Raw genomic sequence first — 46556 nt, 5'->3', positions numbered from 1 at the left:
GACGAGGCCTCGAGCAACGTCAGCGCCACCGTCCCGGCCCCGACGCCCGCGCCGGCGCCCGCCGCTCCGGCCGCGATCGTCGCCGAGCCGGCCCCGCTGGCCGTGCCGGCGCCCACCCCGGCCCCGGCTCCGCAGGCGCCCGTCCCCGTGGTTCCGGTGACGCCTAATACGCCCCAGTAAGGGCCAAGAACGACGAAGGGCGGCTCCATCGCTGGAGCCGCCCTTTTTCTTGGGTCCTAGCTTTCGCTAGTTCACCACCACTTGTCGGCCTTGGCCGTGAAGCCGGCGGCCTTTTCGATGGCGCCGGCCACCGAGAACACCGTGCCTTCGTCCAGCGGCTTGCCGATGATCTGCAGACCCAGCGGCAGGCCGTTGGCGTCGAGGCCGGCCGGCAGGGACAGGCCCGGCAGGCCCGCCAGGTTGGTCGTCACCGTGAAGACGTCGTTCAGGTACATGGCGATCGGGTCGCTGGAGTTCTCGCCCAGGCCGAACGCCGCCGAGGGCGCGGTCGGGGTGAGGATGGCGTCCACTTTCTGCCAGGCGTTGTCGAAGTCCTCGGCGATGCGGCGACGCACCTTCAGGGCCTTCAGGTAGTAGGCGTCGTAGTAGCCGGCCGACAGCACGTAGGTGCCGATCAGGATGCGGCGCTTGACCTCGTCGCCGAAGCCGCTGGCGCGGGTGTTCTCGTAGATCTCGGCGAGGTTGGCGCCCTCTTCGCGCAGGCCGTAGCGCATGCCGTCATAGCGGGCGAGGTTCGACGAGGCTTCAGCAGGCGCGACGATGTAGTAGGCCGGCAGGGCGTACTTGGTGTGCGGCAGGCTGATCTCGACGATCTCGCAGCCGGCTTCCTTCAGCCAGGCGACGCCGTCGTCCCACAGCTTCTGGATCTCGGCCGGCATGCCGTCGACGCGGTATTCCTTCGGCACGCCGATGCGCAGGCCCTTGATCGACTTGCCGACGAACTGGGTGAAGTCCGGCGTGGCGACGTCGAGGCTGGTCGAGTCCTTGGGATCATGGCCGCTCATCGAGTTCAGCAGCAGGGCCGCGTCCTCGACGGTCTTGGCGATCGGGCCGGCCTGGTCCAGCGAACTGGCGAAGGCGACGACGCCCCAGCGCGAGCAGCGGCCGTAGGTCGGCTTGATGCCGACAGTGCCGGTGAAGGCGGCCGGCTGGCGGATCGAGCCGCCGGTGTCGGTGGCGGTGGCCCCCAGGCACAGGTCGGCCGCGACGGCCGCGGCGCTGCCGCCCGAGCTGCCGCCCGGCGTCAGGGCCTTGTTGCTGTCCTTGGCGCGCCAGGGGTTGGTGACCGGGCCGAAGTAGCTGGTCTCGTTCGACGAGCCCATGGCGAACTGGTCGAGGTTCAGCTTGCCCAGCATCACCGCGCCGTCGCGCCACAGGTTCGACGTCACCGTCGACTCATAGGCCGGGACGAAGTTCTCGAGGATCTTCGAGCAGGCCGTGGTGCGCACGCCCTTGGTGCAGAAGAGGTCCTTCACGCCCAGCGGCGCGCCGTCCAGGGGCCCAGCCTCGCCCTTGGCGCGACGAGCGTCCGAGGCGGCGGCCATGTCCAGCGCCTGTTCCGGGGTTTCCAGGATGTAGGCGTTGAGGCCGCGCGCGGCTTCGACGGCGTCGATGTGAGCCTTGGTCAGTTCGACCGAGGTGAAGTCCTTGGCGGCCAGGCCGTCGAGGGCGCCCTTCAGGGTGAGCTTAGTCAGAGCGCTCATTATTCGACCACCTTGGGCACGACGAAGAAGTTGGAGACAGTCTTGGGCGCGTTGCCGGTCACGACCTCAGGCTCGCCGCCCATGGTCACGACGTCGTCGCGCAGCGGCAGGCCGGYGGCCACGACGCTGGTCAGCGGCTCGGCGCCGTCGGTGTCGACCTCGGCCAGCTGCTCGATCCACGTCATGATCCCGTTGAGCTCTTGCGTCAGAGCTTCGATGCGCTCTTCGGGTTCGGCGATGCGGGCGAGCCGGGCGACCTTGCGGACGGTCGCGGCGTCGATGGCCATGGGGCCTTCTCCAATAGCAATGCGGTCGCCCGCGTTCACGGACAGTCGAGGGGTGGGTTACCCGCCCAGCCTTGTCTTTGACAAGCCCGACGGCTCGCGCACGGGGCTTTTCCTCGCCTGAAGGCCCGCGAAGCGCTAGAAGCCGCCTCATGCCCGTTCTCGACATCGAAGCCTTCGCCGCCGCCATTCCCGACTACAAGCCGGTCATCGGCCTGGATCCGGGGGAAAAGACCATCGGCGTGGCCGTGTCCGACGTGACGCTGACCGTCGCCAGCCCGCTGACCGTGATCCACAAGACCAAATTCACCCAGGACGCGGCGGCCCTGTTCGACATCATCGACTACCGCAAGGTCGCCGGGATCGTCATCGGCCTGCCGGTCAACATGGACGGGACCGAAGGCGTGCGCTGCCAGTCCAACCGGGCTCTCGCCCGCAACCTGCTGCGCCTTCGCCCTGACCTGACCATCACCTTCTGGGACGAGCGCCTGTCGACGGCGGCGGTGACCCGCGTGCTGATCGACGAGCACGACGTCAACCGCAAGCGCCGCGGCGAGGTCGTCGACAAGATGGCCGCCGGCTGGATCCTGCAGGGCGCGCTGGAGCGGATGCGGGGGATCCGGGGGGAGCAGTAGAGTTCCTTCTCCCCTTGCGGGAGAAGGTGTCGGCGATAGCCGACGGATGAGGGGTCTCTCAGACCTCAAAGGTTTGCCCAGTCTATCCGCTCAAGGCAGCTGACCGCGCCTTCACCCCCTCACCCGACCTCGCTCCGCGAGGCCACCCTCTCCCGCATGGGGAGAGGGATCACACTAGCCTTCCCTTCCCGCCCAAAGCCGCCTATGACGCGGGCTCATGACGGCTTCAGCCCATGACCCCAGCGCGGCGATCGAGACGATCCGCAAGCGCATCTTCTCGTTCCCCAAGCGGCACTTCCTTTCGGCGGGCGATCTCAACGCTCCCCAGGCGGCCGACCTTCTGGACCTGGCCGACGCCTTCGTGGCGTTGAACCGGCAGACGTCCAAGTCCCTCGACATCCTCAAGGGGCGGACGCTGATGAACCTGTTCTTCGAGAACAGCACCCGCACCCAGAGCTCGTTCGAGCTGGCCGGCAAGCGGCTGGGCGCCGACGTCGTCAACATGAACCCCAAGACCTCGTCGGTGGCCAAGGGCGAGACCCTGATCGACACCGCCGTGACGCTGAACGCCATGCGGCCCGACCTCCTGGTGGTGCGCCACGCCTCGTCAGGGGCCGCCTCCCTGCTCGGCCAGAAGGTCAGCGGCAGCGTGGTCAACGCCGGCGACGGCCAGCATGAACACCCGACCCAGGCCCTGCTCGACGCCCTGTCGATCCGGCGGGCTTTCGGCCGCGTCTCGGGCCTGACCGTGGCCATCTGCGGCGACGTGCTGCACAGCCGCGTGGCCCGCTCGAACGTTGCTCTGCTGCAGATCCTGGGCGCCAGCGTGCGCCTGGTGGGCCCGCCCACCCTGATGCCGGCCCAGGCCGAGCGCTGGGGCGTGACCGTGCACCACGACATGAAGTCGGGCCTGGCCGGCGCCGATGTGGTGATGATGCTGCGCCTGCAGCTGGAGCGGATGCAGGGCGGCTTCGTGCCCTCGACCCGCGAATACTTCCGCTTCTACGGCCTCGACCGCGAGAAGCTGTCGCGCGCCGCGCCGGGGGCCAAGGTCATGCACCCTGGCCCGATGAACCGCGGCGTCGAGATCGACAGCGACGTCGCCGACGATCCCGCCGTCAGCCTGATCCAGGACCAGGTCGAGATGGGCGTCGCCGCCCGCATGGCCGTGCTCGCCTCCCTCGCCCACCGTCTCGAGGAGGAAGGCCGATGACCGCGCCCCAGCCGCTCGCCTTCGTCAACGCCCGCCTCGTCGATCCCGAGAGCGGCTATGACGGCCCCGGCGGCGTCATCGTCTCCGAAGGCGTCATCGCCGACGTGGCCAAGGGCCGCGAGTTCGGCAAGCTGTCCAAGGGCGTGCGCGTCGTCGACTGCGGCGGAGCCATGCTGGCRCCGGGCCTGATCGACCTGCGGGTCAAGACCGGCGAGCCCGGCGCCGAGACCAAGGAAACCCTAGCCAGCGCCGCCCGCGCCGCCGCGGCCGGCGGCGTCACCAGCTTCGTCGTCCAGCCCGACACCGATCCGGCGGTCGACGACCCCAGCACGGTCGACTTCCTGCTGCGCCGCGCGCGCGACATCGACGCCGCCCGCATCCTCTGCGCCGGCGCGGCCACCAAGGGCCTGCGCGGCGAGGAGATGGCCGAGATCGGCCTGATGCGCGAGGCCGGCTGCGTCTACGTGACCGACGCCGATCGCCCGATCGCCGACAGCAAGGTGTTCCAGCGCCTGCTGGCCTACGCCAAGGGCTTCGACACCATCCTCGCCCACCGCCCGCTCGATCCTTGGCTGGCCAAGGGCGGCGCCGCGACCGGCGGCGAGTTCGCCGCGCGCATGGGCCTGCCGTCGATCTCGCCGATGGCCGAACGGATCATGCTGGAGCGCGACGTCGCCCTGCTGGAAGCCACCGGCGGGCGCCTGCTGGTCGACCAGCTGACCAGCGCCCAGGCGCTGGAGACCCTGGCCCGCGCCAAGAAGAAGGGCCTGCGGATCCACGCCAGCGTGTCGATCAATCACCTGTGCTTCAACGAACTGGACATCGGCGACTATCGCACCTTCGCCAAGGTCACCCCGCCCCTGCGCGGCGAGGATGATCGCCAGGCCCTGATCGAGGCCCTGGCCGACGGCCTGATCGACATCGTCGTCAGCGCCCACGCACCGGCCCCGGCCGAGGACAAGCGCCTGCCGTTCGACCAGGCCGCGCCCGGCGCCGTGGGCCTGGAAACCCTGCTGCCGGCCCTCTTGGGCCTCTATCACGACGAGCGGCTGCCGCTGATCGACCTGATCAAGGCCGTCACCCTGGCCCCGGCGTCCTTGCTTGGCCTGCAAACCGGCCGCATCGCGCCCGGCGCGCCGGCCGATCTGGTGCTGTGCGACCTTGACGCGCCGATCATCGTCGACGCCGCCAAGCTGCTTTCGAAGTCGAAGAACTCGCCGTTCGACGGCCGCAGGCTGCAGGGCCAGGTGCTGATGACGATCGTCGACGGCCGGATCGTGCACCGCGCCGAGGGGTGAGCCCTACGGGCAGCCCTCGGCGGGAACCAGAGCGACCCGGGCGGGGCTCAGCTTGATCTGGCGCGCCTCGCCCATATCGCCATAGACGCCGACCTGGGCCGTGCCGGACACGCCGACGGTCGAGGCGTCGCCGGCGGCGATCTCGACCAGGGCAAGACCGCGCAGGTCGCCGATGTGGTCGCGATCGAGGAAGGCCGCGCCGACCGAGGCCTGGCCGTCCAGGCCCGCGTCGCCGCGGGCGCGGGTCAGCGACCAGCCGGCCGGCGTCTTGCAGACCTTCACGACCTTGGCGCCTGCGAGCTTCAGGCCGAAGGCGTCGACATAGTCGTCGGGTCCCAGGGCGATCCCCTGGATCGACAGCAGGAAGACGACGGGCCCGACCGGCTGGGCCGCGGGCGCTGGAGGCTTGGCCGGCGCGGGCTTCGCCGCCGGCGGGGCCGCGGGCTTGTCGTCGGGCGACGGCTTGCCGACGAAGTGCGCCAGGGCGAGAGCCCCGCCGACGCCGAGCACGGCGGCGGCCAGGATGGGAATCAGACGGGCGTAGCGCGGATCCTTCATGACCCGTCCATTAGAGCACGCCCGCCGGGGCGCCCAAGCTCAACTTCCCAAACGGAAGCATGAACCGGCGCGCGAAGCGGCTATAAGGACCAAAACAGGCTTGCCTCGTTCGCCAAGCTTGGCCATGGTTCGCTCGCGCAAAGGTAGCATTTCTTGGAAAGCCTCGCCCCCGTCGCCTATCTGACCCTCGCGATCGCCGTGATCGGGGGCTACCTGCTGGGCTCGATCCCGTTCGGCCTGATCGCCACGCGCCTGGGCGGCGCCGGCGATATCCGCAAGATCGGCTCGGGCAACATCGGCGCGACCAACGTGCTGCGGTCGGGCCGCAAGGACCTGGCGGCCATCACCCTGCTGGGCGACGGCGGCAAGGGCGCGGTGGCCGTCGGCCTGGCGCACCTGCTCAGCCACGGCAATCCCGCCGTCGTGGCCCTGGCCGGCGGCGCGGCCTTCGCCGGCCACATCTTCCCCGTCTGGCTGAAGTTCAACGGCGGCAAGGGCGTGGCCACCTTCTACGGCGTGCTGCTGGCCGCCGCCTGGCCCGTGGGCCTGCTGGCCGCGGCGACCTGGCTGGCCATGGCCGCCCTGTTCCGCATCAGCTCGCTGGCCGCCCTGACCGCCGCCGCCCTGGCCGCTCCGTTCGCCCTGGCCACCGACCGTCCCTACCCGATCCTGGGCCTGTGCCTGTTCATGGCGGTGCTGATCTACATCCGCCACAAGGACAACATCGCTCGCCTGCTGAAGGGCCAGGAGCCGAAGATCGGCAAGAAGAAGACGGCCGAAGAGCCGCCGCCAGAAGCCTGATGACCCGGGGCCTCTCGGATCAGGAGCGCCTGGCCTGGCTTCGCCTGGCGCGCACCGAGACGGTCGGCCCCGTCGCCTTCGACCACCTTCTTCAGCGCTTCGGCTCGCCCGAGCGGGCGCTGATCGCCCTGCCCGACCTGGCCCGTCGGGCGGGTCGCGCGGCCCCGCTGAGGCCGCCGCCGGAAGACGAGATCCTGCGCGAACTGGACGACGGCGCCCGGCTGGGCGCTCGCCTGATCTGCGCCTGCGAGCCCGACTTCCCCCATCGCCTGGCGAGCCTGGATCCGCCGCCGCCCGTGATCTGGACGCTGGGCCACTACGAACTGCTGCCCCAGCCCAGCGTCGCCATCGTCGGCGCCCGCATCGCCTCGGCCGCCGGCCAGCGCTTCGCCAGGCAACTGGCCGCGGAACTGGGTCAACACGGCCACGTGGTGGTCTCGGGCCTGGCGCGCGGCGTCGACGGCGCGGCGCACGAGGGCTCGCTGTCGACCGGCACGATCGCCGTGCTGGGCGGTGGGATCGCCGACATCTATCCGCCCGAGCATGCGTCCTTGCACGCCCGCATCGCCGAGCACGGCTGCGTGGTTTCCGAAAGCGCGCCGCTGCGCCGGGCGCAGGCCAAGGACTTCCCACGCCGCAACCGCATCATCTCGGGCCTGTCCCTGGGCGTGGTGGTGGTCGAGGCGGAACTCAAGTCGGGTTCGCTGATCACCGCCCGCCTGGCCGCCGAACAGGGCCGCGACGTCTTCGCCGTGCCCGGCTCGCCGCTGGACCCCCGCGCCAAGGGCCCTAACGACCTGATCCGCCAGGGCGCGATCCTGTGCGAGGGCGTCGAGGACGTGCTGCGCTCGCTGTCGGCCAGCCCGTCGATGCGCGAACGCGAGCGGGCCTGGGACCCGGACGAGGCCGCCGACGATCTGGATCATGACGCCCTGCGCGAAAGGCTGGCGGCGCTGCTTTCGCCCACGCCGGTCTCGCGCGACGAACTGGTGCGCGCCGTAAAAGCGCCGACTTCGGCGGTGATGGCTGCGGTTGTGGAGTTGGCCCTCGCCAACCGGGCCGAGTTGTTGCCTGGGGGCATGGTGGCCGGCGTCTGAGGGGGCGTTGATTTGAAATCCAGGACCTTTGGCGTCGCGACGGCGCTGACCTTCGTCATGCTTGCAGCGCCGGCGCTAGCCGCCGCCGGGCCCGCGTCGGTGGACTATGTCGTCTCGCCGGTGATGAAGGACGGCGACCTGACCGCGCTGGAGATCACCGCCACCTTCAAGGCCGACGCCGACGGCGAGACGCACCTGTCGCTGCCCAACAACTGGATGGGCCGCAGCGACATCTGGCGCAACCTTACCGACCTGAGCGTCGAGGGCGCCGATTCCGTCGTCGAGGACACGCCCAAGGCGCGGATCATCCGCTCCAGGCCGGGACGCAAGCTCACCCTGCGCTACCGGGTCAACGACACGCTGACGCGCGAACCGGTCCAGTCCGACAGCTATCCCAGCGAGCCCTGGGTGCGGCCGTCMTGGTTCTATGTCGACGGCGTCAGCGCGCTGATCACGGTGGACGACCGCGAGAACGGCCCGGTGACCTTCAGGTGGGGCAAGGGCTGGCCGAAGGATTTCAAGCTGGCCAGCAACCTGGAGGACGCCGCCGGCTGGAACGACCACCTGGGCCACAGCGTGCTGATCGGCGGCCGCGACGTGCGGGTCCTGCGTTCGGGCCCCGTGCGGCTGGCCGTGCGCGGCGCCTACGGCTTCGACGAGGCCGAACTCGTGCGCACGCTGGAGGTGATCCTGCGGGCCGAGCGCGGCTTCTTCGGCGACGACGCCGAGGCGCCCTACCTGGTCACCGCCCAGAGCCTGAAGGCCGAGAGCGGCGCGTCCTTCCACGGCACCGGCAAGCACCAGGCCTTCGCCATGGCCACGACCCCGAACATGACGCTGGCGGACATGCGCGTCCTGCTGGCGCACGAGATCTTCCACGCCTGGAATCCCCAGCGGCTGGGCGAGCCCATCGGTCCGGCCGGCTACTGGTTCAGCGAGGGCTTCACCGACTTCTACGCCCGCCGGCTGATGATCCGGGAAGGGCTGATCGGGCCTGCCGACTTCGTCGCCGCCTGGAACGAATCCCTGCGGGCCTACGGAACCTCTCCGGTCATCGCCATGCCCGGCAAGGAGGCGGCCGAGAAGTTCTGGACCGATCCGAACGCCGACCAGCTGGCCTATCAGCGCGGCGCCCTGCTGGCGGCGATCTGGGACCTGAAGCTGCGCCAGGCCGGATCCAGCCTTGACGCGGTGCTGCACGCGCAGGCCAGGGCGCGAAAGGAGCAGCCCAAGGTGAAGCTGATCCAGGCCTTCGTCGACGCCGCCAAGGGCCAGGGCCTGGACGTGACCGCCGACATCGAACGGCACATCGACGAGGGACGCCCGATCCGCCTGCCCGCCGACGCGTTCCTGCCCTGCGCGCGGATCGAGGACGTCAGCGGTCCGATCTTCGATCTGGGCTTCGAACCGGCCGTCGACGACGCCGGGGTGATGACGATCACGCGCCTGCGCAAGGGCTCCCCCGCCGAGCTCGCAGGCCTGCGCGACGGCATGGTCATCGTCGAGAAGCGCAGCGGAACCAGCGGCGATCCGAGCAAGCCCTACGAGCTGGCGGTGCGCGAAAAGGAAGGACCGGTCGCGACGATCAGCTTCCTGCCGCGCGGCGATCGCGCCCACGACTACCAGCGCCTGGTCCTGACGCCGGAAGCGGCGAAGGCGCCGGCCCTGTGCGCCTTCCCTTCCGGTGCTTCGGCCAACCCCCTTCATAAACCGATCTAGTTGGGTTATTTTGAATGGTCACCGTCCTTCGCATACGGGGACTGCGCGTCGTGATCTTCACCAACGATCATGAACCGGCGCACGTCCACGTGTACGGAGACGGCGAGGCCAAGATCAATCTCGTGGGGCGCGACGGCGCGCCCGAACTGGTTCGCGCCGAAGCCATGACCAGGGCGGACATCCGCCGCGCCATGGCGACCGTCGCGGAGCACCGCGAGGCCCTGCTGATGCGATGGAAGGAAATCCATGGCTGACCTGACCGACCAGGACATCGATGCGGCTCTGGCCCGGGGAGCCTCCGCCCGCGCCTCCGAACCACGCGCCCTGTCGGCCCGCTACGACCCGGCCAGCGGCCGCATCGTGGTGGAACTGACCAACGGCGCCGCCTTCGCCTTCCCGGCCCGTCAGGCCCRGGGGCTGGAGACCGCGGACGAGACGCAACTGGCCGAGGTGACCGTGCTTGGCGCGGGATCGGGCCTGCACTGGGAAGCGCTGGACGTCGATCTGTCGGTGCCCGAACTGACGGCGGGATTGTTCGGAACCAAGGCGCACATGGCCCGACTGGCGGGCCGCGCGACCTCCCCCGCGAAATCCGCCGCCGCGCGAATGAACGGCGCCAAGGGCGGCCGCCCTCGCAAGAGCGGAACAGCCTAGTTTGACCAGACGGACACTGACGCCGTTGACATTGTCATAGGCTCGCCCCCACTTTCCGGCGCTCGCCTCCTGGTTCGCCGGAAGGGCGATCCACCTCCCCTAGCCCAGAGTCGTAATGAACGTCGTCGTCGTCGAGAGCCCGGCCAAGGCCAAGACCATCAACAAGTACCTCGGGTCCGACTACACGGTTCTGGCCTCCTATGGGCATATCCGCGACCTGCCGTCGAAGGACGGCTCGGTGGAGCCCGACAACGACTTCGCCATGAGCTGGGAAGTCGACGCCAAGTCGTCCAAGCGCGTGTCCGACATCGTCGACGCGCTGAAGAAGGCCGACCGCCTGATCCTCGCCACCGACCCGGATCGCGAAGGCGAGGCGATCAGCTGGCACGTGCTCGAGGTGCTGAACAAGAAGAAGGCGCTGAAGGACAAGCAGATCCAGCGCGTCACCTTCAACGCCATCACCAAGGCCGCCGTCACCGAGGCCATGAAGGCCCCGCGCGACCTCGACATGGAGCTGGTCGAGGCCTACCTCGCCCGCCGCGCCCTCGACTACCTGGTGGGCTTCACGCTCTCGCCGGTGCTGTGGCGCAAGCTTCCGGGATCGCGCTCGGCCGGCCGCGTGCAGTCGGTGGCCCTGCGTCTGGTCGTCGACCGCGAGATCGAGATCGAGCGCTTCAAGACCCAGGAATACTGGACCGTCGACGCCGACGTCTCGGCCGGCAGCGATCCGTTCCTGGCCCGCCTGGTCAAGCACGACGGCAAGAAGCTCACCAAGTTCGACCTCGGCAACGAGGCCTCGGCGCTGGCGGCCAAGGCCGCCGTGCAGTCCGCCGCCTTCAAGGTGGAGGCCGTCGAGAAGAAGCCCGGCAAGCGCTCGCCCGCCCCGCCCTTCACCACCTCGACCCTGCAGCAGGAAGCCGCCCGCAAGCTGGGCTTCTCGGCCCAGCGCACCATGCAGGCCGCCCAGAAGCTGTACGAAGGCATCGACATCGGCGGCGAGACCGTCGGCCTGATCACCTACATGCGTACCGACGGCGTCTCGATCGCCCCGGAAGGCATCGCCGACGCCCGCGAGGTGATCGGCAATGTCTACGGCAAGGACTACGTGCCGGACGCCCCGCGCATCTACAAGTCGAAGGCCAAGAACGCCCAGGAGGCCCACGAAGCCATCCGTCCGACCAGCATGCGCCGCAACCCCGGCTCGCTGCGCCTGGATCCTGACCTGGGCCGCCTGTACGAGCTGATCTGGAAGCGCACCATCGCCTCGCAGATGGAAAGCGCCCGCATCGAGCGCACCACCGTCGACCTGGAAAGCCACGACGGCCGCACCGGCCTGCGCGCCACCGGCCAGGTGGTGCTGTTCCCCGGCTATCTGGCCGTCTACGAGGAAGGCCGCGACGACGAGGAAGGCGAAGACAGCGCCCGCCTGCCGGCCATCGTCGAAGGCGCCGCCGCCAAGGTCATCGAGACCCGCGCCGACCAGCACTTCACCGAACCGCCCCCGCGCTACTCCGAAGCCAGCCTCGTCAAGAAGATGGAAGAGCTGGGCATCGGCCGTCCGTCGACCTACGCCTCGGTTCTGGGCGTGCTGCGCGACCGCGAGTACGTGCGGATGGAGAAGCAGCGCTTCATCCCCGAGGACAAGGGCCGCCTGGTCACCGCGTTCCTCGAGCAGTTCTTCCGCCGCTATGTCGAGTACGACTTCACCGCGGCCCTGGAAGAGCGCCTGGACCTGGTTTCCGACGGCCAGCTCGACTGGAAGGAGTTCCTGCGCGAGTTCTGGAAGGACTTCCACGCCGCCGTCGGCGAGATCGCCGAACTGCGCACCACCAACGTGCTCGACGCGCTGAACGACGCCCTGGGCCCGCACATCTTCCCCGACAAGGGCGACGGGTCGAACCCGCGCCTGTGCCCGACCTGCGGCTCGGGCATGCTGTCGCTGAAGACCGGCAAGTTCGGCGCCTTCATCGGCTGCTCGAACTATCCGGAGTGCCGCTACACCCGCCAGTTGGGCGTGGCCGAGGGCGACGGCGAGGCCGAGAGCGCCGACAAGGAACTGGGGATCAATCCCGCCACCGGCCGCGCCGTGTGGCTGAAGAACGGCCGCTTCGGCCCCTATGTGGAAGAGGTGGCGGCCGAGGGCGAGAAGCCCAAGCGCTCGTCCCTGCCCAAGGGCTGGACGCCGGCGGCGCTGGATCTGGAAAAGGCCCTGCGCCTGCTGAGCCTCCCGCGCGAAGTCGGCATGCACCCGGACGACGGCAAGCCGATCACGGCGGGCCTGGGCCGCTTTGGCCCGTTCGTGCTGCACGACGGCACCTACGCCAACCTGGAGAACGCCGACGAGGTGTTCGACGTCGGCCTCAACCGCGCCGTCGCCATCCTGGCCGACAAGCGGGCCGGCGGCGGACGTCCGCAGCGCGCGGCGGCCGCGGCCCTGGCCGAGCTCGGCAATCACCCCGAGGACGGCAAGCCGGTGCGCGTGCTGTCGGGCCGTTTTGGTCCGTACATCAAGCACGGCGACACCAACGCCAACGTGCCCAAGGGCGCGGATCCGGCGGCCCTGACTCTGGCCGAGGCCGTGACCTTGCTGGCCGAGCGCGTGGCCAAGGGCGGCGGCAAGAAGCCGGCCAAGAAGGCCGCTGCGCCGAAGAAGGCTCCGGCCAAGGCCAAGGCCGCGAAAGCCGACGGCGAAGCCGCCGAAGCCAAGCCGAAGAAGGCCGCCGCCAAGACCACGGCGGCCAAGAAGCCGGCCGCCAAGAAGGCGCCGGCCAAGGCCAAGACCGAGGCGTGACGGCGGGCGACCGGGGAGAGTAGACTAGGGCCATGACCACGCTCGAACGTCCCTTGCCGCTGCCGCTGGTGGTGGTCCTGCTGTCGGCGGTCAGCGTCGTGGGCTTCGTGCTGGGCCTACGCGGCGCGCTGGACACGGGCCGGCCCGCCGACGCGGTCTCGACCGCGCCCCTGGCCGAGGTCTCGGGCGTGCCGGTGAAGGACGCGACCCCGGCCCCGGTCGAGGTCGCCCCGCCGCCTCCCCCGCCCGCGCCCAAGCCGGTCGAGGAAGCGCCCGAGGAGGTCGCCCCCGAGACGCCGCCGGTGGTCCAGGCTCCTGTCGCGCCCGTGACCCCGCCTCCGGCCGAGAAGAAGCCCGAGGTCCCGCCGGCCCAGCAGACGCCGCAGCGGATCGAGGACCTGTACTAGGTCTGAGGCCCCCTGCCCGTTCCCCTCGGCCCTGAAACGGCTTAGAGGGGAGCAATGGCCAAACCTCGCCTTCCCAAGACTGCCGCCCCGAAGTCCCAGCGCCCCAAGATGGCGTCCAAGCCCCGTCCGCCTGCCGGCCTGCCCGACAAGGAGACGCTGCTGGCCTTCCTGCGCGACGCCGGCGAGGCCGCCAAGGCCGACATCGCCCGCCACTTCGGCCTCAAGGGCGCTGATCGCCGCGCGCTGCGCGAGATGATCCGCGAGATGGAAGCCCAGGGCCAGCTGGGCAAGCGCGGCCGCCGCGGCTTCGCCGAGGCCGGCGCCCTGCCCCCCGTCGGCGTGGCCGACGTGATCGAACGCGACGCCGACGGCGACCTCTTCGTCAAGCTGACCAAGTCCGACGACGATGCCCCGATGGTGCGCCTGGCCCCCGACCGCCGCGAGGCCGCCGCCGGCGCGCCCGGCCTGGGCGACCGCCTGCTGGTGCGCTTCGAGAAGCTGGAGAGCGGCGAGTACGAGGCCCGCCTGATCAAGCGCCTGGGCCAGAGCGCCCACAAGGTGCTGGGCGTGGTGCGCAAGCAGCGCCGCGAGATCCGCGTCGAGCCCGTCGATCGCAAGTCCAAGGACAGCTACCTGCTCGACGTCTCGCAGCCGGGCGTCGGCGACCTGAAGGACGGCGACCTGGTCGTCGTGCAGCAGACCGGCCACGCCGGCCGCTACGGCCCCAAGCCCTGCCGCGTGCTGGAGACGGTGGGCAACGAGGAGGACCCCCGCGCCGCCTCGCTGATCGCGATCCACAGCCACGGCATCCCCACCGGCTTCTCCGACGAGGCGGAAGCAGAGGCCAAGGCCGCCAAGGAGCCGACGCTGGAGGGCCGCGAGGACCTGCGCGACCTGCCGTTCGTGACCATCGACCCGGTGGACGCCCGCGACCACGACGACGCGGTCTACGCCCATCCCGACGACAGCGAGGGCAACAAGGGCGGCTGGGTGGTCTGGGTGGCCATCGCCGACGTCGCCGCCTATGTGCGCCCGGGCTCGGCCCTGGACCGCGACGCCCGCGACAAGGGCAACAGCGTCTATTTCCCCGACCGGGTGGAGCCGATGCTGCCCGAGACCCTGTCGAACGGCCTGTGCTCGCTGCGTGAAGGCGAGAACCGCGCCACGCTGGCGGTGCGGATGGTGTTCGACAAGAACGGCCGCAAGACGAGCCACCGCTTCGTGCGCGGACTGATGCGCTCGGTCGCCAAGCTGTCGTACGAGCAGGCCCAGGCCGCCATCGACGGAACCCCGTCGCCGGCCGGCCAGGACCCGGACAAGGCCCCGCCGCTGCTGGACGCGATCCTGACCCCGCTGTGGGAGGCCTTCCGCCTGATGGGCAAGGGCCGCGAGGCCCGCTCGCCCCTGGCCATCGAAAGCGACGAGCGTCGGATCGTCATCACCAAGGCCGGCGAAATCGCCTCGATCACCCGCCGCGCCAGCCTCGAGGCCCACAAGCTGATCGAGGAGATGATGATCCAGGCCAACGTCTCGGCCGCCGAGAGCCTGGAAGCCAAGCGCTCGCCGCTGATTTACCGCGTGCACGACACGCCCAGCCTGGAGAAGGTGCAGAACCTGGCCGAGTTCCTGCAGACCCTGGAGATCCGCTGGAACAAGGGCGAGGCCCCGCAGACCGCGCGCTTCAACAAGCTGCTGGAAGACACCCGCGAGAGCCCGCACGCGGCGATCATCAACGAGGTGGTCCTGCGCACCCAGATGCAGGCCCACTATTCCAGCGACAACATCGGCCACTTCGGCCTGAATCTCGCCAAGTACGCCCACTTCACCAGCCCGATCCGCCGCTATGCCGACCTGATCGTGCACCGCGGCCTGATCCGGGCGCTGGGCCTGGGCGACGATGGTTTGACCGACCAGGACATCGCCCGCATCAAGGACACCGCCGAGGTCATCACCCACGCCGAGCGCCGGGCCATGGCCGCCGAGCGCGACGCCACCGACCGCTACATCGCCTCGTTCCTGGCCGACCGCGTGGGCGCGACCTTCGCCGGCCGCATCACCGGCGTCACTCGCTTTGGCCTGTTCATCAAGCTGGACGAGACCGGCGCCGACGGCCTGGTGCCGATCTCCAACCTCGGCGAAGAGTTCTTCGTCCACGATGAAAAGCTGCACTCGCTGGTGGGCGAGCGCACCGGCAAGCGCTGGCCGCTGGGCCTGTCGGTCGAGGTGCGCCTGCGCGAGGCCACGCCCGTGACCGGCGGCCTGCTGTTCGAGATGCTCACCGACCCGCTGCCCGCCGACCCGAAGCTGCCGAGGCCGCGCCTGGGCGCGCGCCGCCAGGCCGCGGTCAAGCCGCGCGGCGGCCTGCCCAAGGGCGTGCGGCGGGGCAAGCGACGCTAAGACCCCCCCCTGAAGGGGGAGGTGTCGGCGAAGCCGACGGAGGGGGATGTATCTGCTGAGTTCGGAGCGGGGTGAGCGGCTGAAGCCTATTCCCCCTCCGGCCCTCCGGGCCACCTCCCCCTTCAGGGGGAGGGTCTACTAAACAGGCTTCTCGATCTCGTAGACCACGTCTTCCAGCTTCTGCAGGATCAGCGTCTGCGCGTCGCGGACGCCCTGGTTGAAGAACGCCGGGCCCAGGGTCTCGCCGATGAAGTCGAGCAGGAAGCCGGCCTCCAGGCCGCTGACCGGGCGATCGAGCTCGTCGCGCATGTAGAGCGTCAGCTTGCGCAGGGCGGCCTCGCGGACGTCCTTGTCGAGCTCGATGCGGGCCATGGTCAGCCGATCGCGCCGAAGCACCAGGCCAGGACGGACTTCTGGGCGTGGATGCGGTTCTCGGCCTCGTCCCAGACCAGCGAGCGCGGGCCGTCGAGGACGGCGTCGGTGACTTCCTCGCCGCGGTGCGCGGGCAGGCAGTGCAGGAACACGCCGTCGGGCCCCGCCAGATCCATCAGGGCGTCGTCGACCTGATAGGGCTCGAAGGCCTTCAGGCGCTCGTCATGATCGGTGTCGCCCATCGACACCCAGGTGTCGGCCACGACCACGTCGGCGCCGCGCACGGCTTCCTTGGGGTCCTCGCTCATGGTCACGTCGCCGTTCAGGCCGGCGGCGCGGGCCAGATCGTGCAGGTCGGCGTGATAGACCGCCGGGCAGGCGATCTTCAGCTTGAAGCCCAGCAGCGGAGCGGCGTGGATGAAGCTGGAGCAGACGTTGTTGCCATCGCCGACCCAGGCGATCGTCTTGCCGCCCACGTCGCCGCGATGCTCTTCGATCGTCAGCAGGTCGGCCATGATCTGGCACGGGTGGCTCTTGTCGGTCAGGCCGTTGATCACCGGCACGGTCGAGACCTGGGCGAAGCGCTCGACGTCGGCGTGGACGTTGGCGCGGATCATCACCGCGTCGACCATGCGCGAGAGCACCTTGGCGGTGTCCTCGATGGTCTCGCCGCGACCCAGCTGCATGTCCGAGGCCGTCGAGATGATGGCGTCGCCGCCCAGCTGGCGCATGGCCGCGTCGAACGAGAAGCGGRTGCGGGTCGAGTTCTTCTGGAAGATCATCGACAGCACGCGATCCTTGGCGGGCGCGTCGGCGTCGACACGGCCCTGCGGCCAGCCCTTGCGGGCGGTCTTGCGGGCCTTCGCGTCCTCGAGGATCAGGCGCAGCGTGGCGCCGTCGAGCTTCCAGAGGTCGATGAAGTGGCGGGGGGCGGTCATCTCAGGCCACCTTTCCGAATGAGCTGAAGTGGACGCCCCCGCCGTCATCGGCAGGGGCGTCGGTCCGGACTGCGATCAGGCCGCCGCTTGGGCGCGGACGACCTCGCAGGTCTTTTCGAGCTTGGCCACGGCTTCCTGGGCCTCGGCCAGCGTCAGGTTCAGCGGCGGCAGCAGGCGGACGCAGTTGTCGCCGCCGCCGGCGATCAGCAGGTTCTGATCGCGGGCCAGCGCCATGAACTCTCGGTTGTTCGAGGCCAGCTTGACGCCGATCAGCAGGCCCTTGCCGCGGATGTCGAGCACGACGTCCGGGAAGCGGTCCTTCAGGCCGTTCAGTTGCTGGGTGAAGTAGCCGGCGATGGTCTTCACGTTGTCGAGCAGCTCGGGCGTGTTGATCGCGTCGAAGGCCGCCGTGCCGACCGCCATGGCCAGCGGGTTGCCGCCGTAGGTCGAGCCGTGGGTGCCGGGGGTCATGCCCTTGGCGCCCTCGTGGGTGGCCAGGCACGCGCCGACCGGGAAGCCGCCGCCCAGAGCCTTGGCCACGCACATGATGTCGGGCTCGGCGCCCTCGGCCCACTCGTGGGCGAACAGCTTGCCGGTCCGGCCCATGCCGCTCTGCACCTCGTCGAAGATCAGCAGAACGCCGGCCTCGCGGGTGATCTGGCGCAGCTCGACCAGCTGGGCCTCGGTCAGGGCGCGCGCCCCGCCCTCGCCCTGCACCGGCTCGATGATGACGCCGGCCGTGGTCGGGCCGATGGCGGCCTTCAGGGCCTCCAGGTCGCCGAACGGCAGCTGGATGAAGCCCGGCAGGCGCGGGCCGAAGCCGTCCAGATAGCCGGCGTTGCCCGAGGCGTTGACCGCCGCGTACGAACGGCCGTGGAACGAGCCGTCGAAGCCGATGATGTCGATGCGCTCGGGGTTGCCGGCCACCGCGTGATAGCGGCGGGCGGCCTTCAGGGCGCATTCGATCGCCTCGGTGCCCGAGTTGGTGAAGAACACCACGTCGGCGAAGGTGGCCGCGCACAGCTTGTCGGCCAGCACTTCCTGCTCGGGGATCGTGTAGATGTTGGAGACGTGCCAGAGCTTTTCGCCCTGCGTCTTCAGGGCGTCGACCAGCACCGGGTGGGCGTGGCCCAGGCCGCAGGTGGCGATGCCGGCCACGCAGTCCAGGTACTCGCCGCCGTCGGTCGAGAACAGGCGCGCGCCTCGGCCTCGCTCGAACGCCAGCGGAGCGCGGTTGTACACGCCCATGATGTGGTGTTGCGAGGGGTTCGACGACGTCGCGGTGCTCAAAGCGGCCTCCCAAAAAGGCAAGAAGCCCCCGGGCTTTCGCGCGGGGACTGGAAGGCCCGACGTTGTCGACGCGAAGTCCTGCCCTGTCAATGAAATCACTATGAATTTTCGGCCTGCGGGGCGTGGCGGACACACCCTGGCGGCGCGGGACCGCTAACTTGCCATCCACGCGCGATCCGACCTAAGCCTGGGCGCGGGGGAGATGCATGGAGGATCCACGATGAAGGCCGCCGTTTCCCTCGCCCTGCTGGCCCTGGCCACCCTGCCCGGCTGCGCCTCGACGCCCGTGTCGCCCGGCCCCGCCGCCGTCACCGGAACCGTGGTCTGGCGCGAGCGGATCATGCTGCCGCCCAATACGAAGACGATCGTGCGGCTGCAGGACGTCAGCCTGGCCGACGCGCCGGCCAAGGTGCTTGCCGAGGACGTGATCGACGGCACGCGCGCCCCGCCCGTGGCGTTCAAGCTGGCCTATGACCCGGCGCAGATCCGCCCCAACCACCGCTACTCGGTGTCGGCCCGCGTCGAGGTGGACGGCCAGCTGCGCTTCGTCAACGACACCCACATCGCGGTGATCAACGACGGCCCGACGCAAGGCGTCGAGGTGCTGGTCAAGGGCGTGGGGCGGTAGGCGTATAAGCCCCCGTCATTCCCGCCCTTGTGGCGGGAAACCCTCTATCAGCCGCAAGGGCAGTTGAGGCGGCGTGCTCGGCACGCCGCTGGCGCTTCACGTGCGGACGGAACCAGGGGTTCCCGCCACAAGGGCGGGAATGACGGGAAGGAAGGGAAGAACCCTCAGCTCTTCAGCCGATACCCGCTGCGGAACAGCGCCCAGCACCACAGGAACAGGCCCGTGGCCAGCACGGCCGTGACCACCACGCCGATGGCGATGCTGCCGTCCGCGTGGCCGATGAAGCCGTAGCGGAAGCCGTCGATCAGGTAGAAGAACGGGTTGAAGTGGCTGGCCGTGCGGAACGGCTCGGGCAGCTTGTCGACGAGGTAGAAGGTGCCCGACAGGAAGGTCATCGGCATGATGGCGAAGTTGGTCACCGCCGCCAGCTGGTCGAACTTCTCCGACCACAGGCCCGCCAGCACGCCGGCCAGGCCCAGGATGATCGCAGCCCCGACCGCGAAGTAGATGATCGCCCACAGGTGCGAGACCTGCAGGCCCGCGCCCGGCAGCACGCCGATGACGGCGGCCGTCACCGCGCCGACCACGACGCCGCGCGTGGCCGCGCCCAGGCCGAAGGCGGCCACCTGTTCCAGCGGGGTCAGCGGCGGGGTCAGGAAGTCCGACGTCAGGCCCATCATCTTGGCCTGGATCAGCGACGAGGACGAATTGGCGAAGGCGTTGTTGAGCACCGCCATCATGATCAGGCCCGGAGCCACGAAATGGCCGAAGGTCACGCCCTCGACCGCCGGACGGTCGGAGCCGACCGCGACCACGAACACCAGCATGTAGAGCAGCGTGGTCACGACCGGGGCGGCCACGGTCTGCATGCCCACCTTCCAGAACCGGCGGATCTCGCGCTGATAGAGGGTGAGGAACCCGCTCCAGTTCCAGCCGTGATAGTCGCGCGGCTGCGGCGGAACGACGCTGTCTGCCATGTCTCTCATTGGCCCGATCCTGGAAATTCCTTCGCCATGTGCGCCCGGCGAGGGTCGGACGCAAGCGTCCCGCTCCGAGAATCAATATATAGTTTCTGTGGACAGACTACCTGGCGCCTATTGTGCGTCTTAACGCATTCTTTACACTATCTGGTAGGTCAGCCGCCGGCGGGGCGGTCTGTACACCAGATGTAGGGCGATGGCGAGGTGGGGTTTCTCGTCATGGCCCGGATTTTAGGCGGAGATGGGCCATGAGCTGGACTGACGAACGGGTCACCACCCTGAAAAAGCTTTGGCTGGACGGCCTGTCGGCCAGCCAGATCGCCAAACAACTGGGCGGGGTCACCCGCAACGCCGTGATCGGCAAGGTCCATCGCCTGGGCCTGTCGGGTCGCGCCGCGCCGTCGCAACCGGCCCGTCCGGCCTTCAAGGCCCCGCGCCCGGCCCGTCCGGCCGCCGCCTCGACGATCCCGGCCGCGCCGCGCCGCGTGGTCGCCGCCGAGCCGGTCGCCCCGGCTCCGGTTCCGGTCCAGGCCCAGCCCTCGATGCCGATCCTGCGCAACGAAGCCCCCGGCTCGGCCACCGTGCTGACGCTCGGCGCCCATATGTGCAAGTGGCCGATCGGCGACCCGTCGTCGGACAGCTTCACCTTCTGCGGCCGCCGCTCTTCGGAAGGCCCCTACTGCGTCGAGCACGCCCGGGTGGCCTACCAGCCGCAGCAGTCGACCAAGAAAAAGGGCGGCGCCACCGAGCTCGCCCGCTCGCTGCGCCGCTACATCTAGCGCCAGCCGGCCATAAGAAGAGAAGCGTCGTTCAGGCGCTCTCGCCATGCAGCCCTCCCCGTTCCGCGGGGAGGGCTTTATGTTGTCGCCGATGACCGACCTCGCCCCCGATTCCAACGCGCCCGCCTATTCCGTCTCGGAACTGGCCTTCGCGCTGAAGCGCACCCTGGAAGACCGCTACGGCTTCGTGCGGCTGCGCGGCGAGCTTTCCAAGGTCACCCACCACTCCAACGGCCACGTCTACCTGACCATCAAGGACGACAAGGCCGCCATCGACGGCGTCGTCTGGAAGGGCAATGTCCGGGGCCTGGGCGTACGGCCCGAGCACGGGCTCGAGGTCATCGTCACCGGCAAGATCACCACCTATCCGGCCGGCTCGCGCTACCAGATCGTCATCGACAGCATGGAGGCCGCCGGCGTCGGCGCGCTGCTCGCCCAGCTGGAGCGGCTGAAGGCCAAGCTGGCCAGCGAGGGCCTGTTCGCGCCCGAACGCAAGCGCCCCCTGCCCTCGATGCCGGCCGTGGTCGGCGTCATCACCAGCCCCACCGGCGCGGTGATCCGCGACATCCTGCACCGCATCCGCGACCGCTGGCCCTGCCGGGTCATCGTCTGGCCGGTGGTGGTGCAGGGCGACGCGGCCGCCGCCCAGGTGGCCGGCGCCATCCGGGGCTTCAACGCGCTGCAACCCGGCGGCCCGGTTCCGCGCCCCGACATCCTGATCGTCGCCCGCGGCGGCGGCTCGGTCGAAGACCTCTGGGCCTTCAACGACGAGGCCCTGGCCCGCACGGTGGCCGAAGGGACCATCCCGCTGATCTCGGCCGTCGGCCACGAGACCGACACCACCCTGATCGACTTCGTCTCCGACCGCCGCGCGCCCACCCCGACGGCGGCGGCCGAGATGGCCACGCCGGTGCTGGCCGAGCTGCGAGGGCTCGTCTCCGACTACGACCGCCGCCTGTCGCGTTGCGCCGGGCGCGTGGTCGAGGAGCGCCGCACGCGCCTGCAGGCGGCCGCCCGAGGCCTGCCGCGCCCCAACGACCTGCTGGCCCTGGCCCAGCAGCGGTTCGACATCGCCGCCGGCCGCCTCGACGCCGCCCTGGCCCGCAACACCTCGGTCCACGCCCAGGACCTGCTCAAGGTCACCGCCCGCCTGTCGCCCGAGGCCCTGGCCCGCCAGCGCCAGGCGAAGGCAGAGCGCCTGTCCGACCTGTCGCGCCGCCTGGATCTCGCCGCCCGCCGCGCGCCCGAGCGCGCCGCCCAGCACGCCCGCCTGCCGGCCCTATGGGACCGCCTCAACGCCGTGGCCCGCCGCCGCCTCGACCGCGAGGCCGACCGCCTGGCGGGACTGGACAAGCTGCGCCAGTCGCTGAACCCGGAGCGGCCGCTGGAACTGGGCTTTGCCTTGGTGCGCAAGATGGACGGGACCCTGGCCCGCTCGGCCGCCGACCTCGCCGCCGGCGAGCGCGTGAACCTGAAGTTCAAGCACGGCGAGCGCGACGCGGTGATCGATGGCGAAGGCGCCACGCCGCCGCCTCCCCCACCCGCGCCGGTTTCGACCGCCGCCCCCAAGCCCCGTCCCAAGCCCGCCGCGCCGCCTTCGTCGTCGCAGGGCGACCTGTTCTAGACCCCGAGATTGGCGTAGAAGAGACCCATGAACGCTTACGATCGCGACCTCGGAAAATCCGGCCTGGCCGTCCTGCACTACGGCGACGGCGACTTCGCCGTGCTCCAGCCCGGCCAGTACGTGGTCTGCGCCGTCACCGGTGCGAAGATCCCCCTGGAGGCCCTGCGCTACTGGAGCCCCGAGCTGCAGGAAGCCTACGCCACGCCGAAGGAAGCGCTGAAGCGCTGGCAGGAGACCAAGGCCTGAGCCCCTGGCGTCCGAATAGACGGGCGCTTCTCGCCGCCCTGACCTGCGGCGTCGCTCCCCTCGCCTTCCCCGGCGCCGCCGCGGCGGCGCCGGGACTGGTGCTGAGCGGCCGTCTCCAGCAGGGCGGCTACGCCCTGGGACGCACCGCGCCGCGCGCCGAGGTGCTGGTCGACGGCGCTCTCGCCGCCCAGGCCTCGGCCGACGGCTGGTTCGTCGTCGGCTTCGACCGCGACGCCCCGCCCAGCGCCGAGATCACCGTCCAGACGCCTGACGGCTCGGCCAGCCACCGCGTGGCGATCGCGCCGGGAACCTTCGACATCCAGCGCATCGACGGCCTGCCGCCGTCGCAGGTCTCGCCCGAAGATCCGGTGCTGCTGGCCCGCATCGCCGCCGAGGGCGCGCGCAAGGCCGCGGGCTTTGCCAGCCGCGTCGACGGCGACTTCTTCCGCACGGGCTTCATCTGGCCGGTGAAGGCCACCCGCCGCTCGTCCAGCTTCGGCGGCCAGCGCATCCTCAACGGCGAGCCCAAGCGCCCGCACTATGGCGTCGACCTGGCCGCGCCGGTGGGAACGCCCGTGGTCGCCCCGGCCGCCGGGGTCGTGGCCTTCGCCGAGACCGGCCTGCACTTCGAGGGCGGCCTTGTGCTGATCGATCACGGCCAGGGCCTGATCAGCGCCTACCTGCACCTTTCCCGCGTCGACGTGACGGCCGGCCAGCGCCTGGCCCAGGGTCAGGTCATCGGCGCGGTCGGCAAGGAAGGCCGCGCGACAGGCCCGCACCTGTGCTGGCGCCTCAAGTGGCGCGACCGCAACCTCGACCCCAGCCTGTGGGTCGCTGACGCAGGAATGCGACAGTGACGAGATCAAACTTGACCATTTCGGGACACCGCCTATCGACAGGTCGTCGTGGTTATGGTTATCCCCAGCCCCGCTTTTGAAACTCGCGTATGAGGCGTAATCCCGCATGTCCGCGGTGCTCGACAAGCTCCGTTTCCTGCTGGTGGACGATAACCACCACATGCGGGCGATCGTCAGCACGATCCTGAAAGGGGTCGGCGTGCGCCACGTGCAAGAGGCGATCGACGGCGCGGAAGGCCTGCAGATCCTGAAGGATCGCCAGATCGACATCGCCATCGTCGACTTCAAGATGTCGCCGCTGGACGGGGTGCAGTTCACCCAGCTGGTGCGCAATTCACCCGACAGCACCGACCCGTTCCTGCCGATCATCATGCTTACCGGCTTCGCCGAGCGGCACCGGGTGTTCGAGGCGCGCGACGCCGGCGTCACCGAGATCGTCGTCAAGCCGGTCACGGCCCGCTCGCTGCTCGACCGCATCGACATGGTGATCTTCAAGCCGCGGCCGTTCATCCGCAGCGGCGACTATTTCGGCCCCTGCCGCCGCCGCCGCCAGGACCCGCACTACGGCGGCCCGTTCCGCCGCGCCACCGACAAGGGCGCGATCGAGCTTTAGCTCATCTCACCTCCCGTCATTCCCGCCCTTGTGGCGGGAAGCCCTGGTTCCGCTCGCATGTGAAGCGCAAGCGGACTGCTCGGCAGTCCGCCTCATCCATCTTTGCGACCGACAAAGGGTTTCCCGCCACAAGGGCGGGAATGACGGGAAGGTAGGGAGAACCTCAGTTCGTCGGGATCTCCCCCGCCAGCAGCGCCGCATAGACCTCGTTGGGCCAGCGGCGGTGGACCCAGAACCACTCTTCCGGGCGCTCGCGGATGCGGTCTTCCATGAAGGCGTTGATCATCCGCACGCCGGCCTCGATGTCGGCCGTGCGGTCGCCGGTGTTGGGCGGGACGATCGGATCGTGGACCACGGCGCGGAAATGCGCGCCCTTGGTGCGCTGCACCGACATCGGCTGCAGCACCGTGCCAAAGCGGATCGCCAGGCGCGTGGGGCCCGGCGCGGTGCGCGAGTCGTGGCCGAAGAACGGCGCGGCGACCCCGCCGTTGAACTTCTGGTCGTTCATCAGCGCCACCGACTCGCCGCGCTTCATGGCGTCGAGCAGTTCACGCGCGCCGTCGCCGCCCTTGGGGGCGAACAGGCGTACGCCGTAGCGGAACCGGCTCTTCTTGATGCGCTCGTCGATGTAGGGGTTGTTGGCCGCGCGGTAGGTCATCTGGCAGGTGACGCCGGAAAAGACGATGGCCGCCGGCATCACCTCCCAGTTCGACAGGTGGCCCGAAACGAACACCACCGGCTCCATGTCGCGGGCGATCTGGGCCAGACGCTCGGCGTTCACGACCTCGACCCGGCCGGGCGAGGACAGAAGCTTGTCCATCAGCGGGAACTCGCCGAACGTGCGCCCCAGGCCGTCCCACTGCTTGCGCAGCATGTCGGCGCGCCAGGCCGCGTCCTTTTCCGGGAACGCCAGGCGCAAGTTGCGGTCGGCCACCTTGTGGGCCCCGCTCAGCGGCCCGAACGTGCGCCCGAACCAGCCGCCCAGCGCCGAGGCCGCGTCCACCCCCAAGAGGCGGAACAGACCCATGAACAGGTCGTAGCCGAACGCCTCCAGGCGCCAGAGAAAGTCTTGGGTGGGGGAAACACGGTCGTTGGACATCGGCCCTTACTAGCTCGACTTGGCCGGCGGCGGAACTGTGGCGCCGGAATCTCCTGACCCCGCCGGGCGAGCGAGCTTCGCTTGGCGCGCGACTTGCGGCTGTCAGGGCAGACCGTTCCGTTTCGGGACGGGGGAAAGCCATCGGGGGTCAAGGGTCCACATCATGGGCAACGACATCGACACTCACCTGGGCAAGCGCCTTCGCCGCCGTCGCCGGCTGCTCGGCCTGACCCAGCAGCAACTGGCCGGCGCCGTCGGCGTGCGCTTCCAGCAGATCCAGAAGTACGAATGCGGCGCCAACCGCATCTCGGCCGCTCGCCTGTGGCAGCTGTCCGAGGCGCTGGAAGTGCCGGTCGGCTACTTCTACGACGGCCTGTCGGCCATCGCTCGCGACACCGCCCCGGCGGCCAGCAACGACTCCGAAGGCGGCGAGATGTTCGCCCGCAAGGAGACCATCGACCTGATCCGGGCCTACTACCTGCTGGGCGAGCGTCCGCGCCGTCGGCTGCTGGACCTGGCCAAGTCGCTGAACGGCGTCGAGCAGCTCGAAGCCTGAGCCTGCTTCAGTGGAGTAGCGTCCTGGGCCAAGGCGGGCTAAAGCCTGCCTCCATGACGCTCTCCGCCGATCGCCTCGCCGCCCTCGACGCCTTCATCGTCGAGCTCAACAGCGCCTCCGCAGGAGCGATCCTGCCGCTTTTCCGGTCCGACCACGGGCTGGAGGACAAGGCGGCCGGCAAGAACCTGCCGCGCGACACCCACGCGGCGTTCGACCCTGTCACCGAGGCCGACCGCGGCGCCGAAGCGGCCATCCGCAAGCTGATCTCCGAGCGCTTTCCCGAGCACGGCGTGATCGGCGAGGAATATGGCGAGGACCGCCCCGACGCCGAGTTCGTCTGGGTGCTGGATCCCGTCGACGGCACCCGCGCCTTCATCTCGGGCCTGCCGCTGTGGACCACCCTGATCGGCCTGCGCCACCAGGGCCGTCCCGTTCTGGGCGCGATCGGCCAGCCCTATATCGGCGAGCTCTATGTCGGCTCGGCCGCCCTCGGTTCGCGCCTGATCGCCCACGGCGGTGAAAAAGCCCTGCACGTGCGTCCCTGCGCCGTTCTGACCGACGCCATCATCGCCACCACCGATCCCGAGGCCTGCTTCGACGGCGCCGAACTGGGCGCCTGGCGCCAGGTGCGCGCCGCCGCCAAGCTGGCCCGCCTGGGCTGCGACGCCTACGCCTACGCCATGGTCGCGGCCGGTACGATGGACATGGTCATCGAGGCCGGCCTCAAGAGCTGGGACGTCGAGGCCGCCATCCCCCTGATCGAAGGCGCCGGCGGCGTCGTCACCGACTGGCGCGGCGCGCCGATCGGCCAGCACGGCGGCCAGATGGCCATCGCCGGCGACCAGCGCGTGCTGGACGAGGCCCTGGTGGCCCTGAAGCGCTCGGCGAAATAGAAATCCTCCCCCTCTGGGGGAGGTGGCCCGGAGGGCCGGAGGGGGGCCGTTTTCAGCTTCCGAGGCGGTGGCGGACATCAGCCGCTCCCCCCTCCGTCGGCTTTGCCGACACCTCCCCCTTCAGGGGGAGGATCTAGAGGCCGACCACCGTCTCGTCGAACGCCGCCCAGAACCGCGCCCGGCGGTCGTCGGTCTCGATCAGGATCTCGTGGAAGGCGTCCTCGATCTCGATGTAGCGGCCCTTAGGGATGCGCGCGGCGATGGCCTTCTGGGCCGAGGTCAGGACGCGGGTGTCGACCCCCGCCCCGACGATGGTCACCGGGATGGCGATGGCCTCGACGCCCTTGCTGCGCGCCAGCCAGGCGCAGGCCTCGAACGCAAAGTCGGTCCAGCCCCAGGTGATGCCGCCCAGCGCGATGTCGGGACAGGCGCGGATCTGGGCCTGGTGGCGGGCGTAGCGCGCCGCGTCGTGGGTCAGGGCGTCCTGCGGGAAGACGTGCTTGAAGGGATCGCCGACGTCGCCCAGCACATAGCCGCCGCGCAGCGGTGTGCGGGCCGCCAGCCAGGCCAGGGCGCGGGCCATGCCGGCCGGCTTGCCGCCGGTGTTCAGCCCCAGCATCGGGGCCGACAGCACGCAGGCCGAGAAACGGGTCTCGCCGTGGGCCAGGACCAGGCTGGTCAGACAGCCGCCCATCGAGTGTCCCAGGGCGATCCAGGGCCTGGGCAGGCGCGTCTCGAAGGCCGCCAGAAGGGCCTGATAGTCACCGACGAAGTCTTGAAAGCCGGCCGCGTGGCCCTTCAGGCGATCGGGCAAGGCGCGGTGGGAAAGCCCCTGCCCTCGCCAGTCGTGCACCAGGACGACGAAGCCCCGCGCCAGAAGGTCGTCGACGACCTCGTAGTACTTCTCGATCGGTTCGCTGCGGCCGGGGCTGACCACCACCGAACCGCGCGGATCGCCCTTAGGCGAAAATAGAGCGGCGCGGAGGGTCGCCCCATCCGCGCCGGAAAACCATTCGGCCTTGCCGTGGTCGGGAACCGGCGCCTCGGGAATCGAGACCAGCGGCGCAGGTTCCCCCATGGCTTAGCGGAGCTTCGAGAACAGCGCCGCCATCTTGGACTGCAGCGCCATCGCCGCGCCCATGTCCGACAGCTTCAGCTTGCCGGTCATGACGGCCATGGTCGGGTCGAGCGAGCCGGCGCCGATGGCCAGGAAGTCTTCCTTCGACAGGGTCATGGTCAGGTCGGCCGGGCCGTCCTCGTTGGTGACCGAACCGCCGTCGATGAGGATGACGCCTTCGCCCTTCAGGTCGAACTTCAGGCTCTTGCCCAGGCCGCTGTCGTCGCCCACGGCGGTTTTGATCTTGTCGGTGATTTCCTGCAACGTGGCCATGAAACGCTGTCTCCCTCTTTTCTGCGCTTGAGCGTTCTGCGCGTGAAAACTTGGTGGGCACCCTGGCCGGAGCCGGGCCGCAAGTAAACACCGTTCAGACGCTCTCCACGCTATTTTTTGCTCTGGATGAAACCCACCCGCGAAGGCGTCGCCGACAGCCGGACGCGGGCCGCGCCCTTGAAATCGGCCAGCCGCAGGATCGGCGTCTTGCCCGACAGCGGCAGGGCCTGCGACTTGCCGTCGGCCCCGACCACGACGCCGCCGGTCGCCCCGGGGAAGCCGAAGCCGGTCATCTTCGGAGCCAGCATGGCCATGGGGCCGGCGGCCTTGCCGATGACGCCGTTGGTCGAGTCGAGCACGGCCTTCAGCTCGGCCACCTCGTACTCGGCCGCCGGCTTCAGGACCGGCTCGATGATCAGGGTCGAGCCGAACTTGCCATCGGCCGAGGCCTCGAACTCGATCTTGGCCCCGCCCTGCAGCTGGGCCAGCGTCGGCAGGCGCTCGAACCGCCCGTCGGCGCCGATCGGCAGGGCCGTGCGCGCGCCGCTGGTCTCGATCAGGGTCGCCTTCAGGCCGGCGGCGGGCTTGCCGTCGCGGGTCAGGGCGTAGGCCACCCGGGTGCGCGCCCGCTCCTGGGCCGGCACCTTCAGGAAGTTTTCCAGATAGGCGAACACCTTGTCGGCCGGCGCGGTCTTGTTGGCCTGCGCCAGAGCCGCCGAACCGGCGACCAGCGCCAGGGCCGCGGCGACCAGCGCACGCCGCGCGATGCGGGCGCTCACTTCGGCTTCACGAACTTGAGGGTCATGCGGTCGCTCTCCCCTATGGCGTCGTACTTGGCGTGGTCGAAATCGGGCTCGGCCGGGTCGCCGCGCGGCGCCGACAGGCGGGTCGGCGGCAGGGTCCAGACGCCGAACGGGTGGTCCTTGGTGTCCTTGGGATTGGCGTTGATCTCGCTGGAGCCGGCCAGGACGAAGCCGGCCTCCTTGGCCAGCTGCTCGACATAGGCCTGCTGGACATAGCCGTCGGCGGCCAGCACGTCCTGCACGCGGCCGGGCTCGCCGCGATGCTCCTCGACGCCGAGGATCCCGCCGGGCTTCAGCGCCGCCAGGGCGTCCTTGAAGGCCTTCTCGGCGATGCCGCCGGCCATCCAGTTGTGCAGGTTGCGCAGGAACAGCACCCGGTCGACGCTGCCGGCCGGGGCCACCGGACCGCTGTTGCGGCCGAAGGTGGTGATGTCGACCTTGCCGTAGAGCCTGGGCTTGGCCTCCAGCTTGCGGCGATAGGCGGCGACGATCTCGGCGGCGGCCGGGTCGGCGGGATCGGCCTCCAGCACCGCCTCGTAGAGCTTCCCGCCCGTCGAGGCCAGGAACGGCGCCAGGATCTCGGTGTACCAGCCCGCGCCGGGCCAGAACTCGACCACCGTCTGGCCGGGCCGGATCTCCCAGAACTCCAGGCTCTGCACCGGATGGCGCCAGGCGTCGCGGGCCTTGTCGGCGCTCGAGCGCCAGTCGCCGGCCACCGCTCCCTGCAGGGTGGCGGCGCCGCCCTTGGCGGGCTTGGGCGCCTCGGCCTTGGCGGCCGGTTCGTCCTTCTTGCGGCCGCAACCGACCAGGCCGGCCGCACCGGCGGCGACGAGCAGGCCGCGACGCGACCAGGAAGAGACTGGGTCCATCGATCCCCCGTTACGCATGGATCCCAGCCTTAGACCGCGACCTTGGCCAAATGGCGACGCCCGATCACGCCGGCTTCTTGAAGCGCAGGGTCATGCGGTCGCTCTCGCCGATGGCGTCGTACTTGGCGCGGTCGAAGTTCGGATCGGCCGGCTGTCCCGACGGCGCGCTCTGGCGTACGGGCGGCAGGGTCCAGACGCCGAAGGGGTGGTCCTTGGTGTCCTTGGGGTTGGCGTTGACCTCGGACTTGGCGTCGAGCTTGAAACCGGCTTTCTCGGCCAGCGCCACGACGGTCGCGGTCGACAGATAGCCGTTGGCGCCGGCGCTCTTCTCGTCGGCCGGCTCTGCGCGGTGCTCCTCGACGGCCAGCACGCCGCCCGGCTTCAGCACCGCGAAGAAGTCGGCGAACAGCTTTTCGGCGGTTCCCGGCTGAACCGTCCAGTTGTGGACGTTGCGGGCGGTCAGCACCAGGTCGGCCGAGCCCGGCGCGCCCAGCGGCGCGGCCACGGGACCGAAGTCGACGAACTTGACCTTGCCGTACTTGGCCTCGTCGGCGAAGCGGGCCTCGAAGGCCGCCCGACCCTTGCGGGCGCCTTCGGAAAGCTTGGGATTGGCCAGGTCGGCGACGCCGGCGACGTAGGTCCCCTTCGTGGCCTTGGCGTAGGGCGCGAGGATCTCGGTCCAGTAGCCGCCGCCGGGCGAGACCTCGATCACGGTCTGGCCGGGCTTGAGGCCCCAGAACGCCAGGCTCTCGTACGGGTGGCGGGCGCCGTCGCGGGCGACGCTGGCGGGCGTGCGGTCGGGCGAGGCGACGGCGGCCTTGAGGGCGGCGTCGGCGGCCAGGGCGCTGGTGGCTGGAACGAGGGCCGCGGCGGCGGCCAGGATCAGCAGGTGGCGGCGGGCGGGCATGGTCTGTCTCCGTCGTCGTCGAGGTGACGGACCTTAACCTTGGGTGGCGCTCGATCAAGCGATTCCGGCCCTTCCCAGCAGGGACCTGCACGACCTGCCCGGGGCATGACCCAGGGGCGACTACATTCAAAAACGCCGCACCCCTTGAAGTCGAAAAACGACCTCCCAACTATTCACTCGAAGGCGCTGGACAGCCGGGCCTTCCGGATCGCAGACGAGGCCGATGACGGGTCGTCGAAGGTTCGAACACTGACTGCAACCTTGCTTGAGAAGAAGGTTCTACACTTATGCGTACGATCGACCTTTCGCCCCTGTACCGCTCGCTCGTCGGCTTCGACCGCCTGGCCGCGCAACTCGACGCCGCCGCCAAGACCGAAGCCGCCTCCGGCTATCCGCCCTACAACATCGAGCGCACCGACGAGAATTCCTACCGCATCGAGATCGCCGTCGCCGGCTTCAAGCCGGAAGAACTGTCGATCGAGGCCAAGGAAGGCCTGCTGACCGTCTCGGGCCGCAAGGCGGCCAACGACGAGACCAAGCGCTACCTGCATCGCGGCCTCGCCGAGCGCAATTTCGACCGCCGCTTCCAGCTGGCCGACTACGTGGTGGTGACCGACGCGGCCCTGGCCGACGGCCTGCTGACCATCGCGCTCAAGCGCGAGCTGCCGGAAGCCCTCAAGCCCCGCAGCATCCCGATCAGCACCGGCGCCGACACCGCCGTGATCGAAGGCGAAAAGGCCGCCTAAGGCGACCGACCGCTTTCTCTGTCTCTGAATTCCCCCTCCGACTTTCGGGCGGCGCGATCTCGCGCCGCCCTTTTTTACGTCTGCACCGGATCTGCACGGCCCTGGCCGCAGGTCCTGCACGCCCCGCACCTATGCCCGCCGTTGACCCCGGACGTCGCAAGCGGAACATCTGCGCCATGACTCAGCCGATCCTGATCGTCGACGACGAGCCGCACATCCGCGAACTGCTGGCTTTCGCCCTGGGCAAGGCCGGCTACGCCACGGTCGAGGCCGCCGACGGCGAGGCGGCGCTGGAGGCGATCGCGGCTCACCGGCCGGCCCTGGTGGTGCTCGACATCAACATGCCGCGCCTCAACGGCCTGGACGTCTGCCGCCGCATCCGCGCCGAGGGCCAGCTGCCGGTGCTGCTGCTGTCGTCGCGCGACGACGAGATCGACCGGGTGCTGGGCATCGAACTGGGCGCCGACGACTACGTGGTCAAGCCGTTCAGCCCGCGCGAGGTGACGGCCCGGGTCAGCGCCATCCTGCGCCGCGCCAGCGCCGCCGCCCCGGCGCCGGCGGCCGAAGAAGCCAAGCTGGTCAGCCATGGCCGCCTCAGCCTGGAGGCCGACGCCTGGCGGGCGGCCTGGGGCGAGACCGAGACGTCCCTGACCGTCACCGAGTTCGGCATCCTGTGGACCCTGGCCAGCGCCCCGCGCCGCGTCTTCACCCGCGACGCCATCATCGACAAGCTGCGCGGCCCCGGCTTCGCCCTCACCGACCGCACCATCGACAGCCACGTGCGCAACCTGCGCGCCAAGTTCGCCAGGCTGGGCGGAACCGACGTGGTCGAGACCCGCCCCGGGGTCGGCTATCGCCTGGGCGCCTGCCAGGGCCAGGACGCCCAGGCGTGATCGCCGCGCTGTCAGCCTTCAAGGATGCGATCAAGCGCCGCTGGCCGGCGCTGCGCCTGCGCTCGATCCTGCTGGCGGTGCTGATGTTCGCCGCCGCCATGCCGGCGCTGGGCGGGATCTTCCTGCGCAGCTACGAAAACACCCTGGTGCGCCAGACTGAGGCCGAGCTGAACGCCCAGGGCGCGGCCCTGGCGGCCGCGGCGGCGGCCCTGTGGCCCGGCGCGCCGCCCTCCTCCGCCCTGCCCGAACCGGATCCGGAAGACCCCGCCTACTATCGCCCCGAGAAGCCCAGCATCGACCTGTCGGCCGCGGTGATCCTGCCCGAACGTCCCACGCCCGCCCCGGCCGCCGGGACGCCGGATCCCGACGCCGTCGCGGCCGCCGCCCGACTGGACCGCATTTTCGCCGACACCACCCGCAGCACCCTGGCCGCCGTGGTGCTGACCGACGCCCATGGCCGCGTGGTGCGGGGCCTGGGCGCCGGCGGCGACCTGTCGGCCCTGCCCGAGGTGCGCCACGCCCTGTCGGGACGGTCCGAGACCGTGCTTCGCCGGATCGGCCAGTACCGCCCGCGCTACATCTGGGAATGGCTGAGCCGGGCCTCGGCCGTGCGCCTGCACCACGTCCGCCCGGTGGTGGTCGACGGCAGGACGGTGGGCGTGCTGCTGCTGTCGCGCTCGCCGCGCGGCCTGTTCAAGGGCCTGCACGAGGACCGCGGCAAGCTGCTGCTGGGCGCGGGCGTCATCCTGCTGGTGCTGTTCAGCCTGGCGGGCCTGGTGTCGCGCGGGGTCACCCGGCCGATCGAGCAGCTCAGCGCCGCCACCCGCGCCATGGCCACCGGCCAGGGCGAGGCGCCGGAGACGCCCCGCACCGCGGCCGTCGAGATCCAGGCGCTGTACGACGACTTCCGGGCCATGGCCGGAGCGATCGACAAGCGTTCGCGCTATCTGCGCGACTTCGCCGCCGCCCTCAGCCACGAGTTCAAGACCCCGCTGGCCGGGGTGCGCGGGGCCATCGAGCTCCTGCAGGACCACTACCCCACCATGAGCCAGGCCGAGCGCGAACGCTTCCTGGCCAACATCGCCGCCGACAACGCGCGCCTGTCGGCCCTGGTCGGACGGCTGCTGGAACTGGCCCGCGCCGACATGGCGACCCCGGAAGCCGGGGTCGCGGCCGCTCCCGCGGCGGCGGCGAAGTCCGTGGCGGCCGCCCTGTCGACGCCCGCCTTCGCGGTGACGGCCGACCTCTCCGGCGACCTGCCGCCGGTCGCCGCCCCGCTGGCGATGATCGAGACGGTGCTGACCGTTCTGGTCGAGAACAGCCGTCAGGCCGGCGCCGGCAAGGTCGCGATCAGCGGCCACGACCGCGGGCAGGCCGTCGTGCTGGTGGTCGCCGACGACGGCCCTGGCGTGGCCTCGGCCGACGCCGCGCGGCTGTTCGAGCCGTTCTTCACCACCCGCCGGGCCGAGGGCGGAACCGGTCTTGGCCTGTCGATCGCCCGCTCCCTGGCCCGCGCCCACGGCGGCGAGGTGGCCTATGTCGCCGGAGCCGAAGGCGCGCGCTTCACCCTGTCGCTGCCGCCGGCCTGACCGTCTGCACGAAATCTCCACATGCGGTCCATCAGGGCGCCGCACGCCGTCCGTAGGGTGCCGCTGACGCCTCTTCGGCCAGGAGATTTGCCATGCTGACCGCCGCCCCGCCCGCCTCCGACTGCCAGGTCGAACTCGACGTCGCCGCCGGCCGCTGCACCTGGAGCGTCACCCGCCCCGACGGCATGCGGCTGTCGGGCGAGGCCGCCGATCCCGCCTTCGCCCGCAGCCAGAGCCACCTGGCGGCCGTGATGCTCGACGCCTTCGCCTCGCTGAAGCGGCGGCGCTTCTAGCTGTGCCTCGTCTTCGCCCCAAGGCGGGTGTAAGCGAGGCCATCGCTTCATCCGCAAGGGCCACACTTCCTCCATGCGCGCGCTTCTCTCCCTCGCCCTGACGCTCGGCGTCTCGGCCGCCGCCCTCTCCGCTCCCCTCGCCGCCCAGGCCGCGCCGCCGGAGAACTACGCGACGATCCGCATGAAGACCGACACCGCCTTCCTCAGCCCCGAGGAGCGCAAGGTGGTGAACCTGCTGATCCAGGCCGCCGACCAGATGACGGCGATCTACGCCAAGCAGATGGTCGCCCAGGGCGGCCCCGACGGCCCCGGCCACGGCTTCTATCCCGCCGACCTGACCAAGGCGCAGCTGGAGGCCTATCTGGCGGCCCATCCCGACCAGAAGGCGGCGCTGATGGACACCTACACGGTGGTCCGCCGCGAGGGCGACAAGCTGGTCGCCGTGCCCTACTCGGTCGCCTACAAGCCCGAGCTGACCAAGGCCGCCGCCCTGCTCGACGAGGCCGCCAGGATCACCACCAACGCCAGCCTCAAGACCTTCCTGACGCTGCGCGCCCAGTCCTTCCGCAGCAACGACTACTTCCAGTCGGAAATGGCGTGGATGGACCTTGAGGGCACCCCCATCGAGGTGGCGATCGGCCCGTACGAGACCTACACTGACGAGCTGATGGGCCAGAAGGCCGCCTTCGAGGCCTTCGTCACCCTGAAGAACCCGACCGAAAGCAGCGCCCTGGACAAGTACAAGGCCTACCTTCGCGACATGGAGGCCAACCTGCCGGTGGCCGACGCCTACAAGAACTTCAAGCGCGGCGGGGCCTCGCCCATCGCCGTGGCCGAGCAGATCCGCGGCGGCGGCGACAATCTGCACGGCCCCCAGACCGTGGCCTTCAACCTGCCCAACGACGAGCGCGTGCGCGAGGCCAAGGGCGCCAAGAAGGTGATCCTGTCCAACGTGCTGGCGGCCAAGTACGAGGGCATCCTCAAGCCGATCGCCAGCCGCGTGCTGGTMGCCGACCAGGCCGCCCTGGTCAGCCAGAAGTACATGACGCTGGAGACCCTGTTCCACGAGCTGTCGCACAGCCTGGGCCCGGGCTCGATCGTCGTCGACGGCCGCGCCACCACCGTCTCGGCCGAGCTGAAGGACATCGGCGGCACCGCCGAGGAGGCCAAGGCCGACGTCATGGGCGCCTGGAACATCCTGTTCATGATGGACAAGGGCGAGATCCCGACGGCCGAGCGCCCGCAGCTGTTCGCCACCTATCTGGCCGGCATCTTCCGCGCCGCCCGCTGGGGCGACGAGGAGGCCCACGGCCGCGGCGCGGCCCTGCAGTACGGCTACCTCAAGGCCAAGGGCGCCTTCGTCTACGACCCGGCGCTCAAGCGCTTCCGTGTCGACAACGCCAAGATGGAGGCCGGCATGCGCGACCTGGTGGCCGACATCGTCAAGCTGCAGGGCGACGGCGACTATGCCGGCATGGTCGCCTTCTTCGACCGCTACGCGCATCTCGACGACGACGCCCGCGGCGTGATCGCCACGCTCAAGGACATCCCCGTCGACATCGCGCCGGTCTATCCGGACAAGGTGTGAGGAACCCAGCGCGCTCGCGAGGAACCTCCCCCTCTGGGGGAGGCGATCGCGTAGCGATCGGTGGGGGATGTTCTTGCGAAACCGGCCGGCGACCTGGAGGTTGAAACCGTCCCCCCACCGGCCTTCGGCCGCCTCCCCCAGAGGGGAAGGTCCATCTCTTACGCCCCGAACTCCAGCCCCTGGGCCTGGCCGACGTCGCAGTCGCGGAAGCTGGCCTTGGCGATGCGGGCGCCGGTGAAGTCAGCGCCGCGCAGGTCGGCGCCGTCGAGGACGGCTTCGGAAAGGTCGGCGGTCTGCAGCATGGCGTAGCGCAGGCGCGCGGCGGCCAGGCTGCCGACGGTCTTGCGCTCGGGCCCCAGCGGCAGCGGCGACAGGAAGGCCTGGCGCAGGTCGGCCTTGGTCAGGTTGGCGCCGGTCAGCTTGGCCCCGCGCAGATCCGCGCCGCGCAGGTTGGCCGCGCGCAGGTCGGCGTTCTGCAGGTTGGCGCCCTGCAGCTGGGCGCCGGACAGGTCCATGCCGACGAAGCAGGCGCCCCTGGCGCTCATGGCCGTCAGGCGCAGGCCCTTCAGGCGATCGCCGATCGGGCGCAGGTCCTCGCCGTCGAGACGAGCCGCCGCGCCCTCCTTGCCGCCGGTCTGGCACCATTGCTGGTTGGCCAGGCAGCGGGCGTAGAGCTCGCGGGCCTTGTTCACCGCCTCGGGCGTCGAGGTCGTCAGGGCGCCGCTCATGTGCGCGCCGCTCACCCGCGCCGTCGAGGTGTCGACCCCCGACATCACCGCGCCCTGCAGGTTGGCCCCCTCCAGGTTGGCGCCCTTGACGTCGGCGTTGTCGAGGATGGCCCCGACCAGGTTGGCTTCCTTGAGGTTGGCGCCCGACAGCTTGGCGCCGCGCAGGGAGCAGTCGGAGAAGTCGGCCTTGAACGCCGAGACGCCGGTGAACTGCGAACCGTCCAGGGTGGCGCCCGAGAAGTTGACCTCGTCGACCTCGCCGTTGCGGACCTCGTGCTTGACGGTGTCCAGGCCCTTGCGGGGGTGCGGGATGGCGATCTGGCCCTCGCGGAAGTCGGCCTGGGTCAGGTCGGCCTGCGAAAGGTTGGCGCCGCGCAGGCAGGCCCCGCGCAGGTCGGCGCGCTGAAGGCTGGCCTGGCGCAGGTCGGCCTTGCGCAGGTCGCAGCCGAACAGGCTGGCGCGATCCAGCTTGGCGCGCACCATCCGGCAGCCATCGAGGATCGAGGCGGAAAGATCGGCGTCGGTCAGGTTGCGGAACGACAGGTCCAGCCCCGACAGGTTCATGAACCGCAGCGAGGCGCGCTTGCCGCCCTGCTTGCCGGTCACGAACTTCTCGTGGGCCGTGACGATCATGTCGAGTTCGGCCTGACTGAGCTTGCGGCGGCCCGCGAGGCTCTGTGCGGCGTTCATTGCGGGACCCCCTCCCGGCGATACTCAGATCTTCTACAGGCCATCGGATAACAGGAATCGACGAGCGAACGGTTAAGGTCGCCCCACACGTCTCAAATTGGGTAGCTTAGATGAGGTCTTCGAGCCCTCGGGCGCCCAGCCGGACCGTGCCGGTAATGTCGACGTCCTTGAGGTTGGCGTTGGTGAAGTTCGCCCTCGAGAGATCGGCGCCCGCCAGGCACGCGCCGCGCAGGTCGGCCCGGGCCAGGTCGGCGTTGGTCAGCAGCACCCCGGTCAGGTCGGCCGGCAACAGCCGGTCCTTGCCGATCAGCAGCGGGCCCAGTTGGGCGTCGCGCAGGTCCGAGCCGGAAAGCTTGGCGCCCTTCAGCCGCGCGCCCCGCAGGTCGGCCCGGCGCAGGTTGCAGGCCCGAAGGTCGGCGCCTTCCAGCTGGGCGCCCTGCATCTGCACGCCTTCCATGTCGAGGCCGTAGAACACCGCGCTCTTGGCCGACAGGGCCGTCAGGTTGAAGCCGCGGATGCTTTTCAGATTGCGCAGGTCGGCACGGTCGAAGACCGACGGCTTGCCCTCCGCCCCGCCGGTCTCGCACCAGCGCGCGTGGTCGGAGATCATCTGCTCGTAGGGCATGTCGGAGACGTCGACGCCCGAGGCCTTGTCGGTCAGCGCGCCTTCCATGCTGGCCCCGGTGACGTTCCAGGACAGGGTCTTGACCCCCACCAGCACGGTGTTGCGCAGGTCGGCCCCGGCCAGGTTGGCCCCCGACAGGTCGGCGCCGGCCATGTTGGCGCCGTTGAAGTTGGCCTGCTTGAGATTGGCGCGGACCAGCTTGGCGTCCTTGAGGATCGCGTCGCTGAAGTCGGCCTTGGTGGCCACGATGCCCGACAGCCGCGAGCGCTCTAGGTTGGCGCCCGACAGGTTGGCCCCCGTCGCATAGGCCTCGCGCTGCACCGGCTCGAGGATGCGGTAGCCCTTCTCGCGGTCGGCGGCGGCGATCTGGCCCTCGCGCAGGTCGGCCTCGAAGAGGTCGGCGCCGGTCAGGTTGGCGCCGCGCAGGCTGGAGCCGCGCAGGTCGGCGCGGCGCAGAGAAGAATCGGTGAGGTCGGCGCCCTGCATGTCGGCGCCGTAGAGGTTTGCGTTGTCGAGCTTGCAGCGGCGCAGGTCGGTTCCGACCAGCAGCGCGCCGGTGAAGTCGGCGTCGCACAGATTGCGTCCCGCCAGGACCAGCCCCGACAGGTCGCAGAAGGCGAAGACCGCGCGCGCGCCGCCGAGCCTAGCCGACCACAGGCGGTCGTGCTTGGCGCAGATCACGTCGACTTCTTGTTGCGTCAGGCGCCGGTGTTCCTGGCCCGCCGCTGCCGGGGTGTTCATGCAAGCTCGCGTCGTTTCCCCGAAGGGTAGACCAACTTGATGCGCCCATCAGCATTAACGTCGTGTTTCCAGGCACTTCCTGCGCGCAGACACGACCTGAAACGACCTAGGGTTCCTTTCGCCCGCGGACGAAAGGAACCCCGGAAGTCATGGATCAGCCGATCGCCGGCAGCTTCTCGGCGCGGGCTTCGTCGAGGTAACGGGCGCCCACCGGCTTGAGATCGGCGTCCAGTTCGATGGCCAGCGGATTGCCGGTCGGGATCTCGACCTTGACGATCTGGTCGTCCGGCACCGCGAACAGGTGCTTGACGATGGCGCGCAGCGAGTTGCCGTGGGCGGCCACCAGGATGTTCTCGCCGGCCTTCAGCTTCGGCGCGATCGCCTCTTCCCAGTAGGGCAGCACGCGCACCAGCGTGGTGGCCAGGCTTTCGGTCGTCGGCAGGCTGGCGCCCTTGTAGCGGCGGTCGCTGGCGAAGTCGTACTCGCCGCCTGGAGCCAGTTCCGGAGGCGGAACATCGTACGAGCGGCGCCAGATGGTGACCTGCTCCTCGCCGTGCTTCTCGGCCGTCTCGGCCTTGTTCAGGCCCGTGAGGCCGCCGTAGTGGCGCTCGTTCAGGCGCCAGTCCTTGGTGACCGGCACGAAGCTCTGGGCCGCCGCGTCGAGCGCCAGGTTGCAGGTGCGGATGGCGCGGGTCTGGACCGAGGTGAAGGCCTCGTCGATGTCGAGCCCGGCCGCCTTGATCAGTTCGCCGCCCTTGCGGGCCTGGGCCTCGCCCTCGGCGGTCAGGTCGACGTCGACCCAGCCGGTGAAGCGGTTCTCGAGGTTCCACTGGCTCTGGCCGTGGCGAAGCAGAACGAGGACGGGCATCTGAGCTCCTTGGATTTGGTCATGGCGGGCTAAGGCTCGCGAGACCTCGCGTCAAGCATCGCCCCTATCCAGCCACAGGAGGCGTGGTATAGGCGGACCATGCCCGATCGCATCTTCATGCCTCTTTGCGCGCTGGTCGCCCTGGCGATGATCGCCTTCTCCATGGTCTGGCCGCAGGGCTACGGCGACCGCTCGCCCGGTCCGTTCGGCTCGACCCCGATTCAGCAGACCCCGGAAATGAAGGCGCTGATCGAGAAGGAAAAGACCGCCGCGCGCCGCAGCGAAGACCGTCGACGTCGCGAAGCAGAGGCCGCCGCGGCCGCCAGTGCCGAGGCCGGGCAATAGGCGCTTTTTCTCGCGCTTCTATCGGTCAATCGTCACATTGATCGATCATCGTCATACGAAGAGGGTGGCAAGCAACCACTCCGACAGCTAAACGCACTCCACCACTCATTGAAGCGAGCTCCGATGTTCTCGACTCCCCGCGCCGATCTGGTTCCGAATACCGCCGCTTACGAAAACGAGCCGCTGGTCAAGGCGACGGGCTTCCGCGAATACGATGCGCGCTGGCTGTTCGGCCCCGAGATCAACTTGCTGGGCGTCCAGGCCCTGGGCCTGGGCCTGGGCACCTACATCCAGGAACTGGGCCAGACCAAGATCGTGGTCGGCCATGACTTCCGCTCCTATTCGACCTCGATCAAGAACGCGCTGATCATCGGCCTGCTGAGCGCCGGCTGCGAAGTGCACGACATCGGCCTGGCCTTGTCGCCGACCGCCTATTTCGCCCAGTTCGACCTCGACATCCCGTGCGTGGCCATGGTCACCGCCAGCCACAACGAAAACGGCTGGACCGGCGTGAAGATGGGCGCCCAGAAGCCCCTCACCTTTGGTCCCGACGAAATGGGCCGCCTGAAGGAGATCGTGCTGGGGGCACAGTTCGTCGAGCGCGACGGCGGCAAGCTGATCCGCGTGCAGGGCGAGGCCCAGCGCTACATCGACGACGTCGCCAAGCGCGCCAGCGTCACCCGTCCGCTGAAGGTGATCGCCGCCTGCGGCAACGGCACGGCCGGCGCCTTCGTGGTCGAAGCCCTGAAGAAGATGGGCGTGGCCGACCTGGTGCCGATGGACACCGACCTCGACTTCAACTTCCCCAAGTACAATCCCAACCCTGAAGACGCCGAGATGCTGCACGAGATGGCCCACGCCGTCCGTGAGCACAAAGCCGACCTGGCCTTCGGCTTCGACGGCGACGGCGACCGCTGCGGCGTGGTCGACGACGAGGGCGAGGAGATCTTCGCCGACAAGATCGGCCTGATGCTGGCCCGCGACCTGGCCCCGCTGCACCCCGGTGCGACCTTCGTCGTCGACGTCAAGTCGACCGGCCTCTACGCCACCGACCCGATCCTCAAGGAACACGGCTGCAAGGTCATCTACTGGAAGACCGGCCACAGCTACATCAAGCGCAAGAGCGCCGAGCTGGGCGCCCTGGCCGGCTTCGAAAAGAGCGGCCACTTCTTCATGAACGGCGAGCTGGGCTATGGCTACGACTGCGGCCTGACCGCCGCGGCCGCCGTGCTGGCCATGCTCGACCGCAATCCGGACAAGAAGCTGTCGGACCTGCGCAAGGCCCTGCCGGTGGCCTTCACCTCGCTGACCATGAGCCCGCACTGCGCCGACGAGGTGAAGTACGGCGTCGTCGCCGAGGTGGTGAAGGAATACGAAGACCTGTTCGCCGCCGGCGGCTCGATCCTGGGCCGCAAGATCGTCGAGGTCATCACCGTCAACGGCGTGCGCGTGCACCTGGAAGACGGCTCGTGGGTGCTGGTCCGCGCCTCGTCGAACAAGCCCGAGGTCGTGGTCGTCGTGGAAAGCACCCAGTCGGAAGACGACATGCGCGCCCTCTTCCGCGAGGAAGTGAAGCCGCGCCTGGGCGCTCGCGTCGGCAAGTACAACCAGGAAATCTGATCGGGCTCACGCCCCGTGAAGAACGAAAGGCCGGGGAGCGATCCCCGGCTTTTTTGTTTGGCGGAATCCCGCTGCTCGCCGATCCAACACCGCTCGTCATCCCGGAAAGCGCGCAGCGCTTATCCGGGACCCAGGCGACTGGGCGGGGCGGCGGCTTCAAGGCTTTCGTCGCTTGCCGGCGCAATGCGGCCGCCCCTGGGTCCCGGCTCTACGCTGCGCTTCGGCCGGGATGACGATACCGGGCGACGGAAAGCCCCCCCTCAGCCCCCCGCCGCCAGCACCTCGTCGATCTTGGCGACCAGGGCCTTGCCCGTGAACGGCTTCATCACATAGCCGGCCGCGCCCAGCTGCAAAGCCTGGACGATGCGGTCCAGCCGCCCCTCCCCGGTCAGCATCAGCACGGGGATGTCCTCGGCGCCCTGGGCCGACTTCAGGCTGCGCAGGGCGTCGAGGCCTGAAAGGCCCGGCATGCGCACGTCCAGCAGGATCAGCGACGGCGGGGCCGAAGCCACCGCCGACAGCAGTTCCTCCACCGTCTCGAACGTGCGCGCGCCGTAGCCGCCCTGCCCCAGCTGGATCTCGACCAGCTCGCGCGTCAGGGCGTCGTCGTCGGCGACATAGATCTGAGGCGGCGTAACCAGCATGCGCACTCTACAAAGGTTAACGCCGCTGCTTACCGCGCCGGTGGAGTCGCGCAAGTGCTCAAGCGCACACTCGGCCCCGATCCGGGGTCAGCGCGTACCGAAAGTGCGATCGCCGGCGTCGCCGAGGCCCGGAACGATGTAGCCGTGATCGTTCAGCTGCGGATCGACCGCCGCCGTCCAGATCTCGACGTCGGGATGGGCCGCGCGCAGGGTCTCGACGCCCGGAACCGAAGCCAGCAGGCAGACGAAGCGCAGGTCGCGCACGCCGCGCTTTTTCAGGAGGTCGATCGCGGCCACCGCCGTGTGGCCGGTGGCCAGCATCGGATCGACGACGATGACCAGGCGGTCGGCGATGTCTTCGGGGGTCTTGAAGTAGTACTCGACCGCTTCCAGCGTCTCGGGGTCGCGATAGAGGCCGATGTGGGCGACGCGGGCGGCAGGCACCAGGTCCAGCATGCCCTCGGCCATGCCAAGGCCGGCGCGCAGGATCGGCGCGAACACCAGCTTCTTGCCGGCGATGACCTTGGCCTTGGTCGGCGCGACCGGGGTCTGGATCTCGACCTCGTCCATCGAAAGCTGCCGCGTGACCTCGTAGCAGATCAGGGTCGCGGTCTCGCGCATCAGGGCGCGGAAGGTCTTGGTCGAGGTTTCCTTGTCCCGCATCAGGGTCAGCTTGTGCTGCACCAGCGGGTGGTCGACGATGGTCACGCCCGAAAGGGATTGGGTCGTCATGGGCGGCGGCATCCTGATCTTGAAACGGCTTTCCCGTTCAAGTGCCGCCTTCCGGCCTTCAGGCCAAGCGCTAATCAGCCGGCCAGGCCGACGATCGTCCTGAAGGCCCAGACGGTGCAGCCGACGCAGACCAGGAGCGTCATGAAGTCGGCCATTCCCGACCTCCGTTTCGCGACCTTGTCCTTCTTCGCCACGCCCGCCTCGCTGTCCCCTGCGTACGGGCATCTTCACGCATCAGGCTGAACACGACGCTCACAAACGCGGTTAAGCGTCCGTTTTCCAAAAGAAAAGCCGCGCCGCGCTTCCTGGGGGAGGATGAAGCGCGACGCGGCTGGGCCGGCCAGACCGTTGGGGGAGGAAATCCGGCCGGGGATCTTGTGCAAGACCCTCGCCCTTCGACTGGCTCAGGGTGAGGATCTCGAATGCAGGGCCGGTGGAATGGTCCTCATCCCGAGCTTGTCGAAGGATAAGGACCACGCACCAGACTTAGCCGTGCAGCTTGATGGCCGCGGCGGCGATCAGCTCGCCCTGGTGGCGGGCGCCGTCCAGGTCGATCTGGGTCGGCTGGCGGCTGCCGTCGCCGCCGGCGACGGTGGTGGCGCCGTAGGGCGCGCCGCCGACGATCTCGTCATTGCTCATCTGGCCCTGGTGGCTATAGGGCAGGCCGATGATCGTCATGCCGAAGTGCAGCAGGTTGGTGATGATCGAGAACAGCGTGGTTTCCTGGCCGCCGTGCTGGGTGGCGGTCGAGACGAACGCGCCGCCGACCTTGCCGTTCAGCGCGCCGCGGGCCCACAGGCCGCCGGCCTGGTCGAGGAACGCGGCCATCTGCGAGCTCATGCGGCCAAAACGCGTGCCGGTGCCGACGATGATCGCGTCGTAGTCGGCCAGTTCGGCGACGGTGGCGATCGGAGCTTCCTGGTCCAGCTTGAAGTGAGCGCCCTTGGCGATCTCTTCCGGCACGGTTTCCGGAACGCGCTTGATGTCGACGGTGGCGCCGGCGTTGCGAGCGCCTTCGGCGACGGCCTTGGCCATCGTCTCGATGTGGCCGTACGACGAGTAGTAAAGGACCAGAACCTTGGCCATCAGAGTCTCCTAGAGAAGTCTTCTTTGAGATTGGGGAGGAAAAGACGCGGCCCCATCCATTCTTTCTTGGGAGCCGCGTCTTGAAGGAATTCAGCGACGCTTTGTTTACGCCGCGTCGACCAGGACCAGTTCGGCGTCGGCCAGGGCCTTCACGCGAATGGTGTTCTCGTTGGCGATCGCCGCGCCGTCGCGGGTGTCGACCTTGACGCCGTTGACTTCGATCGACCCCGTCGAGGGCACCAGGTAGGCGTGGCGACCGGCGCCCAGCGTGTACTCGGTTTCCTCGCCGGCCTTCAGCGTGGCGCCCAGGACGCGGGCGTCGGTGCGGATCGGCAGGGCGTCGTTGTCGTCCGAAAAGCCGCTGGCCAGGGCCACGAACTTGCCGGAGCGGTCGCCCTTCGGGAAAGGCTTGGCGCCCCAGGCGGGCGGTTCGCCGCCGCGGTCCGGAATGATCCAGATCTGGAAGATCTTGGTCACGCCCGGCTCGAGGTTGTACTCCGAGTGGCGGATGCCCGTGCCGGCGCTCATCACCTGCACGTCGCCCGCTTCGGTGCGGCCCTTGTTGCCCAGGCTGTCCTGGTGGGTGATCGCCCCCTCGCGGACATAGGTGATGATCTCCATGTCGTTGTGCGGGTGCGGCGGGAAGCCGGTGCCGGCGGCGATGGTGTCGTCGTTCCAGACCCGCAGGGCGCCCCAGTGAACGCGCTTGGGATCATGGTAGCCGGCGAACGAGAAGTGGTGCTTGGCGTCGAGCCAACCGTGATTGGCGCCGCCCAGGCTGTCGAACTTGCGAACTTCGATCATGTCGATCTCCTGGAGTGTCTTGTGTGGCTGGCCGTGTTGGCCTCTCCGTTGACGAGGAAGATGGAGACAGATCGCTTGATCCGAAATAGAAATGGTCGAAAGAAACCATTTCCAAAAATGACATCATGAAACTTCCCGACTTCGAAGCCTGGGCCGTGTTCGCCAAGGTGGCCGAGACCGGCTCGTTCGCCCGGGCCGCCAAGGACCTGGGCCTGTCGAACGCGACGGTGTCGAAAGCCGTCTCCCGGCTGGAGCAGCGGCTGGGCGCCACCCTCTTCCACCGCACCTCGCGCCGGCTGTCGCTGACCGACAGCGGCCAGAGCTCGCTGGAGGCCGCCAGCCGGCTGCTGGCCGACGGCGAGACCCTGGAACTTGAGGCCTCGGCCCAGTCTGTGACGCCCAAGGGCCTGGTGCGCATGGCCGCGCCGATGTCGTTCGGGATCGCCCACCTGGGCCCTGCCCTGTCGGACTTCTTCGCCCTCTATCCGGAGGTCTCGGTCGAGCTTTCGCTGTCGGATCAGCTGATCGACATCGTCGAGGACGGCTTCGACCTGGCGCTGCGGATCTCGGCGCTGGAGGATTCCAGCCTGCTGGCCCGGCGGCTGTGCCCGGTGCGGGTGATGCTGGTCGGCTCGCCGGCCTATTTCGACAAGCATGGCCGGCCCGAGCATCCCAAGGACCTCGCCCGCCACCGCGCCCTCTTCTACACCGGCGGCCGCTCGCGCGACGCCTGGCGGTTCGAGCACAAGACCCACGGCCAGTACGCCATCAGCGTGCCCGCCCCGCTGCGGGCCAACAACGCCGACGTCTTCCGCGCCCTGCTGCTGGACGGCCAGGCCCTGGCGATGCAGCCCGACTTCATGGCCTGGCACGACGTCGCCGCCGGCCGCCTGGAGCAGGTGCTGGCCGACTGGACCCCGCCGGCCATCGCCATGCACCTGGTCACCCCGCCCAACCCGATCCGCCCCGCCCGCGTGCGCGTGCTGATGGAGTTCCTGGCCGAACGGCTGGCCAAGGCGCCGTGGCTGGGATGAGTTATCGGCTCGGCTCTCCGGTTGTCATCCCGGCCGTAGCGCAGCGAAGCGCCGGGATCTCGCACCTCGCCGCGCCGGAACCGTGGGAGATCCCGGCTCTACGGCGCCATGCGCCTTCGGCCGGATGACAAGATTTGGGGGAAACCGCCTCTGGAACTTCCCGGCGACCACTGCTAGGTAGTCGCCTCTTCGCTTCGGGCCTCGACCCGGCGAGGCGCGGGCGTGGTGAAACTGGTAGACGCGCCGGACTCAAAATCCGGTTCCGAAAGGAGTGTCGGTTCGACCCCGACCGCCCGCACCAACTCTTCCAAATATCAGGAAGGCCGGCGCTAGGCCTTCAGCCAGACCTTCACCCACCAGTCGGGCCGATCGTCCTCGGTCAGCTCAGTGGTCCAGGCCAGCACGTCGGGATGGGTGATCCAGAAGCCGTAGGGCGGCGCGTGGCCGTCGTTCTCGAAGCTCAGGTCGTGCTCGCGGTCCTGCGGCACGTCGGCGTTGGGCATCACCCAGTCATCGGCCGGCGGCGGCTCGATGGCGTCTACGAAATGCAGCTCCACCCGCAACAGCCCGGCCTCCGACGGCGCGGTCGCCGCCTCGCGAGTCGCCGGATGCCGCCGCAGGAAGGCAGCCCCCGCCTCGTTGGTCAGGATGATGGGCTTGAGAGCGGAAAGCGGCGTCGTGGTCATGGCCGCAAGCTAGGCGAGGCCGCCGGCCGACGCCAGGATTCGCGCAAGACGCCGCCACGCGCCAAGACGCGAGCCCGCCTCAAGGCAGGCTCGCGCTAGCTGAAACTTCGATCAGTTCGCCGGAAGCGACAGGCGTCTCAGTCGCCCGAAATCGGGTCGAGATCCTCGTCGGCCGTCTGCGGGCCGTCCCGTCTTCCACGATAGAGAATGATGCCGCCCCACACGATGACGCTGAGCGCCAGTACGATCAGCGCCGGCCATTGAGCCATCTGCATTTGTTTCCACCCTGTTTTTTGACGATGCAATCACAGGTTCGCGGGCGGCGCTACTCAGTTTGGGAAAATGAGTACGATTTCGCAGATCGACGTTAGGCATCAGATCCTCCCCCTCTGGGGGAGGTGGCCCGGAGGGCCGGAGGGGGA

50 protein-coding genes and 1 tRNA gene are annotated in these 46556 nt (G+C 69.5%); 29 read left to right on the top strand and 22 right to left on the bottom strand.

Annotated elements, in window-relative coordinates:
• On the top strand, positions 1-180 hold a 180-nt coding region (locus tag AC1DCG_RS17480; protein ID WP_477041584.1), incomplete at its 5' end, for a hypothetical protein.
• Between the two features lie 71 nt (positions 181-251).
• On the opposite strand, the gene gatA is transcribed toward AC1DCG_RS17480, so the two are convergent.
• Complete coding sequence (gatA, locus tag AC1DCG_RS17475) at positions 252-1724, bottom strand: Asp-tRNA(Asn)/Glu-tRNA(Gln) amidotransferase subunit GatA (protein WP_477037162.1); 1473 nt, start codon at positions 1722-1724, stop codon at positions 252-254.
• Positions 1724-2011, bottom strand: a complete 288-nt coding sequence (gene gatC / locus AC1DCG_RS17470) for an Asp-tRNA(Asn)/Glu-tRNA(Gln) amidotransferase subunit GatC (RefSeq protein ID WP_477041583.1) — start codon at positions 2009-2011, stop codon at positions 1724-1726. Before gatC ends, gatA begins: the two co-directional genes overlap by 1 nt.
• A gap of 149 nt (positions 2012-2160) precedes the next feature.
• Between gatC and ruvX the strand changes: the two genes are divergently transcribed.
• The 3 genes from ruvX (at position 2161) to pyrC (ending at position 5154) form a co-directional block, all read left to right on the top strand.
• A complete protein-coding gene (gene ruvX, locus AC1DCG_RS17465; RefSeq protein ID WP_477030700.1) occupies positions 2161-2643 on the top strand; it encodes a Holliday junction resolvase RuvX in 483 nt (160 codons plus the stop codon).
• Positions 2644-2860: 217 nt separating this feature from the next.
• The gene (locus AC1DCG_RS17460; RefSeq protein ID WP_477030699.1) at positions 2861-3856 is read left to right on the top strand and encodes an aspartate carbamoyltransferase catalytic subunit; all 996 of its coding nucleotides are present in this window, start codon (positions 2861-2863) and stop codon (positions 3854-3856) included.
• Positions 3853-5154 carry a dihydroorotase gene (gene pyrC / locus AC1DCG_RS17455; RefSeq protein WP_477030698.1) on the top strand — a complete coding sequence of 434 codons (1302 nt, stop codon included), beginning with the start codon at positions 3853-3855 and terminating at the stop codon, positions 5152-5154. Before AC1DCG_RS17460 ends, pyrC begins: the two co-directional genes overlap by 4 nt.
• A gap of 3 nt (positions 5155-5157) precedes the next feature.
• On the opposite strand, the gene AC1DCG_RS17450 is transcribed toward pyrC, so the two are convergent.
• Positions 5158-5712 carry a hypothetical protein gene (locus AC1DCG_RS17450; protein WP_477030697.1) on the bottom strand — a complete coding sequence of 185 codons (555 nt, stop codon included), beginning with the start codon at positions 5710-5712 and terminating at the stop codon, positions 5158-5160.
• A gap of 153 nt (positions 5713-5865) precedes the next feature.
• Here AC1DCG_RS17450 and plsY point away from each other — a divergent pair, with 153 nt between their 5' ends.
• From plsY to rnr, 8 genes are all read left to right on the top strand, one after another.
• Complete coding sequence (plsY, locus tag AC1DCG_RS17445) at positions 5866-6513, top strand: glycerol-3-phosphate 1-O-acyltransferase PlsY (RefSeq protein ID WP_477030696.1); 648 nt, start codon at positions 5866-5868, stop codon at positions 6511-6513.
• Positions 6513-7610, top strand: coding sequence for a DNA-processing protein DprA (gene dprA / locus AC1DCG_RS17440; RefSeq protein WP_477037163.1), 1098 nt, complete (start codon positions 6513-6515; stop codon positions 7608-7610). The genes plsY and dprA overlap by 1 nt, the downstream gene beginning before the upstream one ends.
• A 12-nt stretch (positions 7611-7622) precedes the next feature.
• Entirely contained in the window at positions 7623-9329 is a 1707-nt protein-coding gene (locus AC1DCG_RS17435; protein WP_477030694.1) for a M61 family metallopeptidase, read from the top strand.
• Positions 9330-9379: 50 nt separating this feature from the next.
• Positions 9380-9583, top strand: a complete 204-nt coding sequence (locus tag AC1DCG_RS17430; RefSeq protein ID WP_477030693.1) for a DUF4160 domain-containing protein — start codon at positions 9380-9382, stop codon at positions 9581-9583.
• Entirely contained in the window at positions 9576-9983 is a 408-nt protein-coding gene (locus AC1DCG_RS17425; protein ID WP_477041582.1) for a DUF2442 domain-containing protein, read from the top strand. Before AC1DCG_RS17430 ends, AC1DCG_RS17425 begins: the two co-directional genes overlap by 8 nt.
• 115 nt (positions 9984-10098) lie before the next feature.
• Positions 10099-12774: a type I DNA topoisomerase gene (gene topA / locus AC1DCG_RS17420; RefSeq protein ID WP_477030692.1), complete on the top strand. Its 2676-nt coding sequence runs from the start codon at positions 10099-10101 to the stop codon at positions 12772-12774.
• Positions 12775-12806: 32 nt separating this feature from the next.
• Positions 12807-13181, top strand: a complete 375-nt coding sequence (locus AC1DCG_RS17415; RefSeq protein ID WP_165259608.1) for a hypothetical protein — start codon at positions 12807-12809, stop codon at positions 13179-13181.
• Between the two features lie 108 nt (positions 13182-13289).
• Positions 13290-15578: a ribonuclease R gene (rnr, locus tag AC1DCG_RS17410; RefSeq protein WP_477030691.1), complete on the top strand. Its 2289-nt coding sequence runs from the start codon at positions 13290-13292 to the stop codon at positions 15576-15578.
• A 138-nt stretch (positions 15579-15716) separates the two neighbouring features.
• Here the strand turns inward: rnr and AC1DCG_RS17405 are convergent, their stop codons facing one another.
• The 3 genes from AC1DCG_RS17405 to AC1DCG_RS17395 all read right to left on the bottom strand — a co-directional run bounded on the left by AC1DCG_RS17405 (position 15717) and on the right by AC1DCG_RS17395 (position 18178).
• A complete protein-coding gene (locus AC1DCG_RS17405; RefSeq protein WP_477030690.1) occupies positions 15717-15974 on the bottom strand; it encodes a DUF2164 domain-containing protein in 258 nt (85 codons plus the stop codon).
• Positions 15953-16888 (bottom strand): ornithine carbamoyltransferase, encoded by a 936-nt coding sequence (gene argF / locus AC1DCG_RS17400; protein WP_477041581.1) that lies wholly within the window; start codon positions 16886-16888, stop codon positions 15953-15955. The genes AC1DCG_RS17405 and argF overlap by 22 nt, the downstream gene beginning before the upstream one ends.
• A 75-nt stretch (positions 16889-16963) precedes the next feature.
• Positions 16964-18178, bottom strand: coding sequence for an aspartate aminotransferase family protein (locus tag AC1DCG_RS17395; RefSeq protein WP_165259604.1), 1215 nt, complete (start codon positions 18176-18178; stop codon positions 16964-16966).
• 220 nt (positions 18179-18398) lie between these two features.
• Between AC1DCG_RS17395 and AC1DCG_RS17390 the strand changes: the two genes are divergently transcribed.
• A complete protein-coding gene (locus tag AC1DCG_RS17390; protein ID WP_477030688.1) occupies positions 18399-18806 on the top strand; it encodes a YbaY family lipoprotein in 408 nt (135 codons plus the stop codon).
• Positions 18807-18970: 164 nt separating this feature from the next.
• On the opposite strand, the gene AC1DCG_RS17385 is transcribed toward AC1DCG_RS17390, so the two are convergent.
• Positions 18971-19792 carry an ABC transporter permease gene (locus AC1DCG_RS17385; RefSeq protein WP_101719657.1) on the bottom strand — a complete coding sequence of 274 codons (822 nt, stop codon included), beginning with the start codon at positions 19790-19792 and terminating at the stop codon, positions 18971-18973.
• 242 nt (positions 19793-20034) lie between these two features.
• Between AC1DCG_RS17385 and gcrA the strand changes: the two genes are divergently transcribed.
• The 5 genes from gcrA (at position 20035) to AC1DCG_RS17360 (ending at position 23905) form a co-directional block, all read left to right on the top strand.
• Positions 20035-20565 carry a cell cycle sigma 70 cofactor GcrA gene (gene gcrA, locus AC1DCG_RS17380; RefSeq protein WP_101719656.1) on the top strand — a complete coding sequence of 177 codons (531 nt, stop codon included), beginning with the start codon at positions 20035-20037 and terminating at the stop codon, positions 20563-20565.
• 91 nt (positions 20566-20656) lie between these two features.
• Entirely contained in the window at positions 20657-22189 is a 1533-nt protein-coding gene (xseA, locus tag AC1DCG_RS17375) for an exodeoxyribonuclease VII large subunit (protein ID WP_477030686.1), read from the top strand.
• Positions 22190-22216: 27 nt separating this feature from the next.
• Positions 22217-22435, top strand: a complete 219-nt coding sequence (locus AC1DCG_RS17370; RefSeq protein WP_058347630.1) for a DUF2093 domain-containing protein — start codon at positions 22217-22219, stop codon at positions 22433-22435.
• Between the two features lie 101 nt (positions 22436-22536).
• Positions 22537-23292 carry a M23 family metallopeptidase gene (locus AC1DCG_RS17365; protein WP_477037166.1) on the top strand — a complete coding sequence of 252 codons (756 nt, stop codon included), beginning with the start codon at positions 22537-22539 and terminating at the stop codon, positions 23290-23292.
• Positions 23293-23398: 106 nt separating this feature from the next.
• Entirely contained in the window at positions 23399-23905 is a 507-nt protein-coding gene (locus AC1DCG_RS17360) for a response regulator (protein WP_477030685.1), read from the top strand.
• Between the two features lie 163 nt (positions 23906-24068).
• Here AC1DCG_RS17360 and AC1DCG_RS17355 read toward each other — a convergent pair whose 3' ends face one another.
• On the bottom strand, positions 24069-25004 hold the full coding sequence (locus AC1DCG_RS17355) for a lysophospholipid acyltransferase family protein (RefSeq protein WP_477030684.1): 936 nt from the start codon (positions 25002-25004) through the stop codon (positions 24069-24071).
• 163 nt (positions 25005-25167) lie between these two features.
• Between AC1DCG_RS17355 and AC1DCG_RS17350 the strand changes: the two genes are divergently transcribed.
• Complete coding sequence (locus AC1DCG_RS17350) at positions 25168-25560, top strand: helix-turn-helix domain-containing protein (RefSeq protein ID WP_058347627.1); 393 nt, start codon at positions 25168-25170, stop codon at positions 25558-25560.
• 53 nt (positions 25561-25613) lie between these two features.
• Positions 25614-26453, top strand: a complete 840-nt coding sequence (gene hisN / locus AC1DCG_RS17345) for a histidinol-phosphatase (RefSeq protein WP_477030683.1) — start codon at positions 25614-25616, stop codon at positions 26451-26453.
• A gap of 133 nt (positions 26454-26586) precedes the next feature.
• On the opposite strand, the gene AC1DCG_RS17340 is transcribed toward hisN, so the two are convergent.
• From AC1DCG_RS17340 to AC1DCG_RS17320, 5 genes are all read right to left on the bottom strand, one after another.
• Positions 26587-27531, bottom strand: coding sequence for an alpha/beta fold hydrolase (locus tag AC1DCG_RS17340; RefSeq protein WP_477030682.1), 945 nt, complete (start codon positions 27529-27531; stop codon positions 26587-26589).
• A 3-nt stretch (positions 27532-27534) separates the two neighbouring features.
• On the bottom strand, positions 27535-27843 hold the full coding sequence (locus AC1DCG_RS17335; protein WP_058347624.1) for an SCP2 sterol-binding domain-containing protein: 309 nt from the start codon (positions 27841-27843) through the stop codon (positions 27535-27537).
• A 110-nt stretch (positions 27844-27953) separates the two neighbouring features.
• Complete coding sequence (locus AC1DCG_RS17330) at positions 27954-28622, bottom strand: hypothetical protein (RefSeq protein WP_477037096.1); 669 nt, start codon at positions 28620-28622, stop codon at positions 27954-27956.
• On the bottom strand, positions 28619-29515 hold the full coding sequence (locus AC1DCG_RS17325) for a class I SAM-dependent methyltransferase (protein ID WP_477030679.1): 897 nt from the start codon (positions 29513-29515) through the stop codon (positions 28619-28621). The genes AC1DCG_RS17330 and AC1DCG_RS17325 overlap by 4 nt, the downstream gene beginning before the upstream one ends.
• 64 nt (positions 29516-29579) lie before the next feature.
• The gene (locus AC1DCG_RS17320; RefSeq protein ID WP_477030678.1) at positions 29580-30422 is read right to left on the bottom strand and encodes a class I SAM-dependent methyltransferase; all 843 of its coding nucleotides are present in this window, start codon (positions 30420-30422) and stop codon (positions 29580-29582) included.
• A gap of 287 nt (positions 30423-30709) precedes the next feature.
• Here AC1DCG_RS17320 and AC1DCG_RS17315 point away from each other — a divergent pair, with 287 nt between their 5' ends.
• The 5 genes from AC1DCG_RS17315 to AC1DCG_RS17295 all read left to right on the top strand — a co-directional run bounded on the left by AC1DCG_RS17315 (position 30710) and on the right by AC1DCG_RS17295 (position 35531).
• Positions 30710-31168: an Hsp20 family protein gene (locus AC1DCG_RS17315; RefSeq protein WP_165259583.1), complete on the top strand. Its 459-nt coding sequence runs from the start codon at positions 30710-30712 to the stop codon at positions 31166-31168.
• A gap of 176 nt (positions 31169-31344) precedes the next feature.
• On the top strand, positions 31345-32061 hold the full coding sequence (locus AC1DCG_RS17310; protein ID WP_165259581.1) for a response regulator transcription factor: 717 nt from the start codon (positions 31345-31347) through the stop codon (positions 32059-32061).
• Positions 32058-33650, top strand: a complete 1593-nt coding sequence (locus AC1DCG_RS17305) for a sensor histidine kinase (protein WP_477037095.1) — start codon at positions 32058-32060, stop codon at positions 33648-33650. Before AC1DCG_RS17310 ends, AC1DCG_RS17305 begins: the two co-directional genes overlap by 4 nt.
• A 92-nt stretch (positions 33651-33742) precedes the next feature.
• Positions 33743-33943 (top strand): hypothetical protein, encoded by a 201-nt coding sequence (locus tag AC1DCG_RS17300; RefSeq protein ID WP_165259579.1) that lies wholly within the window; start codon positions 33743-33745, stop codon positions 33941-33943.
• Between the two features lie 73 nt (positions 33944-34016).
• The gene (locus tag AC1DCG_RS17295) at positions 34017-35531 is read left to right on the top strand and encodes a dipeptidyl-peptidase 3 family protein (RefSeq protein WP_477030675.1); all 1515 of its coding nucleotides are present in this window, start codon (positions 34017-34019) and stop codon (positions 35529-35531) included.
• Positions 35532-35689: 158 nt separating this feature from the next.
• Here AC1DCG_RS17295 and AC1DCG_RS17290 read toward each other — a convergent pair whose 3' ends face one another.
• The 3 genes from AC1DCG_RS17290 to gpmA all read right to left on the bottom strand — a co-directional run bounded on the left by AC1DCG_RS17290 (position 35690) and on the right by gpmA (position 39183).
• Positions 35690-36949 carry a pentapeptide repeat-containing protein gene (locus tag AC1DCG_RS17290; RefSeq protein WP_477037093.1) on the bottom strand — a complete coding sequence of 420 codons (1260 nt, stop codon included), beginning with the start codon at positions 36947-36949 and terminating at the stop codon, positions 35690-35692.
• A 106-nt stretch (positions 36950-37055) separates the two neighbouring features.
• Positions 37056-38315 carry a pentapeptide repeat-containing protein gene (locus AC1DCG_RS17285; RefSeq protein WP_165259573.1) on the bottom strand — a complete coding sequence of 420 codons (1260 nt, stop codon included), beginning with the start codon at positions 38313-38315 and terminating at the stop codon, positions 37056-37058.
• Between the two features lie 154 nt (positions 38316-38469).
• Positions 38470-39183, bottom strand: a complete 714-nt coding sequence (gpmA, locus tag AC1DCG_RS17280; RefSeq protein WP_165259571.1) for a 2,3-diphosphoglycerate-dependent phosphoglycerate mutase — start codon at positions 39181-39183, stop codon at positions 38470-38472.
• Positions 39184-39282: 99 nt separating this feature from the next.
• Between gpmA and AC1DCG_RS17275 the strand changes: the two genes are divergently transcribed.
• Both AC1DCG_RS17275 and AC1DCG_RS17270 read left to right on the top strand, forming a co-directional pair.
• Entirely contained in the window at positions 39283-39528 is a 246-nt protein-coding gene (locus AC1DCG_RS17275; RefSeq protein ID WP_165259569.1) for a hypothetical protein, read from the top strand.
• Between the two features lie 123 nt (positions 39529-39651).
• Positions 39652-41148 carry a phosphomannomutase/phosphoglucomutase gene (locus tag AC1DCG_RS17270; RefSeq protein WP_477030673.1) on the top strand — a complete coding sequence of 499 codons (1497 nt, stop codon included), beginning with the start codon at positions 39652-39654 and terminating at the stop codon, positions 41146-41148.
• 260 nt (positions 41149-41408) lie between these two features.
• Here AC1DCG_RS17270 and AC1DCG_RS17265 read toward each other — a convergent pair whose 3' ends face one another.
• The 4 genes from AC1DCG_RS17265 to AC1DCG_RS17250 all read right to left on the bottom strand — a co-directional run bounded on the left by AC1DCG_RS17265 (position 41409) and on the right by AC1DCG_RS17250 (position 44414).
• A complete protein-coding gene (locus AC1DCG_RS17265) occupies positions 41409-41792 on the bottom strand; it encodes a response regulator (protein ID WP_477030672.1) in 384 nt (127 codons plus the stop codon).
• A gap of 87 nt (positions 41793-41879) precedes the next feature.
• Positions 41880-42524, bottom strand: coding sequence for a uracil phosphoribosyltransferase (upp, locus tag AC1DCG_RS17260; protein ID WP_334348668.1), 645 nt, complete (start codon positions 42522-42524; stop codon positions 41880-41882).
• 486 nt (positions 42525-43010) lie between these two features.
• Positions 43011-43610: an NAD(P)H:quinone oxidoreductase gene (wrbA, locus tag AC1DCG_RS17255; protein WP_477037091.1), complete on the bottom strand. Its 600-nt coding sequence runs from the start codon at positions 43608-43610 to the stop codon at positions 43011-43013.
• Between the two features lie 105 nt (positions 43611-43715).
• Positions 43716-44414, bottom strand: a complete 699-nt coding sequence (locus tag AC1DCG_RS17250; protein WP_165259557.1) for a pirin family protein — start codon at positions 44412-44414, stop codon at positions 43716-43718.
• Between the two features lie 125 nt (positions 44415-44539).
• Between AC1DCG_RS17250 and AC1DCG_RS17245 the strand changes: the two genes are divergently transcribed.
• Together AC1DCG_RS17245 and AC1DCG_RS17240 are read left to right on the top strand one after the other, a co-directional pair.
• Entirely contained in the window at positions 44540-45448 is a 909-nt protein-coding gene (locus AC1DCG_RS17245) for a LysR family transcriptional regulator (protein WP_477037089.1), read from the top strand.
• A gap of 216 nt (positions 45449-45664) precedes the next feature.
• Positions 45665-45749: transfer RNA gene (locus tag AC1DCG_RS17240), tRNA-Leu, on the top strand.
• Positions 45750-45777: 28 nt separating this feature from the next.
• Here AC1DCG_RS17240 and AC1DCG_RS17235 read toward each other — a convergent pair.
• Both AC1DCG_RS17235 and AC1DCG_RS17230 read right to left on the bottom strand, forming a co-directional pair.
• On the bottom strand, positions 45778-46134 hold the full coding sequence (locus AC1DCG_RS17235; RefSeq protein WP_477030669.1) for a hypothetical protein: 357 nt from the start codon (positions 46132-46134) through the stop codon (positions 45778-45780).
• A 137-nt stretch (positions 46135-46271) separates the two neighbouring features.
• Entirely contained in the window at positions 46272-46403 is a 132-nt protein-coding gene (locus AC1DCG_RS17230) for a hypothetical protein (protein ID WP_276611577.1), read from the bottom strand.
• Positions 46404-46556: the final 153 nt, after the last annotated feature.

It is taken from the genome of Caulobacter sp. 10L414, assembly GCF_056395525.1.
The sequence above is the reverse complement of the archived record's forward strand: the minus strand, read 5'-3'. Positions and strand labels throughout refer to the sequence as shown.

Excerpts from the sequence above, each read along its gene's own strand:
- gatA (WP_477037162.1), bottom strand. The coding sequence starts at position 1,724 with ATGAGCGCTCTGACTAAGCTCACCCTGAAGGGCGCCCTCGACGGCCTG.
- ruvX (WP_477030700.1), top strand. The coding sequence starts at position 2,161 with ATGCCCGTTCTCGACATCGAAGCCTTCGCCGCCGCCATTCCCGACTAC.
- AC1DCG_RS17460 (WP_477030699.1), top strand. The coding sequence starts at position 2,861 with ATGACGGCTTCAGCCCATGACCCCAGCGCGGCGATCGAGACGATCCGC.
- AC1DCG_RS17450 (WP_477030697.1), bottom strand. The coding sequence starts at position 5,712 with ATGAAGGATCCGCGCTACGCCCGTCTGATTCCCATCCTGGCCGCCGCC.
- dprA (WP_477037163.1), top strand. The coding sequence starts at position 6,513 with ATGACCCGGGGCCTCTCGGATCAGGAGCGCCTGGCCTGGCTTCGCCTG.
- topA (WP_477030692.1), top strand. The coding sequence starts at position 10,099 with ATGAACGTCGTCGTCGTCGAGAGCCCGGCCAAGGCCAAGACCATCAAC.
- AC1DCG_RS17415 (WP_165259608.1), top strand. The coding sequence starts at position 12,807 with ATGACCACGCTCGAACGTCCCTTGCCGCTGCCGCTGGTGGTGGTCCTG.
- rnr (WP_477030691.1), top strand. The coding sequence starts at position 13,290 with ATGGCGTCCAAGCCCCGTCCGCCTGCCGGCCTGCCCGACAAGGAGACG.
- AC1DCG_RS17390 (WP_477030688.1), top strand. The coding sequence starts at position 18,399 with ATGAAGGCCGCCGTTTCCCTCGCCCTGCTGGCCCTGGCCACCCTGCCC.
- AC1DCG_RS17385 (WP_101719657.1), bottom strand. The coding sequence starts at position 19,792 with ATGAGAGACATGGCAGACAGCGTCGTTCCGCCGCAGCCGCGCGACTAT.
- gcrA (WP_101719656.1), top strand. The coding sequence starts at position 20,035 with ATGAGCTGGACTGACGAACGGGTCACCACCCTGAAAAAGCTTTGGCTG.
- xseA (WP_477030686.1), top strand. The coding sequence starts at position 20,657 with ATGACCGACCTCGCCCCCGATTCCAACGCGCCCGCCTATTCCGTCTCG.
- AC1DCG_RS17370 (WP_058347630.1), top strand. The coding sequence starts at position 22,217 with ATGAACGCTTACGATCGCGACCTCGGAAAATCCGGCCTGGCCGTCCTG.
- AC1DCG_RS17360 (WP_477030685.1), top strand. The coding sequence starts at position 23,399 with ATGTCCGCGGTGCTCGACAAGCTCCGTTTCCTGCTGGTGGACGATAAC.
- AC1DCG_RS17355 (WP_477030684.1), bottom strand. The coding sequence starts at position 25,004 with ATGTCCAACGACCGTGTTTCCCCCACCCAAGACTTTCTCTGGCGCCTG.
- AC1DCG_RS17350 (WP_058347627.1), top strand. The coding sequence starts at position 25,168 with ATGGGCAACGACATCGACACTCACCTGGGCAAGCGCCTTCGCCGCCGT.
- hisN (WP_477030683.1), top strand. The coding sequence starts at position 25,614 with ATGACGCTCTCCGCCGATCGCCTCGCCGCCCTCGACGCCTTCATCGTC.
- AC1DCG_RS17340 (WP_477030682.1), bottom strand. The coding sequence starts at position 27,531 with ATGGGGGAACCTGCGCCGCTGGTCTCGATTCCCGAGGCGCCGGTTCCC.
- AC1DCG_RS17335 (WP_058347624.1), bottom strand. The coding sequence starts at position 27,843 with ATGGCCACGTTGCAGGAAATCACCGACAAGATCAAAACCGCCGTGGGC.
- AC1DCG_RS17325 (WP_477030679.1), bottom strand. The coding sequence starts at position 29,515 with ATGGACCCAGTCTCTTCCTGGTCGCGTCGCGGCCTGCTCGTCGCCGCC.
- AC1DCG_RS17320 (WP_477030678.1), bottom strand. The coding sequence starts at position 30,422 with ATGCCCGCCCGCCGCCACCTGCTGATCCTGGCCGCCGCCGCGGCCCTC.
- AC1DCG_RS17315 (WP_165259583.1), top strand. The coding sequence starts at position 30,710 with ATGCGTACGATCGACCTTTCGCCCCTGTACCGCTCGCTCGTCGGCTTC.
- AC1DCG_RS17310 (WP_165259581.1), top strand. The coding sequence starts at position 31,345 with ATGACTCAGCCGATCCTGATCGTCGACGACGAGCCGCACATCCGCGAA.
- AC1DCG_RS17300 (WP_165259579.1), top strand. The coding sequence starts at position 33,743 with ATGCTGACCGCCGCCCCGCCCGCCTCCGACTGCCAGGTCGAACTCGAC.
- AC1DCG_RS17290 (WP_477037093.1), bottom strand. The coding sequence starts at position 36,949 with ATGAACGCCGCACAGAGCCTCGCGGGCCGCCGCAAGCTCAGTCAGGCC.
- AC1DCG_RS17285 (WP_165259573.1), bottom strand. The coding sequence starts at position 38,315 with ATGAACACCCCGGCAGCGGCGGGCCAGGAACACCGGCGCCTGACGCAA.
- gpmA (WP_165259571.1), bottom strand. The coding sequence starts at position 39,183 with ATGCCCGTCCTCGTTCTGCTTCGCCACGGCCAGAGCCAGTGGAACCTC.
- AC1DCG_RS17275 (WP_165259569.1), top strand. The coding sequence starts at position 39,283 with ATGCCCGATCGCATCTTCATGCCTCTTTGCGCGCTGGTCGCCCTGGCG.
- AC1DCG_RS17270 (WP_477030673.1), top strand. The coding sequence starts at position 39,652 with ATGTTCTCGACTCCCCGCGCCGATCTGGTTCCGAATACCGCCGCTTAC.
- AC1DCG_RS17265 (WP_477030672.1), bottom strand. The coding sequence starts at position 41,792 with ATGCTGGTTACGCCGCCTCAGATCTATGTCGCCGACGACGACGCCCTG.
- upp (WP_334348668.1), bottom strand. The coding sequence starts at position 42,524 with ATGACGACCCAATCCCTTTCGGGCGTGACCATCGTCGACCACCCGCTG.
- wrbA (WP_477037091.1), bottom strand. The coding sequence starts at position 43,610 with ATGGCCAAGGTTCTGGTCCTTTACTACTCGTCGTACGGCCACATCGAG.
- AC1DCG_RS17250 (WP_165259557.1), bottom strand. The coding sequence starts at position 44,414 with ATGATCGAAGTTCGCAAGTTCGACAGCCTGGGCGGCGCCAATCACGGT.
- AC1DCG_RS17245 (WP_477037089.1), top strand. The coding sequence starts at position 44,540 with ATGAAACTTCCCGACTTCGAAGCCTGGGCCGTGTTCGCCAAGGTGGCC.
- AC1DCG_RS17235 (WP_477030669.1), bottom strand. The coding sequence starts at position 46,134 with ATGACCACGACGCCGCTTTCCGCTCTCAAGCCCATCATCCTGACCAAC.
- AC1DCG_RS17230 (WP_276611577.1), bottom strand. The coding sequence starts at position 46,403 with ATGGCTCAATGGCCGGCGCTGATCGTACTGGCGCTCAGCGTCATCGTG.